Origin of the sequence: Paraburkholderia lebeckiae, from assembly GCF_050436225.1 — a bacterium.
Taxonomy (GTDB): domain Bacteria; phylum Pseudomonadota; class Gammaproteobacteria; order Burkholderiales; family Burkholderiaceae; genus Paraburkholderia; species Paraburkholderia tuberum.
Window position 1 is genome coordinate 3,095,130 of record NZ_JBNDLU010000001.1, and the last position, 57,671, is coordinate 3,152,800.

Here is a 57,671-nt window from a genome sequence, read left to right on the forward strand (position 1 = left end):
ATCGGGCACGACCGGTGACCCGAAGGGCGTCGTCTACCATCACCGTGGCGCATATCTGAACGCGCTGAGCAACATCCTCGAATGGGACATGCCGAAGCACGCGGTCTATCTGTGGACGTTGCCGCTGTTCCACTGCAACGGCTGGTGCTTTCCTTGGACGGTGGCCGCCCGCGCGGGCGTCAACGTCTGTCTGCGCAAGTTCGACGCGAAGATGGTGTTCGAGTTGATTCGCCGCGAACACATCACGCATTACTGCGGCGCGCCGATCGTGCAGAGTTCGCTCGTCAATGCGCCGGCCGAATGGCGTGGGGGCATCACGCATCGCGTGTCGACGATGGTCGCGGGCGCCGCGCCGCCGCCCGCGGTGATCGCGAAGATGAAGCAGATCGGCTTCGATCTGACGCACGTGTACGGGCTTACCGAAACCTACGGGCCGGCGGCCGTCTGCGCGAAGCAGGACGAATGGGACGCGCTCGACGATCAAATCCGCGCCGACCTGACCGCGCGCCAGGGCGTGCGTTATCACCTGCAGGCGGCGGTCGCGGTGCTCGATCCGGACACGCTCGCGCCCGTGCCGGACGACGGCGAAACGATCGGCGAGATCATGTTTCGCGGTAACATCTGCATGAAGGGCTATCTGAAGAACGAGCGCGCGACCGAAGCTGCTTTCAAAGGCGGCTGGTTCCATACCGGCGATCTCGGCGTGCGCACGGCCGACGGCTATATCCGCATCCGCGACCGCAGCAAGGACATTATCATTTCGGGCGGAGAGAACATTTCGAGCATCGAGGTTGAGGACACGCTGTACCGGCATCCTGCGGTGTCGGTGGCGGCGGTGGTCGCGATGGCCGATCCGAAGTGGGGCGAGGTGCCGTGCGCGTTCATCGAGTTGAAGGAAGGCGCGCAGGTGACCGAGGAGGAAATCATCGCGCATTGCCGGCTGTTTCTGGCCGGCTATAAGTTGCCGAAGGCGGTGCGCTTTGGCGAGTTGCCCAAGACGTCGACGGGGAAGATCCAGAAGTTCGAGTTGCGCGCGCAGATCAAGGCGGAGGGGAAAGGGTAACGCGCTGCGATTACCGCTGATTCAGGGCGGCGCGAGTGGCGCGCATCGAGTCACGACGGTGCGCGCCGCTTCGTGTTGCCGTCAAATTCCCATCTTGTGCGCGTTAAAAATCAGCCGCAGGCCCAGCGCGGTCACCGCGCTCGCGGCGATGCGATCGATCCACGCCTTCCAGCGCAGATAGATTTCGCGCGGCCGTTGGCTCGAAAAGCACAGTGCGACGATCGTGTACCAGCCCGCCTCGATCGCGAAGATCGCCGGCGGCAGCGCGAAATAGCACCACACCGGCGGATGCTGCGGCAGCAGCGCAGCGAAGATGCTGCCGTAATAGACAGCCGTTTTCGGATTGCTGAGCTGCGTGCTCAAGCCGATCCAGAACGACTTGCGCGGATTGCCGCCGCTGCCGGTTTGCGTTTCGCTGAATGCGAGCGGCTTGGCGGCGCCGCGCCAGATTTTCGACGCCAGATAGACCAGGTAGACGCCGCCGGCCACTTTCAGCCCGACGTAGAGCCATTCGACCGTCGCGAGCAGCGTATAGAGCCCGAGCAGCGCTATGCCGCTAAAAAACACACCGCCGATGCCCATGCCGAGCGCTGTCGCAAGACCGTCGCCGCGCGACAGACCGATCGCATTGCGTGCGACGATGACGAAGCTGGGCCCCGGACTCATCGCGCCCAATAGCAGCGCGGCGAGGATCGTGAGGATGGCGGTCGAGGCGGGCATGGTCATGTCTCCTGATGTCGGGCCGTTGCCAGAAGTTCTGGCGAATACCGGGTCTCGCATTGTCCGCCAATTGCGCGGAGGAAGCCACGAATACCGAAAACTCGGAAGCCGTGCAATCAGTGCAATTAGAAAAAGTTCTTTGCTGCGGGCAAAATACATCGAATGCTAGAATGACTTTCCATACGCGGAAGCTCCCTCGTCACAACGAGGCGACGCGCGACGCGAAACACCGGCGCAATTCGAGCCACGCCGATCTTTCGAGTAGCCGATTCGCTTGATTCCAGCGCTTCAACTCAGGCGCTTTAATTCAGGATCTGACAGGCATCACTTGCAAATGCGGGTTTTCACGCATTTGCATGGATCGCGTGAATTCGTCGAATTGCTTCCATTCAAATTGAATTACGCACGAGCCTCGTGTTGTCATGCGAGTTGCCCGTTTGTCTAATGCCAGCAAGAGCTGCGACACCAATACGTTATGAAAGAACGAGAAGGACAACATCGACTGTTCGAACGCGACGAGAACCTGCGCGAGCGCATGATCGCGTGGATCCGCCGACGCATGGACGACCACGGCATCACACTCGAAGCGCTGTCCGAATCGCTCGAAGCCGATGCGAACGCCGTGGCCGCGGTGCTGTATCGCGACGCGTTCGGTAACAAGTGGGACGGTCGCGGCGATAAACCGGCGTGGCTCGCGCGCGCGATTCACGCCGGACAAAGCATCGATCATTTCCGCTGCTGAGCGCGCGCAGGCGCACCGCGAAACGGCCGTGCGAAAAAAAGCCCGCGCAAGGCGGGCTCGATCTTTACTGCTCGGAGTCTCGCGACGAATCGCGCATCACAGGTCGAAAAACACGGTTTCCTGCTCGCCCTGCATGTGGATGTCGAAGCGATACACGTTGGCCGTACCGGCAACGCGGCGCGCGATCAGCGTATTACGGCGCTCGGCCGGCACCGACGCGAGCACGGCGTCCTGCTCGTTCGCCTGCGCTTCGTCCTCGAAATAGATGCGGGTGAACGTGTGCAGCAGCATGCCGCGCATCGTCAGGATTACGTCGATGTGCGGCGCTTCGTCGGGATTCGCGCGGCCCGGCTTCACCGTCTCGACGATGAAGCGCTTGTGCGGATCCGTGCCCGTACCGACGCGCGCAAAGCCGTGAAAGCCGGTCTTCAGGATTTCTTCGCGCGATTCCGGATAGTGGCCGTTCGAGTCGACTTGCGACATCTCGATCATCGCGTCGCCGATCACCTTGCCGTCGCCGTCGAACACCTGACCGACGATCGTGATGTGCTCGCCGGCCGCTTCCATGTCGGCCAGAACGTTCGTGAACAGGCTCTTGAAGTCGAAATCGTATTGCTGCGGGCAAAGACCGTAGGCGAAGTACGGACCAACGGTTTGCGAAGGCGTTTGCTTGAGAGTCGTCATGGCTTAGCGCTCCATCGGGGTTTCGTTCGGGCCGCGCAGCACGATGTCGAAATCGTAGCCGAGCGCGTAGGCCTCTTGCGTGGTGTCGAGCGAGAACTTCGAGATCATGCGCTCACGGGCGTGCTCGGGCGTGCCCTGGTAGATCGGGTCGAATGCGAGCAGCGGATCGCCGGGAAAGTACATCTGCGTGACGAGACGCGAGCCGAAGTGGTCGCCGAATAGCGAGAAATGGATGTGCTGCGGACGCCAGGCGTTCGGATGGTTGCCCCACGGATACGCACCCGGCTTGATGGTCATGAAGCGGTAACGTCCTTCGTTGTCGGTGATGCAGCGGCCCGCGCCGAGGAAGTTCGGGTCGAGCGGCGCGTCGTGCTGGTCGGCCTTGTGCACATAGCGGCCGGCGGCATTCGCTTGCCAGACTTCCACCAGCGTGTTGCGCACCGGGCGGCCGCCTTCGTCGAGCACGCGGCCCGTCACGATGATGCGCTCGCCGAGCGGTTCGCCATTGCGCACCGCGTTGCGGGTCAGGTCGCTGTCGAGCGGGTCGAGGTCGTCGGTGCCGTAGACCGGCACGCGCTGGTCGCGCAGCCGTTCCTTCAGCGGAATCAGCGGACGCGACGGACCGCGTTTGACCGACGAACCGTACGGCGGATAGATGTACTCGGGATGGGACGCGAAATCTCGCGGCGAAAGGATTGAATCTTCCATGAGGTGTCTCCGTTGGAGGAATCGGGGGATGCGACGTTATGACTGGCACTTTATACAAAACGTGCGGTTATGAAAAATGACGTTTTTGCCCGTTTCGTATAACCTTCCGTTATGCAACGCAGTCTCGCGGATAGCCGCGTCAAATTCCGTCATCTCCAGTGCTTTCTGGCCGTCGCGCAGTTCGGTAGCGTCCAGCGGGCGGCGGACAGTTTGTCCATCACGCAGCCGGCGGTATCGAAGACGGTCGCCGAGCTGGAGACCATTCTCGGCGTGAAGCTGTTCGAGCGCGGCCGTCACGGCGCGGTGCCGACGCGCGAGGGGCAGCTTTTCATGCCGCACGCGAGCGCCTGCGTGAGCGCGCTTCGCCAGGGCGTCGATCTGCTTGCGCGGGCCGAGGGCGCGGCCGCCGCGACGCTCGAAGTCGGTGTGCTGCCCACTGTCGCCGCGGTGCTGGTACCGCCCGTGCTGAGACAGTTCGCGACGCAGTGGCCGCGCGTAATCGTGCGCCTCGCGACCGGCGCAAATCCGGAATTGCTCGAACGCCTGAAAGCGGGGTCGATCGAATTGGCGATCGGCCGCCTCGCGGACCCGGAGCGGATGGTCGGCCTGAGTTTCGAGCAACTGTTTACCGAGCCGCTGATCGCGGTCGTGCGCGCCGGGCATCCGCTAGCGCAAGGGAAGGCATTGCCCGCCACGTCGCTGGAGGAATTTCCGATCGTGCTGCCGCCGTTCGGCACGCTGATCCGCCAATCGGCCGAGAGCCTGCTCAGCGCGTGGGGCGTGCCGCCGTTGTCGGCGTTCGTCGAGGTGTTGTCGGTATCCACGGGGCGCGCGCTGACGCTCGAAAACGGCGCGGTATGGTTCGTGCCGCAAAGCGCGGTCGAATACGAACTCGCACACGGCATGCTGGTGCGCTTGCCGCTGCCGTTTGCGGGCACCGGCGAGCCGGTGGGGCTGATTCGTCGCTCGGATACACAGCCTTCGGCGGTGGGACGCGCGTTCATCGAGGCGGTGCGCGAGGTCGCGCGGGGCAGAATGGCGGCGGTGTCGGGCAAGGATGCGGGCAAAGGCATCGGTAAAGCCGTCGGCAAAACGGCGCGCAAAGGCAGCCCAGGGGACGCGCCGCTCGACTGATACGCCCGCCTGCCGCACGCATGCCCGCGAGCACCAGCGGCGTTCCGTTCGACATATGAACCAACCAGTACAAAAGGAAGCTTGCGAATGCCCCGCGACCCGGTGTAAAAACACGGTGCGAAAGCCGCCACAGACCGTTGTTCCTGCGGCACGCCGCGTGCGCGCCACGAGCGAGCACGCACCACGCAGCCCCTCGCGAACGACCGGAACACTTCGCGCCGAACCCGGAAAGACCGGCCCCGCATCGAAAGACCGTACAAGGAGATTGCCATGCCCAGCGACTTGCCCACTCCAGAGGCCGCGCAGCGCGCCGTATTGGCGCCGGAGCACAATCCGCTCGGCACGGCGGGCCTCGAGTTCGTCGAGTTCGCCGCGCGCGATCCGCAGGCGCTCGGCGAGACCTTCACGCGGCTCGGCTTCAAGGCGATTGCGCGTCATATCAGCAAGGATGTGACGCTGTATCGACAGGGCGAGATGAATTTTCTGATCAACGCGGAGCCCGATTCGTTCGCGGCACGCTACGCGGAAGAATACGGGGTCGGCATCTGCGCGATCGGGATTCGCGTCGCCGACGCACAGCGCGCGTTCGAACGCGCGGTGGAACTCGGCGCGTGGGCGTTCGAAGGCGAACGCCTCGGTGCCGGCGAACTGTTGATCCCGGCCATTCAAGGCATCGGCGATTCGCACATCTATTTCGTCGATCGTTGGCGCGGGCAAGGCGGTCAGCGCGGCGGCCTCGGCGATATCTCGATCTTCGACATCGACTTCCGGCCCGTCGAAATCGACACGGCCGCAGCCGATCTGAATCACGCGGGCAGCGGCCTCATCGCGGTTGACCATCTGACGCAAACCGTTGGTGAAGGCCGCATGCAGGAGTGGATCGACTTCTATCGCGACCTGCTGAATTTCCGCGAGATCCACGAGTTGCACGCCAACTGGCACGTGGCGGCGGAATCGCGCGTGATGGTGTCGCCGTGCGGCGCGATCCGCGTGCCGCTGTACGAGGAAGGCACGGGCCGGACGAACCTGATGCACGAGTATCTGCCCGATCATCCGGGCGAAGGCGTGCAGCACATTGCGCTCGCCACCGACGACATCCTCGCCTGCGTCGAGCGTCTGCTCGCGAACGGCGTCGAATTCGTTGAGCCGCCGCCGCGCTACTACGAGCAGCTCGATGCACGTTTGCCGGGCCACGGGCTCGATGTCGAACGACTGCGGCGCACGCATGTGCTCGTAGATGGCGAGATCGGCGCGGACGGCGTGCCGCTGCTGTTTTTCCAGACCTTCGTGCGCCGCCGCGCCGGCGAGATTTTCTTCGAGATCGTGCAGCGCCAGGGACATCATGGCTTCGGCGAAGGCAATCTCGCCGCATTGGCCCAGGCGCGCACCGGCAGCTGAATACTGCGCGTAGTCGCATGCGTGATTGGATCACTCACGCATGCGGCTTTCGTCACCTCACGCCCCCTCGGGCCGCTCCACCAACTCCGGATAAATCGCGCCGTATGCGGCGGCCTCGCGCAGCAGCCACTCGCGGAAACTCGCGAGCGGCTTGCCGTGACTCAGCTCGGTCGGATAGACAAGGTAGTACGCGGCCTCGGCGAGCGCGGGCGTATCGAACGGAATCACGAGACCGAACTGCCGCAACTGCGTGTCGACGAAAAAGCGCGGTACCAGCGCAATGCCGAGTCCGGCCGCGGCCGCGCTGATCAGCATCGTGTGCAATTCGTAGCGCACGCCCTGCATCGTGCGGTTGTCGTCGACGCCGAAATTCGCGAACCAGGTCGCCCAGCCATCGGGTCGCGTCGTCGAATGCAGCAGCGGATAGTGAAGTAATTCGGCGAGGTTGCGGACCGGCCGCTTCAGCAGACTCGCCGCGCAGACCGGCACCACTTCCTCGCGAAACAGAAAATCCGCCGACGTACCCGGCCAAGTCGGCTTGCCGTAGTGAATCGCCGCTTCGAAATGCGTCTCGGCGAACGGAAACGTCGCGGTACGCACGCCCATGTTCACGCGCACCTCGGGGTATTGTTCATGGAACGAGGCCATGCGCGGAATCAGCCATTGCGATGCGAACGTCGGCAATACCGCGAGTTCCAGATAGCCGCCGCCGCTGCCGTGCGCGATGATCGATAGCGTGTCGCGATCGAGGTGTTCGAGCGAGCGTCTCACCTGCGCGCTATAGACCTTGCCCGCGCGCGTCAGCACCACGCGTTGCTTGACGCGCACGAACAGCCGCACACCGAGATTGCTTTCGAGCGTGTTGATCTGTCGCGACACCGCGCTTTCGGTGAGGAACAGTTCGCGCGCCGCATGCGTGAAGCTCTGGTGCCGCGCGGCGGCTTCGAACGCGAGCAGCGCGCCCATGTTGGGAATCTTGAACTTTCGCACGTTAATTCCAAAAACGCATCAAGTCGCGAGTTTATCTCGCTTTACGGGGCGCAGAGCGTTTTGAATAATCTCGCCCGTTATGAGGCGCTCGTGCAGCGCTCAACGTATAGCGTGGAGAAGCCGGATGCGAAACTTGAAGAATGCGAACGTCGAACAACTGCTGTTGAAGCTGCTGGGCGCGGAGAAAGCCGCGCGCCTTTTTGCGACGCTGAATCATCCGCATGTGTTGAACGAGTGGGAGAGCGGCAGCGTCACGCGCGCCGAACTCGCACAGGCGATGAACATGGCGCTGTTCGACGATCTGCTCGCGCGCTCGGAAAACGGCCGCCGCTATACGGAGGAAACCATCGTCGCCGGCGGTAGCGTGTACTTCGATCATGGCGCGCTGCGCACCGTGCGCTGGCCGTACAGCGGCGCGCTGCCGCCCGGCGAGGCCGCGTTCGCGCGCATCCTGCGGCCGCTCGGTTTTCGGATCAACGGCCGTTACCCGCTCGATCGTCTCGGCATGACCGGCCGCGCGTGGGCGCAGAAGGACGCCGCCGACGAGATCGCGCAGTTCTTCGTCAGCGAACTGCACCCGGAGCGTTTTTCGGCGGCGTTCCAGCAGGCGGTGACGAACGTGATCGGTGCCTCGCGCGATCCGTTGACGCCGCGCGCTCACGGCCTCTTGTGGGAACTCGAACGCGATGGCGTGCTGCCGCTCGATGCGGCGCACGAGTTGCTACCGGTGATCGTCGCTGCGTTCGCGCGTCAGCACGAGATGCCACACGAAGCCGATTACGAAGTATTGTTGAAGGAATCGGCGGAGATGGCGTGGATCGCTACCGAAGGTAACGCGTTCAATCACGCGACCGATCGCGTCGCGGACGTCTTCAAGCTGTCGGACGAACAGAAGGCGAAGGGTCGGCCGATGAAGCCCGAAGTCGAGCATTCGCGTTCCGGGCGCGTGTTCCAGACCGCGTATCGCGCGGATGTCGTGCAGCGTGAATTTCGCGCGGCCGACGGCAGCGTCGTCACGCGCGACGTGCCGGGCTCGTTCTTCGAACTCATTACGCGCAAGCGCAGTTTCGATCAGGACGCGCGCCGCTGGGAAACGGACCTGCGTTTCGACGCGGGCAACGCACAGGGCATCTTCCGGATGACCGCGAGCCAGGCGGCCTGAGCGCATACGGCGGCGCTAGCGCCGGCATCGCAGACGAGGTGCGCAGTGGGGACGTCATTGTCATTGGATGAAGAGCGGCGGCTTGGCGCGCAGCGGGGCGCTTTGAATGAACCGCGTGTCGCCACGCCTTTCTCGGCCAGCGCGGAGCTATTGCAGGCGCTCGAAAGCGACCTGCGCCAGCACGTGCGCGGCGAGGTGCGATTCGATCAGGGTTCCAGAGCATTGTACGCATCGGATGCGTCGAACTATCGGCAAGTCCCGCTCGGTGTCGTGGTGCCGGCCGATATCGACGATCTGCTCGCAACGCTCGCCGCATGCCGTCGCAACGACGTGCCGTTTCTCGCGCGCGGTGGCGGCACGTCGCAGAACGGCCAATGCGTGAACGTCGCGGTCGTGGCCGACGCGAGCAAGTATCTGAACCGCGTCGTCTCGATCGATCCGCTTGCGGGCGTCGCGGTCGTCGAGCCGGGCGTGGTGTGCGACTCCTTGCGCGATGCCGCCGAACAGCACGGCCTCACGTTCGCACCCGATCCCGCCACGCATAGCCGCTGCACGCTCGGCGGCATGATCGCGAACAACTCGTGCGGCGCGCATTCGGTGATGGCCGGTAAGACCGTCGAGAACATCGAAGCGCTCGAAATCGCGACCTTCGACGGCGCGCGTTTCTGGGTCGGCCCGACTTCCGGGGGAGAACTCGAACGCATCATCGCGGCGGGTGGCCGACAAGGCGAAATCTACGCGGCGCTCAAGCAACTGCGCGACACGTACGCCGAACGGATTCGCGCGAAATTCCCACAGATCAAGCGGCGCGTGTCGGGCTTCAATCTAGATCAACTGCTGCCGGAAAACGGCTTCAACGTCGCGCGTGCGCTCGTCGGCAGCGAAGGCACGTGCGCGCTCACGTTGCAGGCGAAAGTGAGGCTCGTGAAGAGTCCGGCCAGGCGCGTGATCGTCGTGGTCGGCTTTACGGACATCTTTACGGCGGCGGACGCGGTGCCGCATTTCATGCGCTGCGGGCCGATCGCAGTCGAGGGACTCGACCGCGCGATCATTCGCGGCTTGCAGGCGCGCGGCCTGAAGAAGGACGAGATCGCACTGCTGCCCGAAGGCGATGCGTGGGTCGTGCTCGAATTCGGCGCGGACACGCAGGACGAGGTGCTGCAACAAGCACGCGACGCGGCCGCGTATTTCCAATCGGGCGCGGCCGGGCCGCAAATCTCGACGATGCTCGTCGAAGATCGCGCCTTGCAGGCGAAAGTGTGGTCGATTCGCGAGACGGGGGCGTCGGCGGTCGCGTTGTCAGTGGATCGCGACAAGCCCGATCCGGTGGTCGGCTGGGAAGACGCGGCGGTCGATCCGCTGCGGCTCGGCGATTATCTGCGCGCCTTTCAGGCGCTCGTCGATCGCCATGGCTACGAGACGAGCCTGTACGGCCATTTCGGCGACGGCTGCGTGCACGCGCGCATCACGTTCGATCTGCGCAGCGCGGAAGGTATCGCGACGTGGCGCGGGTTCTTGCGCGAAGCGGCTGAACTGGTGGTCCAATTCGGCGGCTCGCTGTCGGGCGAGCACGGCGATGGTCAGGCGAAGGCCGAGTTTCTGCCGATCATGTACGGCCCCGAGCTGATGCAGGCGATGGAGCAGTTCAAGGCGATCTGGGACCCGGCGAATCGTCTGAATCCAGGCAAAGTCGTGCATGCATACCGCGCCGACGAAAACCTGCGCATGGGCCCTGCGTACAAGCCGGTGACGCTGCATACGAGGCTCGCGTTCGCGAGCCAGGAAGGCGACGGCTTTCAGCGTGCGATCGAACGCTGCATCGGGATGGGCAAATGCCGCTCGCTCGAAGGCGGCACGATGTGTCCGAGCTATCGCGGCACGCGCGAGGAAAAGTACTCGACGCGCGGGCGTGCGCATCTGTTCTGGGAAATGCTGCAAGGCGACGTGATCGCCGATGGCTGGAACAGCCGCGAAGTGAAAGAAGCGCTCGATACCTGCCTCGCATGCAAGGGCTGCAAGTCGGATTGCCCGACGCATACGGACATGGCGTCGTACAAGGCGGAGTTCCTTTCTCACTACTATGAGAACAATCGTCGGCCGCGTCAGGCGCTGTTCATGGGGCGGATCGGCGAATGGGCACCGTGGGCCGCGCGTTTTCCGCACGTGACGAACTTTCTGACGACGGCGCCCGGTTTGTCCGCGCTCGGCAAATGGATCGCGGGCGTGGCGCAGACGCGTGCGTTGCCGCGGTTCGCCGCTGCAACGTATAGGCGGAGTGCGCCGTCGCAAGCATCCGCGATTCATGCGCTCGGCGGCGACGCAAACAAGGTGATCCTGTGGGTCGATACATTCAACGACCACTTCACGCCCGACATCGCGCAGGCCGCCGCTGATGTGCTGACGCAACTCGGCTGGCACGTCGTGTTGCCGAAGAAACGTTTGTGTTGCGGGCGTCCGCTGTACGACTTTGGCCTGCTCGAACGCGCGCGCGAGCTGCTCACGCGTATCGTCGACGACCTCGCGGACGACATCGCCGCCGGCGTGCCGCTGGTCGGTCTGGAGCCTGGCTGTCTATCGGTGTTCAAGGACGAGTTGCTGAAGCAACTCCCCGATCATGCGTTGGCGAAGAAGCTGTCCGCGCAAACGTATCTGTTTGCCGATTTCGTCGCGCGTCAGCCGTTCGAGTGGCCGACGCTCGCGGCCGATGTGATCGTGCATGGCCATTGTCATCAGAAAGCGCTATTCGGCATGCAGGGCGACACGGCGTTGCTGAACAAGCTCGGCGTCAGATGGAGGCTGCTCGATACCGGCTGCTGCGGGATGGCGGGATCGTTTGGCTTCAACGTCGAGCATCACGCGTTGTCGGAGAGGATCGGCGAGGACATGTTTGAGGCCGTGCGCGACGCTGTGGCGGCGAATGCGGAAACGATCGTGTTGACCAACGGCTTCAGTTGTCGCGAGCAGATCGAGCACGGCACGGGGCGACACGCACTGCATATCGCGCAACTCGCGCAACGGGCGCTGGCGGCGCGCTGAGTGCGCGCGCCGTGCAGGGCGCGCTATTTCTTCGCTGACTCGTTCGCGGCAGGCGGTGTATGCGGAAGGTCCGCACTGGTCGCCATCCACAGCACTTCGGCGTCTTCCTCGCTGGTCGACACCGCCGCGTGACCCGTGCGGCTGTCGAAGTAGAGGCTGTCGCCCGCGTTCAGATGTGTCGGCGCGTACAGCTCCGAATAGAGGCACACGCTGCCGCTGATCACGTAGAGAAACTCCTCGCCTTCGTGGCGGCCCCAGTCGTCGAATGCATCGAGCGTGTGCGCCGAGATGCGGATGCGAAACGGCAGCATCGCCTTGTGGGCCAGGTCGGTGGCGAGCAACTCCATCTGATAGCCGCGATAAGCGTGGCGCTGGCCTTCGTTCTTGCGTGTCAGTGCGCGCCGGCCGCTCGCGCTGACTTTCGGCGTCGAGCCGAATAGTTCGCCAATTTCGATCTTCAGGCCCAGCACGATTTTTTGCAGCACGTCGAACGTGGGGGACATCAGGCCGTTTTCGACTTTCGACAGCGTCGAGCGCGAGACACCGCACAGGCGGCTCGCGGTTTCGAGCGTCAGATCCTGCGCTTGACGGGCGGCGCGCACGCGCCGGCCGAGATCGGTGGAGGACGTGTCGGCGGATTTGGTGAGGTGGGTGTCCATGAGGCTGCTGCTGGTCGGGTATGCGCTTGATCGGGCGAATAATGTTTCCGATCATAACATTTGGCGTGATCGGGGCCCTTGTGCGCCGATTCACGCGCTCGTGCGCTTTTCTCATCGGAAACGTCACGGTTTTTCCGATGAGTTCGACGCAGCGTGGCGATCTGGAGTTGATGAGGCGTCCTTTGCGCGGCGTTTTTCACGCGCTGCGATTGAAAAGCTCATTGAGCTGCGTACCCGCCGTCGCGCCGGTGAAGTCGAAGCGGCCATCGGCCAGCGCCTGAGCGGCGTGCATGAAGCCACCCCACGCCGCGCGCGCGAGCCCGCCGCCGACGCTGATCCGCCGCACGCCGAGCGCGGCCACGTCCTGCAACGTCAGGGTCGATGTCGAGCCGATCAGCAGATTGACAGGCTTCGGCGCGACGGCCGCGACCACCGCTTCGATCTGCTCGCGCGTCTGGATGCCGGGCGCATACAGGCAGTCGGCGCCCGCCGCCGCATAGGCCTTCAGGCGGGCAATGGCATCGCCGAGATCGGGCTTGCCGGCGAAGAAATTCTCCGCGCGGCCGACGAGCAGCGTGTCGCCGCCGTTCTGATCGATCGCGCGTCGTGCCGCGCTGAGCCGCTGCACGGCGACGTCGACCGGAAACAGCGGCGCGGCGGGGTTGCCGGTCGAGTCCTCGATCGACAGGCCCGCGACGCCCGTTTCCACCGCGAGCGCCACGCTCTCGGCGACTTCTTCCGGGTCGCGGCCGAAGCCGTTTTCGAAGTCGGCGTTGACCGGCAGATCGGTCGCGTCGACGATTGCGCGCAGGTGCGCGAGGATCGTTTCGCGCGGCAACGTGTTGTCCGCATGCCCGGTCGACCACGCAAAACCGGAACTCGTGGTCGCGAGCGCCCTGAAGCCGAGTGTATGCAAATAACGGGCGCTGCCCGCGTCCCACGGATTGGGCAGCACGAAACAGCCAGACGAGTGCAGCGCGCGGAAAGCGGCGCGTTTTTCAGCGGCGGTGCGGGGCATCGCATGTCTCCTTGGTGTGAGGGAGCGGCTCCCTCGTTGAGGGGATAACGCCGGGCCAACTGTTGCGCAGGCGATTCGGCATTCACCAGGGGAAAGTCTATGTCCGTATCGAAACCGTGGTAGATGAAATTGGTGGCGACTTTCACAGACGTTTCCAATAATTGAAAATGACAGCAGGTGAATAAGCCGGCTCAGAGATGCGAAGGGCCGAGTGGGAAGACGGCATTCGCGACGAGGTCATTTCCCCAAAGGAGGCACAACATGAACATCGCGACCCAGATTCGGTCGATCCCTGCCGTGTTGGTGCTCACGCTCGTTGGCTGCGCCGCAGGCGGCGGGAATGGCGGCGCGCAAACGCATCTGAGTGCAACGCAATGCCGCGATCTGACCGATCTCAGGAACAAGGCACCGGCCACGCACCAGCGGAGCATGAGCGAACTGACAGCGCTGCGGCAAGCGGGCTACCACCCTGAACGACGCTTTGATCCTGACTATCCGGCGAGTCTCGAGCGCGCGCAGAGGCAGGTGGACATCTGGTATCAGGCGGAATGCCCGCAGGCACGGGCTGGGTGAATCTGCCGCGGCGTCAGAATTGGCGGTACGTTGTTGGTGCCGCATAAACGTAAAAAGCGGGCGCATGCCTCGAAAACATGCGCCCGCTTCATATCGGTTCGAAACGGCGAAAACCGCAAAGAGGGGAAAGGGCCGTTAACTCGAGAATCTTTCCTCGCTACAGACATTCGCCATACGTTCGCGACTCGTCACTGACCGTCCGGATTGACCCACATCGGATGATGGCCCGCTTGCGATGATCCGCCCATCGACGACCCATAGCCAGACGTGTCGCCTTGGCCCTTCGCGTTCATCGCGGAGACGCGTGCCTCGGCCGCCTGGATGTCCGCGGGATACTGGGCGTCGAGCACGATGGCCGGGTTATAGCCAATCTGTTCGAGTTGCTGCACCTGTGCCTTGACTTCGGCCCGCGTGATCGGCTGTTCCGATTGCGCGAACGACGCGACCGGCGCAGCGATCAGGGCCGTAAGCGCAACTGCCTGGATAAGCGATTTCATGATGTTTCCCTCCGTAGTTGTCTATCCGGCACCGCAGCGATACCGGTGCCATAAGCGCAGTCTAGAGGGGGGTGAACTTGGGGAAAACCACTAGCCGACTAATTCAGTATTGCAAAGAACGGGTAGTCGGCGAGCTGTAATCTCGCCGTCGCGGGTTCTCGTAAAACAGCGCAAAAGCGGCCGTAAATCTGGTCACACACCTTTGCGCACATCAACCCGATAACTCGTGATTTGCCGATAAGTATCTCCGGGTCGCACGATTACTTCGTTCTGTCCGGTCATATTGACCTCGTTCGGGAAACCGCCCGCCTCGAGGCACAAGCCGGCGTGCCGCTGGTAGCGGACACCGCCGCGTCCCGGGTTGCCGTTCAACGCGTTGCCCGTGTAAAACTGCAAGCCCCGCTGATCGGTCGCGACGGTCAGTTCGCGTCCGCTGCCCGGATCGTATGCACAGGCGACTTCGCGCAGGGGCGGCGCGTGGCCGTCGTTGCCCTTCGTCGCGTTTGCCGGCGCCTCGCGCAGCACGTAGCAATGATCGAAGCCGCCGGCGCGCGCGAGTTGCGCGTGCGGCCAGTCGAGCCGGCCGCCGATCGGCGCGCTCTGCCGGAAGTCGAATGCGTTGCCCGCGACGTCGGCGAGCTTGCACGGAATCATCGTCGCGTCGACTTCGAAAAAGCGCTCGGCGTCGATCGACAGCACGTGGCCGCGAATGTCGGTGCCCGCGTGCCCGGTCAGGTTGAAGTACGGATGGCTCGTCAGATTGAGCGGCGTCGGCGCGTCGGTGATCGCTTCGTAGCCGATCGTCAGCGTGCCGTCGTCGTCGAGCGAATAGCGTACTTGCACCGTCACGTTGCCCGGAAAACCGGCATCGCCTTCGGGTGACTCCAGCCGCATCAGCAACGCGCCGTCGTCCTCGGCGACCTCCCACAACGCCCGATGAAAACCGACCGTGCCGCCGTGCAGCAGATTCGGACCTTCGTTGCGATCGAGCGTGTACTCGATGCCGTCGAGCGAAAAGCGCGCGCCCGCAATGCGATTCGCCCAGCGGCCGATCAGTCCGCCCATGTAGGTCGAGGCCGCCACGTATTCGGCGGGCGTGTCGTGACCGAGCAGAATATCGCCGAGACGTCCGGCGCGATCCGGTGCGTGCCACGAAACCAGCGTCGCGCCGAGGTCGCTGATGGCGACTTTCATGCCGTGCGCGTTGCGCAACGTGTAAAGCCGTACGCGATCGCCGCCCTGCAGTGTGCCCCACGGCTCGGAAGAGAGTTGTGCGATGCTGATCATGTGGTCAGTGCGAAGAAAAAATAGAAAGCATGCTCAGCCAGCGGTTTTGGTCTTCGGGCCCACGCGCTCCTGGTATTCGCGCGGCGTGCAGCCGAGTTCGCGGCGAAATACCGCATACATGTATTGCAGCGACGTGAAGCCGCAACGGATCGCGACTTCCGCGCTCGACGCATCGCGTTTCGCGAGCAGCGACTTCGCGACGTCGAGCTTGTGGCGCAGGATCTCCTGATGCACGGTGCACTGACGCTCGCGCCGGAAATACTCTTCGAGCGACGAACGCGAGACGCCCACATAGTCGGCCACCTGCTCGGTGCGAATGCCCTGGCACGCGTACTGGCGAATGAAATGGCGGGCGCGCATCACGTAAGGACTCGCGAGCGGCTGATGCCGCGTCGATTCGAGCACGTTGATGCCGACCGGCGGCACCAGAATGCGGCGCCCCGGAAAGCGCGCGCCGTGCAGCATCTGATGCAGGATGTGCGCGGCGGTACGGCCCATTTCCTCGGTGCCCTGGATCACCGACGACAGCGGAATGCGCGTCAGCGTCCGCGTGAGCGGGTCGTTGTCGATGCCGATGATCGCGACTTCCTCGGGCACCGGAATGCCCGCGATCAGACATGCCTGCAACAAATGGCGCGCACGCGCGTCGGTCACCGCGATGATGCCGACTGGCTTCGGCAGTTGCCGCAGCCACGCGGTCAGCTGTTCGATGGCCTGGTTCCACGACGGTGCGCTCGTCGACAGACCGCGATAGATCTCGCTATCGATCTGCGCCGCGCTGCGTCCGTCCGCGCTGCGCAGATGCGCGAAGGCGAGTTCGCGCTGTTGCGCCCAACGGTTTTCCTGCGCCTGCGGCAGGCTGTACAGCGCGAAGTTTTCGAGGCCCGCGCCGATCAGGTGCGTGTACGCGAGCGACACGAGCTTGCTGTTGTCGGTCGCGATATAGGGTAAATCCGGGGGGTACTGCGTCGGGTCCTCGTACGACGAACCGACCGCGACCACCGGCAGTGGACAGTCGCGCAGGGCTTCATTAACGGCGGGATCGTCGAAGTCCGCGATGATGCCGTCGCCGTCGAAGCGCTGGATACCCGCGAGCCGGCAGCGGAAATCTTCTTCGAGGAAGAGATCCCACGCGACCCGCGTCGACAGCAGGTAGTTGCCGATGCCGGTGATGATCTCGCGATCGTAGACCTTGTTCGCGTTGAACAGCAGCGCGATGCGATGGCTTGTCTGAGGTGCTTGTGGACGGGTCATGGCGGTGAGCGGCGGGTGGATCGATGGACCACGCGCCTTTGTCTCCATTGTGTCGGGTGCCTGGGAGCAACCCCGTTTTTAAGCGTCTGGTTATTCTAGGCGCCGAATCGCGCGACGGCACTAAACAAACGCGCGGGCGGTAAGAAACATCAAGCGAGCTGCGCAATTTCGCAATTGCCGGCACATCGTGCAAGCGGCAGCATGGCGTCACTTTGTCGATCTGCGCGGCTTCTCGCGTGGATTGCAATGCAACATACATTGGAGACGCCGATGTCCTACTTCGAACACATTTCAGAGATTCGTTACGAAGGCCCGCAATCGGACAACCCGCTCGCGTACCGTCACTACGACAAAACGAGGAAGGTACTCGGCAAGACGCTCGAGGAACATCTGCGTATCGCCGTCTGCTACTGGCATACCTTCGTATGGCCCGGCGTCGACATCTTCGGTCAGGGCACGTTCCGGCGGCCGTGGCAGCAACCCGGCGACGCAATGGAGCGGGCGCTGCAGAAGGCCGACGCTGCGTTCGAATTCTTCTCGAAGCTCGGCACGCCGTACTACACGTTCCACGATACCGACGTCGCGCCCGAAGGCGCGAGCGTGAAGGAATACAGCGAGAACTTCCTGCGCGTGTCCGACTACCTCGCGCGCAAGCAGGAGGATACCGGTGTCAAATTGCTGTGGGGCACCGCGAATCTGTTTTCGCATCCGCGTTACGCGGCCGGCGCCGCGACTAATCCGAATCCGGAGGTTTTCGCCTTTGCGGCGACCCAGGTGCGTCATGCGCTCGACGCGACGCTGCGCCTCGGCGGCGAAAACTACGTGTTGTGGGGCGGCCGCGAAGGCTACGACACACTGCTCAACACCGACCTCGTGCGCGAGCGCGAGCAGTTCGCGCGCTTCCTGCACATGGTGGTCGAACACAAGCATCAGATCGGTTTCAAGGGCGCGCTGCTGATCGAGCCGAAGCCGCAGGAGCCAACCAAGCATCAATACGACTACGACGTCGCCACCGTGCACGGCTTCCTGCTGCAGCACGGCCTCGACAAGGAGATTCGCGTCAACATCGAGGCGAATCACGCGACGCTCGCGGGGCACTCGTTCCATCACGAGATTGCGACCGCATTTGCGCTCGGCATCTTCGGTAGCGTCGATGCGAATCGCGGCGATCCGCAAAATGGCTGGGATACCGACCAATTTCCCAACAGCGTCGAGGAACTCACGCTGGCGTTCTACGAGATCCTGCGCCACGGCGGCTTCACGAGCGGCGGCATGAACTTCGATGCGAAGATGCGGCGCCAGAGTGTCGATGCGGAAGACCTGTTTTATGGCCACATCGGCGCGATCGACAACCTCGCGCTCGGCCTCGAACGCGCCGCGGTGCTGCTCGAAAACGAGCGCCTCGAGCAGTTCAAGCGGCAACGCTACGCGGGCTGGGATGGCGAGTTCGGCCGCAAGATCCTGTCCGGCGACTACTCGCTGTCGACGCTTGCGGCGGACACGCTGGCGCGCGATCTGAATCCGCGGCATGTGAGCGGGCAACAGGAACAGATGGAAAACATCGTAAATCAGGCGATTTATAGCGGACGTTGAATAAAGATCGCGCGGCCACGTCGACCGCGCGCACCAGCAAGCTGTGGGTTGTCGCTTGTCCGAGTCTGCGGCTCGCAGCGCAGACCGATACGTCCGGTATTCCGGCTATCACTACACAAAGGAGACATCAATGAAATTCGCAATGCGTCGTAACGTACTTAGCTCGCTGTTGTGCGGCGCGGTACTCGCCAGCCTGTCGCTCGCCGCGCCGCTCGCGCACGCCAGCAAGGATCATCCGGAAATCGGTTTCTGTATCGACGATCTGCGTGTCGAGCGCTGGTCGCGCGATCGCGACTATTTCGTCGCCGCGGCGGAAAAGCTCGGCGCGAAGGTGTCGGTGCAATCGGCCGATGCGAGCGAAGAGCGTCAGATCTCGCAGATCGAAAACCTGATCTCGCGCGGCGTCGACGTGATTGTGATCGTGCCGTTCAACTCGAAGACGCTCGGCAACGTCGTGGCCGAAGCGCGCAAAGCGGGCATCAAGGTCGTGTCGTATGACCGCCTGATTCTCGACGCCGATATCGACGCCTATATCTCGTTCGACAACGAGAAGGTCGGCGAGATGCAGGCGCAGGGCGTCTATGACGTGCGTCCGAAGGGCAACTACTTCATGCTCGGCGGCGCACCGACCGACAACAACGCGAAGATGCTGCGTCAGGGCCAGCTGAAGGTGCTGCAACCGGCGATCGACAAGGGTGACATCAAGGTGGTCGGCCAGCAGTGGGTGCCGGAGTGGAGCGCATCTACCGCGCTGCGCATCATGGAAGACGCGCTGACCGCGAACAACAACAAGATCGACGCAGTCGTCGCGTCGAATGACGGCACCGCTGGCGGCGCGATCCAGGCGCTCGCCGCGCAGGGCCTCGCGGGCAAGGTACCGATCTCGGGTCAGGATGCCGACCTCGCTGCCGTGAAGCGCGTGGCGGCCGGCACGCAGACGATGACGGTCTACAAGCCGCTGAAGCTGATCGCGAGCGAAGCGGCGAAGCTGTCGGTCGCGCTTGCCAAGGGTGACAAGCCGGCGTTCAACGCGCAATACGACAACGGCAAGAAGAAGGTCGATACGGTGCTGCTGCAGCCGACCAAGCTGACGAAGGCGAACCTCGACACCGTCGTGAAGGACGGCTTCTACACGCAAGAGCAACTCGCGAGCAAATAACACGGAGACGGGCCCCCTATATGAACGCCACGCTCCCGGGTCATGGCGCCCGGGAGCGTGGTCGAACATCGGCCCAACTTGCAGCGAGGCATAGCGAATGACGCAACCTCTTCTGACGATGCGCGGCATCGTCAAAGCTTTTTCCGGCGTGAAGGCGCTCGACGGCATCGATCTGACCGTATCGCCGGGCGAATGCGTGGGCCTGTGCGGCGAAAACGGCGCGGGCAAATCGACGCTGATGAAGGTGCTGTCCGGCGTGTATCCGCATGGTACGTGGGATGGCGAAATAACCTGGGAAGGCGAGACGCTGAAGGCCGCGAGCGTACGCGACACCGAACGCGCGGGCATCATCATCATCCACCAGGAACTGATGCTCGTGCCGGAGTTGTCGGTCGCGGAAAACATCTTTCTCGGCAACGAAATCACGCTGCCCGGCGGGCGCATGAATTACGCGGCGATGTATCAGCGTGCCGACGAACTGCTGCGCGAACTCGGCATCAGCGGCATCAACGCCGCGCAGCCTGTGATGAACTATGGCGGCGGCCATCAGCAGTTGATCGAAATCGCGAAGGCGCTGAACAAGCGCGCGAAGCTGCTGATCCTCGACGAACCGTCGTCGTCGCTGACCGCCTCCGAAATCGCGATTCTGCTCGATATCGTGCGCGATCTGAAACGGCGCGGCATTGCCTGCGTGTACATTTCGCACAAGCTCGACGAAGTCGCGGCCGTCTGCGACACGATCAGCGTGATTCGCGACGGCCGCCATGTCGCGACCGAGCCGATGCACGCCCTGACGACCGAGCGGATCATCTCGCTGATGGTCGGCCGAGAGATCAAGAACCTGTTTCCGCGCGAGCCGCATCCGATCGGCGACGTGATCTTCGAAGCGCGCAACGTGACCTGTTTCGACGTGACGAATCCGCGCCGCAAGCGCGTGGACGACGTGTCGTTCTCGTTGCGGCGCGGCGAAATTCTCGGTGTCGCCGGGCTCGTCGGCGCGGGCCGCACCGAGCTGATGCAGGCGATTTTCGGCGCGTATGCAGGCATCAGCGAGGCGCATGTCGTGCTCGACGGCAAGCCGCTGAAAATTCGCGCGCCGATCGACGCGATTCGCGCCGGCATCGCGATGGTGCCCGAGGATCGCAAACGCCACGGCATCGTGCCCGGCATGAGCGTCGGTCATAACATCACGCTTGCGGTGTTGCAGCGTTTCGCGTCGGGCGGACGTATCGATTCCGCGGCCGAACTCGACACGATTCAGACGGAAATGAAGCGGCTTTCCGTGCGCGCCGCGAATCCGATGTTATCGATTGCAAGTCTGTCGGGCGGCAATCAGCAGAAGGCCGTGCTCACGCGCATGCTGCTGACCAACCCGACCGTGCTGATTCTCGACGAACCGACACGCGGCGTCGACGTCGGCGCCAAATACGAGATCTACAAGCTGATCTTCCAACTGGCGCAGCGCGGCATGTCGATCGTGATGGTGTCGTCAGAATTGCCGGAAGTGCTCGGTATCAGCGACCGAGTGCTCGTGATCGGCGAAGGCGAGTTGCGCGGCGACTTCATCAACGACGGTCTCACGCAGGAAGACATTCTCGGCGCCGCGATCCGCCCCGTGCATCTATCTTCGAACCCAACCGCAGCGAGTGCCGCATGACTCCCGAAGTAACTTCCCAACGCACCGACAACGCCGCGCCGCGAAGCGCATTCGGCGGCACGCAACGGATCCAGCAACTGTTCGCGCGCTACAAGATTCTCGCGCTGCTGATCGCCGTCGCCGTGATCTGGATTTTCTTTTCGGCGCTCACGCACGGCGCGTTCGTTACGCCGCGCAACCTGTCGAATCTGCTGCGGCAGATGTCGATTACCGGCATGCTCGCGTGCGGCATGGTGTTCGTGATCATCGCCGGTGAAATCGATCTGTCGGTCGGTTCGCTGCTCGGTTTGCTCGGCGGCGTCGCGGCGATTCTCGACGTGAACCGGCACTGGCCGATCGGCGTGACGATTCCGGTTGTGTTGCTGCTCGGCATCGCGGTCGGCGTGTTCAACGGCTGGTGGTCGACGTATCGGCGCGTGCCGTCGTTTATCGTCGGGCTCGGCGGCATGCTCGCGTATCGCGGCATTCTGCTCGGCATTACCGGAGGGTCGACGATCGCGCCGGTGTCGGACAGCTTCGTGTTCGTCGGCCAGGGCTATCTGCCGCGGCTCGCCGGCGACACGCTCGCCGTCGTGCTGTTCCTGCTGCTGGCATTCCTGACGATCCGCCAGCGCGCGAATCGGCAGCGTTATCAGTTGCGCGTCGTGCCGTTCTGGCAGGACGTCGCGAAGGTGATCGGCGCGGGCGCGATTCTCGCCGGCTTCATCGCGATGCTCGACAATTACGGCGGCATTCCGGTGCCGGTGTTGTTGCTGCTCGCGCTGCTCGGCGTCTTCTCCTGGATCGCGACGCAGACCGTGTTCGGACGCCGCATCTACGCGGTCGGCTCGAACCTCGAAGCGACGCGGCTCTCGGGCGTCAACACCGACCGCGTGAAGCTCGCGATCTTCGCGCTGATGGGGCTGATGTGCGCGTTCGCCGGCATCGTCAACACGGCGCGGCTCGCGGCCGGTTCGCCGTCGGCGGGCTCGATGGGCGAACTCGACGCGATCGCCGCGTGCTTTATCGGCGGCACCTCGATGCGCGGCGGCTCCGGCACCGTGTATGGCGCGCTGATCGGCGCGCTCGTAATGGCGAGCCTCGACAACGGCATGTCCATGCTCGACGTGGATGCGTACTGGCAGATGATCGTAAAGGGCGGCATCCTCGTGCTGGCCGTGTGGATCGACGTGGTGTCGGGTTCGAACCGCCGTTGATCCGGTCGCATGATCCCCTGATTGAATCAAGCGCAAGGTTCGCGGTGTGCCGGCGGTGACTTACGCCGGCACAGCGCCGCCTCTGCGCGGTCGCAGTTAATGAAACACCCCACGACTTTCCCCCGCCGCTTTCAGTCCCCGCCTTCCCACGCCGCACGGCCGCTCGGGGTTCACGCGCGCATTTAAGTCTCACGCTCGCCGATTCGTCTTATTACTATTCGCAGACAAAGACGGGTGCATCGGCGCTGTCGCCGCTTTCCCACCATCGAGCCAGCCGAGCGAGCCATGCCATGTTGACGCGCAGAACCTTTCTGCTTGGCGGCGCCAGTGCGTTGGGCGGGCTGCTGGTCGGCTGGGCCGTGCTGCCGCCGCGCCAGCGCCTGATGACGTCGACGCCGCTGCCTACGCAAGGCAGGCAGGTCGCGCTAAACGGCTGGGTCAAGATCGACGCCGACAACCGCGTGACGATCATGGTGCCGAAGGCCGAAATGGGGCAGGGCATCCATACGGGGCTTGCGATGCTGCTCGCCGAGGAGCTCGACGCCGACTGGCCGCAGGTGAAAGTCGAAGAGGCGCCGATCGACCGGATCTACAACGCGGTGCAGAGCATCGTCGACGATCTGCCTTTTCGCCCAGACGACGACAGCTACATCCGGCGCGGCACCGTGTGGATCACGAGCAAGGCAGTGCGTGAGATCGGCACGATGATGACGGGCGGCTCCTCGAGCATGAACGATCTCTGGACGCCGATGCGCGAGGCCGGCGCGTCGGCGCGCGTGATGCTGATCGAGGCGGCGGCCGAGCGCTGGGACGTGCCGGCCCGCGAATGCCACGCGGAAAAGGGCTACGTGCTGCACCGGTGGGGGCACAAGGCGACGTTCGGCGAGTTGTCGTCGATGGCCGCGCGCCAGCCGCTGCCGCGCAGCGTCGTCCTGAAGCAGCTGGCCGACTTCAGGCTGATCGGCCAGCCCGTGCGGCGCATCGAAGCCGCGTCGAAAATCGACGGTGCGGCGCGCTTCGGCATCGACGTGTTGCCCGACGGTTTGGTCTATGCGAGCGTCGTGATGTGTCCGACGCTCGGCGGTACGGTCGCGCATTTCGATGCGACGCCCGCGCAAAAGATGCGGGGCTTCATCAAGGCGTTCGCCGTGCCGCCGTACGCGGGCGGCACCGGCGGCGTGGCCGTGATTGCGGACAACGCGTTTCGCGCGATGAGCGCGGTCGAGGCGATCAACGTGACCTGGCATGACGGCGCGGCCGCGAAGGTGTCGAGCGCGGCCGTGGACTGCCGCCTCGTCGAGGCGCTCGACCATGCGGACGGCCACGTGTATTACCACGTCGGCAATGTGGACAACGCGATGAGTCGCGCGGCGCGCACGATCGAAGCGGTCTATCACGCGCCGTACCTCGCGCATGGCGCGGTCGAGCCGCTGAACTGCACGGTGCAGGTCGCGGACGGCGCAGCGACCGTCTGGGTGTCGACGCAGATGCCGCGGCTGGCGCGGCATCATGCGGCGAAAGTGCTCGGCCTCGACGTCGATCTCGTCGATGTACAGACACAGTTGTTGGGCGGCGCGTTCGGCCGGCGCCTCGAACTCGATTTCGTCGCGCAGGCCGCGGCGATCGCGCGCGAGGCCGATGGCCGTCCGGTGCAAACCATCTGGTCGCGCGCGCAGGACTTCACGCACGACTTCTACCGGCCCGCATGCGCGGCATGGCTTCAGGCCGGCTTCGACGAGCACGGCAAGCTGGTCGCCTGGCACGCGAAGTCGGCGGGCCAGGCGATCGTGCCGGATGCGCTCGCGCGTTACTACGGCGTGCCGCACATCCCGATCGACAAGACTACCTGCGAAGGCGCGTTCGATCAGCCGTACGAGTGGCCGGCCGCGCGCGTGTCGCACAAGATAGTCGAATTACCGGTGCCGATCGGCTTCTGGCGCTCGGTCGGCCACTCGCATCAGGCCTTCTTCACCGAGAGCTTCACCGACGAAGCCGCCGCCGCGGCCGGCCAGGACCCGATCGCGTTTCGCGCGATGCTGCTCGCGCAGCATCCGCGTCATCTGGCGGTCCTGAAGCGTGTCGAGAAGTTGTCGGACTGGGGGCGTCCGCTAAAACCCGCCGCCGATGGCGCGCGTTGCGCTCGTGGCGTCGCGTTGCACGAGGCGTTCGGCAGCGTGGTCGCGCAGGTCGCGGAGGTATCGATCGGCGCGAACCGGCAGATTCGCGTGCATCGGGTGGTGTGCGTGATCGATTGCGGCTTGCCGGTGAATCCGAACCTGATTCGGCAGCAGATGGAAGGCGGCATCGTGTTCGGGCTGTCGAGCGCGTTGCAGAACGAGATCACGATCGTCAACGGCCAGGTGCAGCAGAAGAACTTCGTGGACTTTCCGGTCGTGCGGATGAACGGGTGCCCTGCGATCGAAGTCGACATCATGCCGAGCCAGTTGCATCCGCAAGGTGTCGGCGAGCCTGGCGTGCCGCCGATTGCGCCGGCGGTGGGCAATGCGGTGTTCGCACTGACGGGGCAGCGTTTGCGGACGCTGCCGTTGCGGCTTGCATGACGGACGTCGGATCAGCAAAAGCTTGCGGTGTAGCGCGGCGAGTCAGGAGGCAAGCATGGCGGTACTGAGTATCAACGGACGCAGGGTGATGGTCGATGCCGACCCGGACATGCCGCTGCTATGGGTACTGCGCGGCGATCTCGGCATGACCGGCACCAAGTTCGGCTGCGGCGTGGGCATCTGCGGCGCGTGCACGATCAATCTCGATGATGCCGCTTGCCTCGCATGTCAGACGCCGATGTCGAGCCTGCATACGCAGAAGATCACGACGATCGAGGGTTTGCAGGGACGCGAGGCGCAGGCGCTGAAGTCTGCGTGGATCGAACTCGATGTGGTGCAGTGCGGTTATTGTCAGAGCGCGCAATTGATGGCGGCTTGCGCGTTACTGAAGCGCAAGCCCGATCCGACCGATGCCGACATCGACGAGGCGATGACGCCGGTGGTGTGCCGTTGCGGCACGTATCCGCGGGTGCGGGCGGCGATACATCAGGCGGCGGCGAAGGTGCGCGAGAGCTGAGCCGCTCTTGCGCGCCGCCGCCCGCCCAACTCAATTCGCCAACATTTCGACCACCGCGACCACTGCGGTGAAGATACCGATGCATCCGCCCAACGTGACTACACCCTGCATGAATGGCGACATACGAGACCCCGTAGCGTGAAGTGGTGTCACGTATTTAACCGAAAGTGAAAGCAAAAAGAAAGATTGTCAAAAATAAATCGTAAGGCGGCCGATCAAGGCGCTTTCGCAGTTGCGGCCGCCGACGCTCCCGACTTCGCGGACGGCTTGGCCGCGACAGGTGTTGCCTTCAGCTGCGGCCGCGTTTCGCCCGGCGTGCTTTGCCCGCCAACTTCCCACCCGCCGCCCAGCGACAGGAACAGATTGACCTGATCGACCGCCACCTGGCCCTCCGCCGCCGCGAGCTGCGACTTCGTGGCCGTCAGCGTGCGCGTCGCGTCGAGATCGGAGATGAACGACTCTCGCCCGGCGCGATATAGCCGATGCGTTTCATCCGCCGATTGCGACGCAGACTTCAGCGCCGCGCGCAGCGATTCGGCGCGCGCGTAATCGGACGCGTACGTAGCGAGGTTGGTCTCGGTTTCGCGCAGCGCGGTCAGCACCACGCCGTCGAACTTCGCGAGCGCGACCTGGCTCGACGCTTCGGCTTCGTGGACCCGTTGGCGCGCGCCATTGGTCGGGAAGGTCCAGCTGATCAGCGGACCGAAGGCCCAACGCGCAGTCGGCGAGGTGGGAATGTCTTCCAGAATGCCCGTGAAGCCCGCCGACGCGCCAATGCTGATGCTGGGATAAAGCGCCCCGGTCGCGACGCCGATGCGCGCCGTCGACGCCGCGAGCTGACGCTCGGCTTCGTGCACGTCCGGGCGTCGCCGCAGCAGCCCGGCGCCGTCGCCGATCGGAATCGGCTGGTGGATTTGCGGCAGCCGGTCGCAGGCGAGCACGGCCGGCGGCAATTGCGACGGTGCCTGGGCGAGCAGCATCGCGAGCCGGTATTGTGCGATCTTGCGGCGCGCGGTGTAGCGCGGAATGTCGGCCGTCAGAGTCTCGACCTGAGTCTGGCCGCTCGTGACCGCGGTCTGGTTTCCGCGTCCCGCGTCGCGCAGACGGCGCGACACGTCCACGCGCTCCTTCTGTAGCGCGAGCGATTGCTGCGCGATGCGCAGCTCCTCGGCCGCCGAGCATTGTTCGACGTACGAGCGCACCACGTCCGCGACGACAGTGATGCGCGCGAGGTCGCCCGCGGCTTCCACGGCCTCGGTATCCGCCGCCGCCGCTTCGACGCCGCGGCGCAGCTTGCCGAACAGGTCGATTTCGTACGAGACGTTGATGCCCATGTCACCCAGGTTGGCGACCGGCAGTTTCTCGAAGAGCAGGTATTGCTCGGCCGATTCCTGCGCGCGCTGGATCGCCACCGACGCGTTCCCCGAAAAACCGCCCTGCGCTTGCGCTATGCCCAGCGCCTCGCGCGAGCGCGCGAGATTCGCGGTCGCGACGCGCAGGTCGGTATTCGATTTCAACGCCTGGTCGACCAGACCGTTCAGCACCGGATCGTCGTACAGCTTCCACCAGACGGTCGGCAGATTGAGGGTTGACGTCAGCTTGGGATCGGCGCCCTCGATCGCTCCGTTCGCGAGCGGGGCATTGACGAGCGCCTGTTTCGGCAGCGTGTAGTTCGGCCCGACGTTGATGCAGCCGTTCAGCGCGACGGTGAGCGGCAACAACGGCAGCAGTGGCAGCAGCGGCAGCAGCGGCAAGCGCGGCGCCAGCGAGGACAAGGTACGCACGAACTTCATTGCGACGCGCCCGACGGTGCGGTGGCCGACCCGGCCGCCTCGGACGCCACCGACGAACCCGGCGCCGCCGGCGCAGCCGAAGCGGCGACTGTGCCAGATGCGCTACCCGTGCCCGACACGGCTCGTCTCCTGAGCGGCGACAGGTCACGCACCGACACCGTAGCGGTACGCCCCGCGATCAGGCGGAAATCGGCGGGCACTTCATCGAGCGCGACCCGCACCGGAATGCGCTGCGCGAGCCGCACCCAGCTGAACGCCGGGTTCACGTTCGGCAGCAGATTGGCGCTTTGCGTGCGGTCGCGGTCTTCGATACCGGCGACGATGCTCTGCACGTGCCCGCGCAGCGGCTTCGGCTCGCCCATCACGATGATGTCGACCGGCTGGCCGATGTCGATGCCGCGCAGCTTGGTTTCCTCGAAGTAGCCGTCGACGCGAAACGAATGCATGTCGACCAGCGCGACCACCGCGCGGCCGGCCGCGACGAATTCGCCGGCGCGCGGCGCGCGGTCGTTCAGATAGCCGTCTACCGGGCTTTTGATCGTCGAGCGCTCGAGGTTCAGCTTCGCGGTGTCGATCGCGACGTTCGCGTCGGCGAGCGCGGCTTCGCCCGCGTCGACGCGCGAGCGGCTTTCTTCGAGTACTTCGGCGGCGACGAGGTTGCCGAGCTGACGATTGCGCGCGTATTCGCGGTGGGCCTGATCGAGCGTCGCGCGGCGCTGCTGCGCCGTTGCCTCGGCCTGTCGCAATGCGAGCGTGTAGCGCGCCTGATCGATCCTGAACAGCACCTGGCCCTGCTTGACCTGCTGGTTGTCCATGACCTCGACCGACGAAATCAGTCCCGACACGTCGGGCGCGACCTGGATCACGTCGGCGCGTACGCGCCCGTCGCGGGTCCACGGCGCGAACAGGTAGTAGTCGACGAGTTTCCACAGCACCAATGCTGCGACCACTACGACGATCAGGGTCAGCAGGATCTGACCGACGGAGAACCAGGTTTTTTTCACGTTATTAGTCTGTGCGAAACGACGACGACAAGGCCCAGCACCAGCACATAGACGCCGAGATCGAAGATGGAGCGATGCCAGACGAAGCGGTAAAAGCCGGTGTAATCGAGCGCGGTGCGAATGCCGAGGTTGATCAGATACGCGATCAACATCAGCACCAGCACGGCCGGTACGAACACGCCGAAGATATCGATTTCACCGATCATCGCGGGAACTGGGAAAAGGGGGGGCGGGGTGGGCAAGCGCGCGCAAGCAGGGGCGCAAGAATGGGTGCGTCACGCGGCGGCCTCCGGTTCGGACGGCGTTGGTTTCGTGAGGGTCGCCGGAAACAGCGAAAGACGCAAGCCGACCAGCGCGTGCAGCGCATCGCGCAACTGACGCGCCGAGGTCTTCGAGGTCTCGGTCGGCGCCGCGGCGTTGGCGAGCCCCTGTGCGGTGACGCGCGCGACGGCCACGTCGATCAACGACATCAGGCTGTCCGGCACCGGCTCGCGGTGGCGTCGATCGATGCAGCTCTCGTAGTATGTACGCACTCCATCGAGAACATGGTCGATCGCGCCGGCCGCTTCGCCGCCGAGCTTGCGTGTGAGGCGGCGCAGGTCCAGCGCGTTGAACCCGATGCGCAGATCGCGGAAGCTCTCGATCGACGGATGGCGTTGGTCGTCGGTGGCCGCGAGGCGCGGGATCAATTGCATCAGCCGGTCGAGCATGCGCGCGGCGAGATTGCGCGGATCTTCGATCGGCCGCGTCGACGCGGTCAGCGCGACGTCGGCCCAGCTCGAGCGCAACAGGCGCGCCGCGGCCAGCTCGGCGCCGAAAGGGCGCGTTACGCGGGTCCACAGGTATGCATAGAGCAGGCCGGAGAGGCCCGCGAGGTTGGCGTTCAGGAACGTCAGGAAGTTCGCGTCGTACGCGTCCTGAATGCTGATGAAGGTGGCCGTGTTCACCGCGACCAGCACCGTCACCATGTTGAACTGCGGGCGCGGAATCAGCGTGCCGACCAGAATGAACGGCGCGGCGAACAGGATTACCAGCATCGGGAAGTCGTGCACCTGCGGCAGCACGACGAACAGATAGAGGCCCGCGGCCACCACGGCGACGCCAGTCGCGAGGAAGAAGCGGAACACGAACGGCGCGGGCTCGTCGAGCGCTGCGAAGAAGCAGCAGGCGACCGCCGCGAGCGTGACCGCGCTCGCACCGTCGTTCCAGCCCGAGCCGATCCACAGCGCGCACGCGAGCACCACAGCCGCGGCCGCCGACACGGTCGCGAACAGCATCATGCCGCGATCGTAGAAGCGCTCGGTGCCGCCGAGCCGCCAGTGACGGAAATGCGGCCGCCACGAACCTTCCTCGCGCGTGATGATGATGCGCAGCGAGCGGCAGTCTTGCCACACGTCGATCACTTGCGCGAGGCGCCACAGTGCATTCGACAGCAGCGCGCCGTCCCAATGCGCGAGCGCGGCGGCGGGCGGGTGCATCGCGGCGACGCGCGCGCGCAGCGCGTTGGCGGTCTCGTCCGCGTGATAGCCCTCGCTCGGCGCGGGCAGCGGTTGATTGAACCACTTGATGACGTCGTCGATCAGCGTCTGAAGTCCTTCGGGCCAGTGTTGCGGGCCGTTGTTGTAGAGCGCGAGCAGCGGATCGGCGAGCGACGACATGATCGGCAGCAGCAGTTGCATGCGGCCACGTAGTTCATGGGCGCGCGCGAGGACGTCGGGCCGCGTGTGATCGTAGGCGAGCTGGCTCAGCAGCAGTTCGAGACCGTTGATCGTGCTCGCGAGTCGTTGCCGGGCACCGGAAATCGCCGAGCTTGCGATGCGGCCCGACAGCGTTTCGGTCGCGTAGAACGCGGCGTCGCGAAACCATGCGTCGGTGCGCTCGATGATCGTCGGCGCGAGCCGGCTCGGAAACACCGCGCTGCCGACGATGCTCGCGCAGACGATGCCGAGAATGATCTCTTCGGTCCGGCTCACGGCGAGATCGAAGACGCCGGTCGGATTCGTCACCGACGGCAGCGCGATGATCGGCATCGTATAGGCGGCCAGCATGAACACGTAGCTGCGCGCGGTGCGGTCCGACACCGCGAGGTAGAGCATCGTGCCGGTCCACGTCGCGACGATCACGCTGAACAGGTATGGCGATTCGACGAACGGCGGCACCAGCAGCACCGCGCCCGACGCGCCGAGCGCAGTGCCCAGCGCACGATAGATCGCCTTCGAGCGGGTCGCGCCGACGAACGGGTTCGACACGATGTAGACGGTCGCCATCGCCCAGTACGGCCGCGGCAGTTCGAACGCGAGGCCGATGTAAAGCGCGAGCATGGCCGCGGCGAATGTTTTGATGGAAAACAGCCAGTCGCGGAGAGTGGGATAGACCATAAACCGTTACTCGGAATCGGCGTTGTGCGGCGCGGTGGCTCGTGCGCCGCGCTTGGTGGACTTGCGCGCCTTGGCGGTGCCGCGTGATTTGCCGGCCGTTTTGGCAGCGCTTTTGCCGCTCGTCGGTTTGACCTTGCTGGCAAGCACCTCGCTTTTGGCGGGCTCGCGCTTCGCCGACGAGGTGTGCTTCGTCGCCTCGTGCCTGACCGATTCCGGGCGCACCGGCTGCGCGCGTTCGTGACGCGTGTCGCGCTCGACGCTTCCCGGTTCGGCGCGTCCGGCGGCATCGGTCGTGAATGCGTCGAGCACGCGCAGGGCGGCTTCGAGATCGTCGCGCGATACGCCCTTGAGCGCCTGCGCGCGCAACGTGACCAGCTCCTCTTCCATCTTCGCGGTGACGGCGCGACCTTCGTCGGTCAGCACGACGGTCTTCGCGCGGCGGTCTTCGGGATCTTCGTCGCGGCGCATCAGGCCGGCCGCGCACAACTGGTCGAGCAGCCGCACGAGGGACGGCCCCTCGATGCCGATGTGATCGGCGAGCGTGACCTGACGCACCGCCGAGCCGAGCCGGCTCGCGGTCAGAAGCGGCGTCGCGCACGCTTCGGATACGTTGAAGGCCGCGAGCACACCATGACTCGTGCGCCGCCACTTTCTGGCGGCGACGACCAGCGTGCTGCTGACGGTGCGGCGCAGGGCATCGAGATTCGACATGGCCGGTATTGTATTTCCAAAATATTCGTTAGCAAACTATTGAATTGAAAATCGTGGCCGAACCGGAGGAATCTGCGGCGCGAATGCGACAGCGGCATTAAATCGGTGGCCAGGAGGTGGGCTTACAGAATTGTTGGGTGTGCGGTGCGCCGCGATTTAATCGGCATCTCGATGCAAGTGGTCTACTTGATTTACTTGAGCTTGATTCAGGCGACCAGCCCGATCCGTATCGTGCGCGCCAGCTCGTCGAGCTGAAACGGCTTGCGCAGGATCGTGCAATGCTTGACCGCGAGATCGGCAATGTCGACGTCCGCATAACCGGTCGCCAGGACCACCGGTAGATCGGCACGAAGCTTGCGCGCCGCGGCGATCACGTCGATGCCGTTCATGCCCGGCATCGCGAAGTCGACCATCAGCAGATCGGGACGATCGTCGACGAGGCGGTCAAGGCCAGCCTGGCCGTCGGCGGCCTCGGTCACCGTATAGCCGAGCATGCGCAACGATTCAACGAGCATCGCGCGCACCTCGCTGTCGTCCTCGACCACCGTACACCTGGCTCAGGCCTAGCCCCGTGCCCTTGCCGATCGGCTTGGTCGTGAAGAACGGATCGAATACGCGCGACACGACGTCGGGCGGAATGCCCTCACCCGTGTCGGCGACTTCGATCACAACGTAGCGACCGTGCTTCAGTGTCTGGTCGGGGGCATCGCGCGCGGTCACGCGAATGTCGAGGCGGCCGCCGCCTGGCATCGCGTCGCGCGCGTTGATCGCGAGATTGAGCACCGCGAGCTCGAGCTGATTTGCGTCGGCCTGGGTCCACATTTCGGTGCGCTCGAAGGCGTTGTCATAGCGGATGCGCGAGCCGAGCGATACCGCGATGATGTCGCGCATGCCCTGCAGCAGTGCGACCGCGTCGATCGCTTTCAGATTCGGATTGCTGTTGCGCGGGAAAGTCAGCAACTGGCCAGTCAGTTTCGCTCCGCGCTCGGTCGCGCCCTTGACGGTGGCCGCCATGCCGCGCAGGCGTTCGTCGCCGCTCACGCGTGCGATCAGTTCCGCGTTGACCATGATCACGTTGAGCAGATTGTTGAAGTCGTGCGCTATGCCGCCGGTCAGCTGACCGAGCGCCTCCATCTTCTGCGATTGCACGAGCACGGCCTGAACCTTCGCGCGTTCGTGGATCTCGGCCGTCAGCCGGTCGTTGGCTGACGCAGGTTCGTGCGTGCGCGCGGCGATGCGGCTTTCCAGCGAATCGTTCAGCTGCTCCAGTGGGTCCTGTGCCTCGATGCGCTCGGCAAGCAGCCTTCGCGATTCATACTGCCGTCCACGGGCCGCAACGACGACGCGACCGCGCGCCGCAACGTTTCCGAATTGAGCGGACGTTCGAGCACCACTACGTTGCCGAGCCGTTCGAGCACTTCGAGCCCGCGCGCGGATCGATGGCCGATGCTGCCGGCGGCGAGCAGGATGCACGGGAAGTCGGACCATGCGGGCTGCCGTTCGAGCCACGCATAGAGGCTCGAGCCGTGGCCGTTCGCGAGCGCTTCCTCGGTGAGCAGCGCAGTGCCCGCGCCGACGTCGAGCTCGGTGGTGAGCGCGTCGGCGTCGTCGCAGGTCACGCAGGCGCGTGCGTCGTTGTGCAGCACGGCGGTGATCACTTCGGCGTCGCGGCCGAACGGTGCGAGGATGAGGACACGCTGCTCCATCGCTCACTGTCTTGACGTATCGATCAGATGGTTCGTCGCGCCGAGCATCGCGGTGCTGCCGCGATACGAGGGCAGGCCCGACAGCACGCCCTCGAAGTCGCGCAGCGCTTCGCCGACCTCGACGCCTTCGGTGCCGAGGCGGAACTGGCGGATCGTGCGTTCGTGATGGTTCGCGCGGCTCTTGACGGCGGTTATTGCCGTCAGCACTTCGCCGTGGTGCTCGAAGTAGCGGAACAGCACGACCGCGTCGCTCAGATAACTGACGTCGACCTCGGTCTGCACTTCGCCGATGATGCCGTGCTGCCCGAGCACGAGCATCGTGATCACGCCCTGCTGATTCAGATAGCCGAGCAACTCGTGCATGTGCAGAAGCAGGTAGCGCTCGCCGGGCATCGCCTGCAGATAGGCGTTGAGGCTATCGACTGCGACATGGCGCACGTGCTCGGCTTCGACCGCGTTGCGCACGTCGCTCGACAGCTCTCCCGGCGAGATTTCCGCCGCATTGATCTGACGCAGCGTCAGCAGACCGCTGTCTACGTGCGGCGCGAGATCCATGCCGAGCGTCGCGCAGCGCTTGACCAGCGTGCTGAGCGTTTCGTCGAACACGTAGTACGCGCAACGCTCGCCGCGTTCGAGAGCGGCAAGCAGGCACGACACGACGGTGGTGGTTTTGCCGACCCCCGACGGGCCGATGATCAGCGAATTGGTGCCGGGGACGAGGCCACCGCCAAGCAGCGCATCGAGGCCGGGTGTGCCGGTGCTCAGCGGGCTCGTGCCGAATTCGCTGTGATGCTCGGCGGCGACCAGGCGCGGATAGACGCGCAGACCACCGGTGTTCAGCGTGAAGTCGTGATAGCCCTCGCGGAACTTGATGCCGCGCATCTTCGCGACGCGTAGACGGCGGCGGTTGCCGCCGTAATCGTGGGCAATGTTGTCGAGGCTGATCACGCCGTGCACGATGCTGTGAAGCTGAATGCCGGAGGCGCTGGCCGACGTGTCGTCGAGCAGCAGAACCGTGCATTCGCGCGTCGAGAAATGGTGCTTGAGCGCGAGAATCTGCCGACGGTAGCGCAATGGGTTCTCCGCCAGCAGACGCAGTTCGGACAGGCTGTCCAGGACGACGCGCGCCGGCTTCAATTCGTCGACGTGCTCGATCACGTTGCGCACGCTTTCGCCGAGTTCGACTTCGGCCGGGTGCAGCACGGTCTGTTCGTATTGCGGTTCGAGCCCTTCTTCGGGCAGTTGCTCCAGTATCGTGAAACGGCTCAGATCCCAGCCGTGGCTCGCGCCGATCGCGAGCAGTTCAGCACGGGTTTCGGACAGCGTGATGTAAAGGCCGGTCTGCCCTTCGCGGAGGCCCTTGAGTAAGAATTGCAACGCCAAGGTGGTCTTACCCGTGCCTGGCGCGCCCTCCACGAGGTACATGCGGTTCGGCGTAAGACCACCGCCGAGGATGTCGTCGATGCCTTCGATACCCGACGATATGCGGGCGGAGGCAGGGGCGGCGGTAGTGGTCGACATGATGGTTGAAATGACGTCGGCAGTGGCTTTTGATCGGGAGGGGCGCGCTGTCGCGGCCGGTATGGCGCGACGCAATTTATGTGCCGCCCATTGCCTGCGTGCTCGGGCCACGCGCGCATGGGCATGAAGCGTGCTGTGAGAGGTGGCTCGCTGCGAGCTTTTTTCAGCAGCACTTTGTGGAAGTTTCACGCACACCATGAAAACCTATCGACTTTCTGCTATCGCGCTTACCGCGGCATCGCTCGTTGCGCTGCTGCCGGTCGGCGCATCCGCCGACGATAGCCCCAGACCTTGCGGTGCGCTCAAACGGATCGTGGCCGCGGCGCCGGACGGCTTCGCCTCGTTGACACCCGACGACGGCAAAGGCGTTGCGCAACCTTATGGCGATGACGCGCAATGTTCGGCCGCGCATCGAAGTTTCCAGTGCACGTGGACGCCGCATCAGGCGGCGGGCTCGAACGCGGATGCATTGGAAGCGGCCGCGGCCGACGTCGCGTCGTGCCTGCCCGATGCAACGCACGATCAGAATTCGCCGGGACGTCAGCACTTTTATCTCGGCGCGAAGGGTCGACGCACCGAAATCACGCTGACGCCCGAGGGGTCCAACCGGTTGCGGCTCGTGGTGTCGGGCAGGTAAGCGGGGGTGCCGTTCAGGCGGTGGCGGCCGGCCACCACGACCAGCCGCGTCGCGAGTGGCGTAATTCGACGACCGACAGCGGCGCGATCTCGATGCGACAGAACACGGTTGGCGATGCGCCGAGGGCGTGCACGATTGCCGCTCGCAGCAGAGTCGCGTGGGTGACTGCGACGATGGTTCGACCTTGCGCAGAGGCAGCGAAGCTTGCTTCGTTGACGGCATTGCATGAACGCACGTCTGCCTGTTGCGCGTCGAGCCACTCTCCAACCCGCCGCACGAGTTGACCGAACGATTCGCCGCCGGGCGGCGCGGCGTCGGGCTCGCGTGTCCAGGCGGCGAGTTCGCGGGGCGTTTCGTCGGCAATGTCCACGAGGCGCTGGCCGCGCCATTTGCCATAGTCGATATCCGCCAATGCGTCGGCAGGCGTGGCGCTCAGACCGAGCGCAGCGGCCGTTTCGCGCGCGCTGGCGGCGGGGCTGGTGAACACGGCGGCGTCGGCGGGAAGCGCGAGACGCGCGCGCGCCGCCTCGGCTTCGGCGCGACCGCGCGCGTCGAGCGAATCGTCGGCAGGGAAGCGGCCCGCGCGCTGCGCGGCCGTTGCCGCGTGGCTCACCAGTAATAGTCGCGTATCCATTCTTTGCGTTGGCGCTCCATTCGAACTTGCCTGCGTGGTTTCATCGGCTCGCGGCGCGCGTTGCGAGGTAGCCCTCGCAGTCACGGAAGCTGCAGTTTAGCGCGTAGAATAGTGGCGCTGCGAAGCACGGAAGCCGGTGAGAGCCCGGCGCGGTCGCGCCACTGTAATCGGCATTGCAATCCACAAGAGCCGAAAGCCAGACCTGAGCTTCGCACCATTCCTCTGCAATCGACTTTCGGGGCGCGTCACCCCAGGAGATGTCCATCATGACCGAAGCTGTTTTCGATCGCGCCGCGCAACCGGCGGCCCAGCCCACTCCCATTCCTTTGCGCGAACTGCTGCCGTGGATCGTGTTCGGCGGCTTGCTGCTGTTGCTCGCGCTTTACTTCGTTGGTGCGGAACAGGGCGCGACGTCGCTCGTGCCCGGCATGTACGTGCATGAGTTCGTGCACGACGGCCGCCATCTGCTCGGCTTTCCCTGCCACTAACGGAGTTCGACATGGTAGGTAAATTGTTGGTGCGCGGGATGCTCGCGGGCATCGTCGCGGGTTTGCTCACGTTCGCGTTCGCGCGAATCGTCGGCGAACCACAGGTCGATCAGGCCATTTCATTCGAAGAAAAAGCGGCCGCCGCGCGCGGCGAGGCGCCCGAGCCCGAAATCGTGAGCCGTCAGACGCAGGCTGGCCTCGGCCTGCTGACTGGCGTGGTCACGTATGGCGCGGCATTTGGCGGCCTGTTCTCGTTGGTGTTTGCCTATGCGTATGGACGCGCGGGTACGTTGAGCGTGCGCGCGCTGTCCGCGTGGCTCGCGCTTGGCGCGTTCATCACGCTCGTGATCGTGCCGAATATCAAGTATCCGGCCAATCCGCCGTCGGTCGGTGATCCGGAGACGATCGGCACGCGCACGGGCCTGTTCTTTCTGACGATCGCGATTTCGCTCGCGACGATGGTGTTTTCGCTGAAGGTGCGGCGTCGCGCGGCGGCGAAGCTGGGTGCGTGGAACGGTTCGATCGTCGCAGGGCTCTTGTTCGTCGTGATCATCGCGGCCGTGCAACTGTCGATGCCGCTCATCAATGAAGTGCCGGCTGCGTTCCCGGCTGTGCTGCTGTGGAAGTTCCGCGTCGCGGCGATCGGCATGCAGGTGGTCATGTGGACGACGATCGGGCTGCTGTTCGGCGCGATGGTCGAGCGCAGCGCTTTTATGCGTACGAATGCGCGGGTGACGATGAAGTCCGCCTGATTGTGACGGTGACACGCGGCCGCGCAAGCGGCCATTCTTGCGCGCAACGCGCGGGAATGGTTTTGGATCAAGTACTTGGCGCGGTTGGGGAGCGGTTATCCACAGCCTTGCGAACATTTTCTGTGGAAAAGCTGCTTAACGGCTTTTCGCAACTCCACTCATCTCTCCCTTTCGCAGCGGGCGCTCCGGAGAATTCAATTGGAAGCCTAACTAATTCAGGTTGCACGCGGCGCTGCTCAATTTTTAAGCTCTTCAACTTTGCAAAATAAATTGTGAGAAGGGTATTGACGCGTTGTCGAGCGCTCTCCATAATTCCGTTTCTCTGCTGCAGACGCAGCGACGCAAACGAAGCAGTGCCGGGCAGGAGTGGTTCAGGCGCGGCGGGTTTGGCGGACCGATCTTTAAAAACTAACAGCCGATAAGTGTGGGCGCTTGATGCGGAATGCGGCGGCGGATTCTCCGGAGTCTGCTGCCAGGCAGAAGTATCAGCAGCCTCACACAGTATTAGAGGAAGGTTTGTCTGTCGGAAGACGGACTGATCATCGTCAGTACGTTGAGTGAGCGACCGGGTTCGAGAGAGCCCGAAAACAGTAACAGGTTTGAACTGAAGAGTTTGATCCTGGCTCAGATTGAACGCTGGCGGCATGCCTTACACATGCAAGTCGAACGGCAGCACGGACTCCGGTCTGGTGGCGAGTGGCGAACGGGTGAGTAATACATCGGAACGTGTCCTGGAGTGGGGGATAGCCCGGCGAAAGCCGGATTAATACCGCATACGCTCGGGAGAGGAAAGCGGGGGATCTTTCGGGACCTCGCGCTCAAGGGGCGGCCGATGGCAGATTAGGTAGTTGGTGGGGTAAAGGCCTACCAAGCCGACGATCTGTAGCTGGTCTGAGAGGACGACCAGCCACACTGGGACTGAGACACGGCCCAGACTCCTACGGGAGGCAGCAGTGGGGAATTTTGGACAATGGGCGCAAGCCTGATCCAGCAATGCCGCGTGTGTGAAGAAGGCCTTCGGGTTGTAAAGCACTTTTGTCCGGAAAGAAAACCTCGTGGCTAATATCCGTGAGGGATGACGGTACCGGAAGAATAAGCACCGGCTAACTACGTGCCAGCAGCCGCGGTAATACGTAGGGTGCGAGCGTTAATCGGAATTACTGGGCGTAAAGCGTGCGCAGGCGGTGCTGTAAGACCGATGTGAAATCCCCGGGCTTAACCTGGGAACTGCATTGGTGACTGCAGCGCTGGAGTATGGCAGAGGGGGGTGGAATTCCACGTGTAGCAGTGAAATGCGTAGAGATGTGGAGGAACACCGATGGCGAAGGCAGCCCCCTGGGCCAATACTGACGCTCATGCACGAAAGCGTGGGGAGCAAACAGGATTAGATACCCTGGTAGTCCACGCCCTAAACGATGTCAACTGGTTGTCGGGCCTTCATTGGCTTGGTAACGTAGCTAACGCGTGAAGTTGACCGCCTGGGGAGTACGGTCGCAAGATTAAAACTCAAAGGAATTGACGGGGACCCGCACAAGCGGTGGATGATGTGGATTAATTCGATGCAACGCGAAAAACCTTACCTACCCTTGACATGTATGGAATCCTGCCGAGAGGCGGGAGTGCCCGAAAGGGAGCCATAACACAGGTGCTGCATGGCTGTCGTCAGCTCGTGTCGTGAGATGTTGGGTTAAGTCCCGCAACGAGCGCAACCCTTGTCCCTAGTTGCTACGCAAGAGCACTCCAGGGAGACTGCCGGTGACAAACCGGAGGAAGGTGGGGATGACGTCAAGTCCTCATGGCCCTTATGGGTAGGGCTTCACACGTCATACAATGGTCGGAACAGAGGGTTGCCAAGCCGCGAGGTGGAGCCAATCCCAGAAAACCGATCGTAGTCCGGATCGCACTCTGCAACTCGGGTGCGTGAAGCTGGAATCGCTAGTAATCGCGGATCAGCATGCCGCGGTGAATACGTTCCCGGGTCTTGTACACACCGCCCGTCACACCATGGGAGTGGGTTTTACCAGAAGTGGCTAGTCTAACCGCAAGGAGGACGGTCACCACGGTAGGATTCATGACTGGGGTGAAGTCGTAACAAGGTAGCCGTATCGGAAGGTGCGGCTGGATCACCTCCTTTCCAGAGCTATGCATTCATTGCACTCAAGTGCTCACGCTTATCGGCTGTGGTTAATGGCAGCAACGCAGACAGACAGCAGGGGTCTGTAGCTCAGCCGGTTAGAGCACCGTCTTGATAAGGCGGGGGTCGATGGTTCGAATCCATCCAGACCCACCAGTGTCGTGTCGGGTGAGCTGAAGGGCTGGGGCCGCTGGAATGGCTGTGGGACTGGGGGATTAGCTCAGCTGGGAGAGCACCTGCTTTGCAAGCAGGGGGTCGTCGGTTCGATCCCGTCATCCTCCACCAATCCTCAATGCGCAGTGTTCTGCCTGCAGGCAGAGCGTTGCGCATTGGCGATTGAGCCAGTCAGGGCGGTATGAGGCAGAGGCTTCATACCGGCTGTCGTTCTTTAACAATCAGGAAGAAGTAGTAAAGAGATTCACGAAAGCATGCCTGGAGATGGGTGTGTGAGTAGGTGAATCAGGGTTGTGATTGTATCGATGTATTTTAAAGGTGATCGAGAGATCGCTTTGGAATACGGCGCAACACGAATACTCAACCTGTAGCGAGTGCGTCTGTCCCCTCCGGGGATGGGACCCACGTAAGCGCTAAAGCGCTCACGTGGGTCGACCCAGAGACACACCCGTTATAGGGTCAAGCGAACAAGTGCATGTGGTGGATGCCTTGGCGATCACAGGCGATGAAGGACGCGGTAGCCTGCGAAAAGCTCCGGGGAGCTGGCAAACGAGCATTGATCCGGAGATGTCCGAATGGGGAAACCCACTCCTAATGGAGTATCCGCAGCTGAATCCATAGGCTGCGTGAGGCGAACGCGGTGAACTGAAACATCTAAGTAACCGCAGGAAAAGAAATCAACCGAGATTCCCAGAGTAGTGGCGAGCGAAATGGGATCAGCCGGTACACGTTATCTGTATTGTTAGTCGAACGCTCTGGAAAGTGCGGCCATAGCAGGTGATAGCCCTGTAGACGAAAACAGCATGGAAGAACTGGGTGTACGAGAAGTAGGGCGGGACACGTGAAATCCTGTCTGAAGATGGGGGGACCATCCTCCAAGGCTAAATACTCGTGATCGACCGATAGTGAACCAGTACCGTGAGGGAAAGGCGAAAAGAACCCCGGGAGGGGAGTGAAACAGATCCTGAAACCGCATGCATACAAACAGTCGGAGCCTCTGCGAAGGGGTGACGGCGTACCTTTTGTATAATGGGTCAGCGACTTACATTCAGTGGCGAGCTTAACCGATTAGGGCAGGCGTAGCGAAAGCGAGTCCGAACAGGGCGTCCAGTCGCTGGGTGTAGACCCGAAACCAGGTGATCTATCCATGGCCAGGTTGAAGGCACGGTAACACGTGCTGGAGGACCGAACCCACTAACGTTGAAAAGTTAGGGGATGAGCTGTGGATAGGGGTGAAAGGCTAAACAAACCTGGAAATAGCTGGTTCTCTCCGAAAACTATTTAGGTAGTGCCTCGTGTATCACCTTCGGGGGTAGAGCACTGTCATGGTTGTGGGGTCCATTGCGGATTACTACGCCATAGCAAACTCCGAATACCGAAGAGTGCAATCACGGGAGACAGACATCGGGTGCTAACGTCCGGTGTCAAGAGGGAAACAAACCCAGACCGCCAGCTAAGGTCCCCAAATATGGCTAAGTGGGAAACGAAGTGGGAAGGCTAAAACAGTCAGGAGGTTGGCTTAGAAGCAGCCATCCTTTAAAGAAAGCGTAATAGCTCACTGATCGAGTCGTCCTGCGCGGAAGATGTAACGGGGCTAAGCCATATACCGAAGCTGCGGATGCACAGTAATGTGCATGGTAGGAGAGCGTTCCGTAAGCCTGCGAAGGTGCACTGGAAAGTGTGCTGGAGGTATCGGAAGTGCGAATGCTGACATGAGTAGCGATAAAGGGGGTGAAAGGCCCCCTCGCCGTAAGCCCAAGGTTTCCTACGCAACGTTCATCGGCGTAGGGTGAGTCGGCCCCTAAGGCGAGGCAGAAATGCGTAGCTGATGGGAAGCAGATTAATATTTCTGCACCATTGTGAAATGCGATGGGGGGACGGATCGCGGAAGGTTGTCCGGGTGTTGGAAGTCCCGGTCCTTGCATTGGAGAAGGCGCTTTGGCAAATCCGGGCGCGTAATTCAAGGGTGCGAGGCGAGCCACTTCGGTGGCGAAGCAACTGGAAGGGGTTCCAGGAAAAGCCTCTAAGCTTCAGTTTCACAGTGACCGTACCGCAAACCGACACAGGTGGGCGAGATGAGTATTCTAAGGCGCTTGAGAGAACTCGGGAGAAGGAACTCGGCAAATTGGTACCGTAACTTCGGGATAAGGTACGCCCTGGTAGCCTGACTGGCCTGCGCCAGAAGGGTGAAGGGGTTGCAATAAACTGGTGGCTGCGACTGTTTAATAAAAACACAGCACTCTGCAAACACGAAAGTGGACGTATAGGGTGTGACGCCTGCCCGGTGCCGGAAGATTAAATGATGGGGTGCAAGCTCCTGATTGAAGTCCCGGTAAACGGCGGCCGTAACTATAACGGTCCTAAGGTAGCGAAATTCCTTGTCGGGTAAGTTCCGACCTGCACGAATGGCGTAACGATGGCCACACTGTCTCCTCCCGAGACTCAGCGAAGTTGAAGTGTTTGTGATGATGCAATCTCCCCGCGGCTAGACGGAAAGACCCCATGAACCTTTACTGTAGCTTTGCATTGGACTTTGAACCGGTCTGTGTAGGATAGGTGGGAGGCTATGAAGCGTGGACGCCAGTCTGCGTGGAGCCGTCCTTGAAATACCACCCTGATCTGTTTGAGGTTCTAACCTTGGCCCGTGATCCGGGTCGGGGACCGTGCATGGTAGGCAGTTTGACTGGGGCGGTCTCCTCCCAAAGTGTAACGGAGGAGTACGAAGGTACGCTAGGTACGGTCGGAAATCGTGCTGATAGTGCAATGGCATAAGCGTGCTTGACTGTGAGACTGACAAGTCGAACAGGTGCGAAAGCAGGTCATAGTGATCCGGTGGTTCTGTATGGAAGGGCCATCGCTCAACGGATAAAAGGTACTCTGGGGATAACAGGCTGATACCGCCCAAGAGTTCATATCGACGGCGGTGTTTGGCACCTCGATGTCGGCTCATCTCATCCTGGGGCTGTAGCCGGTCCCAAGGGTATGGCTGTTCGCCATTTAAAGAGGTACGTGAGCTGGGTTTAAAACGTCGTGAGACAGTTTGGTCCCTATCTGCCGTGGGCGCTGGATATTTGAAGGGGGCTGCTCCTAGTACGAGAGGACCGGAGTGGACGAACCTCTGGTGTACCGGTTGTCACGCCAGTGGCATCGCCGGGTAGCTATGTTCGGAAGAGATAACCGCTGAAAGCATCTAAGCGGGAAACTCGCCTTAAGATGAGATATCCCCGGGGCTTCGAGCCCCTTGAAGGGTCGTTCAAGACCAGGACGTTGATAGGTCAGGTGTGCACGTACAGTAATGTACTGAGCTAACTGATACTAATTGCCCGTAAGGCTTGATCCTATAACAGGTGTGTCTCGACCCGCGTTAGTGCTTCAGCACTTGCGCGGGTCCGATCCCCGAAGGGGATTGGTGTGAACTCCCGCGGGAGCTAACAGAAACGCACGGTTGGGATTCAGTGTTGTGCCAGAAACAACACAACCCCCACACGAATCCTTTACGCTTCTTCCCGATTGGCTGTGGCGCAACCGGTTGACTCCAACCCCTGCGACGCAGCAACCCGTCATGCCTGATGACCATAGCGAGTCGGTCCCACCCCTTCCCATCCCGAACAGGACCGTGAAACGACTCCACGCCGATGATAGTGCGGATTGCCCGTGTGAAAGTAGGTAATCGTCAGGCTCCCCCCCAGGTCAGAAACCCCACCCGCCGCGGTGGGGTTTTTGCGTTTACGCGGCCGACTTCGGCAGAGATGACGTTTCGGAGACAATCGAGCTGCCACAATTCGACAATACGACGCCGGAAAGTGCGTGCGTCAACTCTCTTTCAATTGTTCGCGCTATGCTCATGTATTCCTTTCGGAAGCGCTGGCATCGAACGACCAATGAAATCAGATCTGGCAATGCAAACCTACGGCGCGGATTCGTCGGGTATGGTCTGCGGTTTCCGGTTTTCGCCGACGCTCGCCGGACGGCCGATCGACGCGGACGAAGTCATCGACTGGTTCCGCGAGCGCGAGGACGATTCCGGCACAAGCGCAATGGACGCTGGCGAGTTTCTATGGCTTCACTTCAATCTCGCGCATAGCGCGAGCGAGCGCTGGATGCGGTCACAACTCGATCTGCCCGAAACTTTTTTCGACGCCTTGCGCGAAGGCTCGCATTCGACGCGGATCGAGCATGCGGACGGCGCACTGCGCGCGGTCGTCAACGACGTCATGTTCAACCTCGAATTCATCCCGTCAGAAATCGCGACGCTGTGGATCTACGCACATAAGCGGCTCATCGTGACGGCGCGGCTGAAGCCGCTACGCTCGGTCGACCGTTTGCGCGCGTCGGTGCGCGAAGGTGAAATATTCAGGTCGCCGGCCGAGCTGCTAGTTCATCTGATGCGCGACCAGGCCGACCTGCTCGTGCAGATCGTCCGCCGAACCAGTGCGGACGTCGATCGAATCGAGGATCGTTTTCTGTCGCAACGGCCAACGCAAAACCGCCTGGACCTCGGCGCGATGCGTCGCACGCTGACACGCCTGCAACGCATGCTGGCACCCGAACCGGGCGCGATTTTCCGCTTGCTGGCGAGGCCGCCTCGCTGGCTTCATGCGGAAGACGTGCAAGATCTGCGTGAATCGACGGAGGAGTTCTCGGTCGTGCTTTCGGACGTAGCGGGATTGATCGAGCGGGTCAGATTGCTGCAGGAAGAAATCATCTCGCGCCTCGAAGAGCAGAACAACCGGACGCTATTTACGCTGACGCTCGTCACGGTGCTGGCGATGCCGATCAATATCGTCGCCGGTTTCTTCGGCATGAACGTCGGTGGCATTCCGCTCGCCGAGAACAAGCATGGCTTCTGGCTGATGGTGGTGCTGGTCGCCGGCTTTACCGGGCTGACAGGCTGGTGGGCGTTTCGCCGCAGAAGGGAGCGCTAGAAGGCGCGGCAGACCTGGTCCGCTTTTTACGAGGCCAAACCCGCCGGCGTGATCGAAGCCCGAACATGCCCGTCTTCGAATACGCTTCGCAGCGATTCAAAGAGGGCAGGTACTCGTCGATTACTCGAGTGCGTTATTCGGGCGCGGCAGCCGGCCCAAAGAACTCATAACGGCTCTGCGATTCCGGCACGTCGATCGCCTTCAGGCCTTTCTTGATCGCCTTCATGAACGCGACGGGCCCGAGGAAATACACGTCGACATCGTGCGTTTCCGGCAACCACTTCTTCAGATTCGCTTCGTCGACGTAGCGCGTGCGCTTCGGCATCGCCATCACGGCGCTCCTCGTAGCAATAGAAGCGCTTCAGTTGAGGATGGCGTGCGGCCAATGCATCGATTGTGCCGCGGAATGCATGCACGCCACCATGACGGGCCGCGTGAATGAAATGCACCGTACGATTGGTCTTCAGCGCGGCTTGCAGTATCGCCATCGTCGGCGTAATGCCAACGCCGCTGCTGATCAGCACCAACGGCTTGTCGCCAGGCTGCAGCGTAAATTCGCCGGACGGCGCGGGCGCTCACCGAGTTCGAACGCAATCTCGTTTTCGAAGCGCTGATCCGCAACAGGCAGAACTGGGCCGCGGTCGCGCGCGAGCTGGGGCTGGACCGGGCGAATCTAAGTTGGCTGGCTAAACGGCTCGGGCTCAAATAAGCAAACAGGCGCAGGGGTGCCGTCGCGGCCCGGCACTAAGGTCAAGCCACATCGAATCGCCGATCGGGTTTAACGTCTTAACGAAAAACAAAGGCCCGCTTCGGAAAATCGAACTTCGCGGAACGCAGCGCGTCGGTCATAGTGGGCCCTAACGAGGACCAACACACTGAATCTGGAGACTCCGTCATGTCCGCTGCCCCAGAGAAACTCGACGATTGGCTCAACAAGCAGGCGGTGGCCGAAGACGACATCACCGCGTTTCCATTGAAGGCGCTTGCCGCCACGCTCGATCGCGAGGAAAGCGGTAACACCGTGCCGCCGTTGTGGCACTGGCTGTACTTTCTGCCGGTCACGCCGCTATCCGAAGTCGGTCCCGACGGACATCCGAAGCGTGGCGGTTTTCTGCCGCCCGTGCCACTGCCGCGCCGCATGTGGGCTGGCGGCCGGCTCACGTTTCATGCGCCGCTGAAGATCGGCGAGCATGCGCGGCGCACGTCGACGATCGCCAATATCGAGGACAAGACCGGCCGCTCGGGCCGCCTCGTGTTCGTCACCGTGCAACATACGATCGAAGTCGATGGCGAGTTGAAGCTCGAAGAGGAGCACGACATCGTCTATCGCGACGCGCCGCAGGAGGGCGCGCGGCCGCAACAGCCGGCGCCCGCGCCCGAAGACGAAACATGGCGCCGCACGATCGACGCCGATGCCGTGATGCTGTTCCGCTACTCGGCGCTGACTTTCAACGGCCATCGCATTCACTACGACCATCCTTATGTCACGCAGGTCGAAGGCTATCCGGGCCTCGTCGTGCATGGCCCGCTGATCGCGACGCTGTTGGTCGATCTCGTGCGCCGAGAACTGCCGCAAGCGACGCTGCAAAGCTTCGCGTTTCGCGCGCTTCGCCCCACGTTCGCGGACCTGCCGTTCACGGTATGCGGCAAGCCCGCCGCCGACGGCAAGACCATCGACCTGTGGGCGAAAGACCACGAAGGTTATCTGACCATGCGCGCGACCGCCGCGCTCGCCTGAATTCCGCGAGACTCGACTATGCAAACCACGCAACACGATTCGTTCGAGGACATTCGCGAAGCCGTGCGCGATCTGTGTCAGCAGTTTTCCGGCGAGTACTTTCGCAAGATCGACGAGGCGCGCGGCTATCCGGAAGAGTTCGTAGACGCGCTGACGAAGGCCGGTTGGCTCGCCGCGCTGATTCCGCAGGACTTCGGCGGCTCGGGGCTCGGGCTCACGGAAGCGTCGGTGATCATGGAGGAGATCAATCGCGCGGGCGGCAACTCGGGCGCGTGCCACGGGCAGATGTACAACATGGGCACGCTGCTGCGGCACGGTTCGGAAGAACAGAAGCGCAAGTATCTGCCGAAGATCGCGAACGGCGACCTGCGTTTGCAATCGATGGGCGTGACCGAGCCGACCGCCGGCACCGATACGACGAAGATCAAGACGACCGCAGAGCGGCGCGGTGACCGTTACGTGATCAACGGTCAGAAGGTGTGGATCTCGCGCGTGCAACACTCGGACCTGATGATTCTGCTCGCACGCACCACTTCGCTCGCGGACGTGAAGAGGAAATCAGAGGGCATGTCGATCTTCATCGTCGATCTGCGCGAGGCGATCGGTCATGGCCTGACCGTGCAGCCGATTCTGAACATGGTCAATCACGAGACCAACGAGCTCTTTTTCGACAACCTCGAAATTCCGGCCGAGAATCTGATCGGCGAGGAAGGGCAAGGCTTCAAATACATTCTCGATGGCCTGAACGCGGAGCGCACGCTGATCGCCGCGGAATGCATCGGCGACGGTTACTGGTTTGTCGATAAAGTCACCGAATACGCGAAGGAACGCGTCGTGTTCGGCCGGCCGATCGGACAGAACCAGGGCGTGCAGTTTCCGATCGCGCGCTCGTTCATCAACGTCGAGGCAGCGAGCCTGATGCGCTTCGAAGCGGCACGTCGTTTCGACGCACATCAACCGTGCGGTGCGCAGGCGAATATGGCGAAGCTGCTCGCGGCGGATGCGTCGTGGGAAGCGGCCAATGCGTGCCTGCAATTTCACGGCGGCTTCGGCTTCGCGTGCGAGTACGACGTCGAGCGCAAGTTTCGTGAAACGCGTCTGTATCAAGTCGCGCCGATATCGACCAATCTGATTCTCTCGTACGTGGCCGAGCATATCCTCGGGCTGCCGCGTTCGTTCTGACCCGCTGACGGACATCATGAGACCACTCGACGGTATCAAGGTCATCACGCTCGAACACGCGATTGCCGCGCCGTTCTGCACGCGTCAACTGGCCGATCTCGGGGCGCGCGTGATCAAGATCGAACGGCCCGGTGTCGGCGATTTCGCGCGCGGCTATGACGAACGCGTGCATGGGCTGTCGTCGCACTTCGTGTGGACCAATCGCTCGAAGGAGAGTCTTTCGCTCGACCTGAAGCAGCCCGCGGCGGCCGAGATTCTCGATGCGTTGGTTGCCGATGCCGACGTGCTCGTGCAGAACCTCGCGCCAGGCGCGGCCGAACGGCTTGGCCTCGGCTACGACACATTGAGCCACAAGTATCCGAAGTTGATCGTCTGCGATATTTCCGGCTACGGCGCGGACGGTCCGTATCGCGACAAGAAGGCGTACGACCTGCTGATTCAAAGCGAGTCCGGCTTCCTGTCGATCACGGGTTCGCCCGGCGCGCCAGCGAAAGCGGGCTGTTCGATCGCCGATATCGCGGCGGGCATGTACGCGTATTCGAACATCCTGAGCGCGCTGTTGCAGCGTGGACGCACAGGACGCGGTTGCCGCATCGATGTATCGATGCTCGAGAGCATGGTCGAGTGGATGGGTTATCCGCTCTACTACGCGATCGACGGTCAGTCGCAGCCCGCGCTTGCGGGCGCCGCGCATGCAACGATCTATCCTTATGGCCCGTTTCCCGCTGGCGACGGCAAGACGGTCATGCTTGGCCTGCAGAACGAACGCGAATGGAAGCTGTTCTGCGAGCGCGTGCTCGAACAGCCTGAACTGGCAACCGACGAACGCTTCGCATCGAACTCGAAACGCACTGCGGCGCGCGACGCCTTGCGCGAGGTGATCGTCGCGGCGTTCGCGAAGCAGAGCGCGGCGCACGTGATCGATCGACTCGATGAAGCAGGCATCGCGAACGCGCAGATGAATACGCTCGCCGACGTGTGGGCGCATCCGCAACTGAAGGCGCGCGAGCGCTGGCAGGAAGTCGGCACGGCAACGGGCGCGATACCGGCATTGCGGCCGCCCGGTCTGCCTTCCGACCTCGAGCCGCGAATGGACCCTGTGCCCACGCTTGGTCAACATACGGAAGCAATTCTGCGTGAGCTTGGCTACGACAATGGGCGTATCGACGCGCTGCGTGCGGCGGGCACGATCTGATTCGGTAACGACCTCATGAACGACCATCCCAGTCTCACGCTTGCCACTTTCGCCGCGCAACTCGACTTCGACCGCATCCCGCACGAAGTCGCCGAGCGTACCGTCAACCTGTACGTCGATTGGCTTGGCTCGGCGCTGGCCGGCAAAGGCGCGCGCCCGGTCGAGACGATCGCACGGTTCGCACGCGCGGCAGCGGGGGCGACGAACGGGGGCCTCTGCGAGGTGCTGATCGACCGCGGTCGCACCACGCCGTATTTCGCCGCGATGATCAACGGCGCAGCATCGCATTTCGCCGAACAGGACGATGTGCACAATGGCTCGGTGTTTCATCCGGCGACCGTGGTGTTTCCGGTTGCGCTCGCGTTGGCACAGGCAAAGCGAGCGTCGGGGCGCGACTTCATCGCGGCGGCGGTGGCGGGATACGAGGTCGGCATTCGCATCGGCGAATTTCTCGGGCGCTCGCACTACAAGGTGTTTCACACCACGGGCACGGTCGGCACGGTCGCGGCCGCGGCAACGGCGGGACGCTTGCTGGGTTTGTTGCCATCCCAAATGCTCGATGCGTTCGGCTCGGCGGGCACGCAGGCGAGCGGCCTATGGGAATTTCTGCGCGACGCCGCCGACTCGAAGCAACTGCACACCGCGATGGCCGCCGCGAACGGCCTGATGGCCGCGCAACTCGCCGCCGACGGCTTCAAGGGCGCGACGCACATTCTCGAAGGCGCCCAGGGCATGGCCGCGGGCATGTCGAGCGACGCCGATCCGGCGCGCCTCGTCGATCGGCTTGGCAGCCGCTGGGCGACCGCGGAGACGTCGTTCAAGTATCACGCGGCGTGCCGCCATACGCATCCGGCCGCCGATGCGCTGCTCGCCGTCATGCAGACGCATCGTTTCGCGCCGCGCGACATCGCGAAGGTCGTCGCGCACGTGCATCAAGGCGCGATCGATGTCCTCGGTCCCGTGGTCGCGCCGCGCAGCGTACATCAGGCGAAGTTCAACATGGGCACAGTGCTCGGGCTGGTCGCGCATCACGGCTATGCCGGCGTGACCGAATTCGAGCGGGGTTTCGACGCGAGCGAGATCGCCGCGTTTCGCGACAAGGTCACAATGGCGCTCGACGCTGAAGTCGACGCCGCGTATCCCGCACGCTGGATCGGCAAGGTCACGGTGACGACGACCGACGGCCGCGTGTTCGATGGGCGTGTCGATGAGCCGAAGGGCGATCCAGGCAATACCTTGTCGCGCGACGAGATTGCGACGAAGCTGCATCGGCTGGCGGCGTTTTCGGGTGCGGCTAGCGAAGAGGAGGCGGCGCAACTGCTTCGCCGCGCATGGCATATTGCCGACGAGAAGCAGATTGGCTCGGTATTCGATGCAACTTCGCGCACGATGGTGGCGGCATGAGCGCGTTGCCCCGGTCGTATCTGTTCGTGCCTGGGAATCGGCCTGAGCGGTTTGACAAGGCCTATGCGGCCGGCGCGGATGCCGTGATTCTCGATCTGGAAGACGCGGTGCAGCCGGATCAGAAGGTGCCGGCGCGTGCGGCCGTTGTGGCCGCGGTGTCGGCTAACGCATCGCGGACCGCCTGGGTGCGTATCAATGGCTCGGATACGCCATGGTTTCCAGATGACGTTGCGGCGCTCGTTGGGCAGACCGGCGTCGCCGGAATCGTGCTGCCGAAGGCTGAGACGCGCGAACAGATCGGCGCGGTGCTGGCGAACGCGCATCCGGCGTTGAGCGTGCTGCCGATTGTCGAGACTGCGCGCGGGTTCGCGAATCTTGCGGAGTTATGCGGCGCGCCGCGCGTGCTACGGATCGTGTTCGGTACGCTGGATTTTCAGATCGATCTCGGCATCGATGGGGATGGCGAGGAGTTGCATCTGTTTCGCTCGCAGATCGTGCTTGCGTCGAGGCTGGCTGGCATTGATGCGCCGGTGGATGGCGTGTCGACGACCATTACCGATGCCGATGCGGTGCGAGCTGATGCGCGGCGCGGCCGGCGGTTCGGTTTCGGCGGCAAGCTTTGCATTCATCCGAAGCAGATCGAGTCGGTGCATCGCGCGTATGCATGGAGTGACGCCGAGGTGGAGTGGGCGCAACGGGTGCTTGCGGCTGTCGAGGCGAGCCATGGCGCCACGGTTGCCGTGGATGGGAGGATGGTCGATATGCCGGTGATTCTGCGGGCGCGGAGTGTTGTGGGCGATTCCTAATGCTTCTGACAATGCCGTTTTCCGTCGCGCCTTCATAGCAGGATTCCTATATATCGAGGGAGCGGGCGTGCTCAGGGCATCCGGTTGAGCGGAAAGTTTCGGTGTCGCAACGTCGTCGGTAAAGAAGATCTGTTCCTCTCAGCACGTCAAAAAAATACCCTCCCGATGAGTACTATTCAAAATCCAGTTCTGCGCGGCTTCAACCCGGATCCTTGCGTATGCCGTGGCAAGAATGCCTGGTATATCGCGGTTTCAACGTTTGAATGGTATCCGGGCGTTCTCATTTACGAATCAAAAGATTTCGTCAACTGGGAACTCAAGGCCACGCCTCTCGACAGGCTATCGCAATTGAACCTGATCGGAGAGCAGCCGTCTGGAGGCATATGGGCGCCAGCCCTCTCCTATCACGACGGTCTTTATTGGCTCGTCTATACCGACACCAAGGCATGGAAAGGCGAGCAGAAGATCTCCCCGCTTCGTGACATGCACAACTACCTCGTAACCGCCCCGGACATCACCGGACCCTGGTCGGAGCCCGTGCATCTCGTGTCCGGTGGATACGATCCATCCCTGTTCCACGACGAATCTGGCAAAAAGTGGCTCGCCTATATCCGGCGCGATTTCAGAGGTATCTACGAAGACCTGTTCGTCGGAATCGTTCTGCGGGAATACTCGGTGCAGGAGGAAAAGCTGATCGGCGAAGAGCACGTCGTTTATAAAGGCGCCAACCTGAAGACCGATTACTTCATGAAATGTCAGATCTACGAGGCTCCGCATTTGCTGAAGAAGGGAGACTGGTATTACCTGATCACAGCGGAGGGGGGCACAGGCTATACACATGCAACGTGTGTATCCAGGTCCCGCGACATTTTCGGTCCATACGAACTTCATCCTGATACGCCGATGCTCACGTCGCGCGACGCGAATGGACGGATTCAGCGGACCGGCCACGGCAACCTGGTCGAGGGTCCCAACGGCCAGTGGTACATGACGTACCTCGGATCGAGACCGATCGATGCGCACACGAAGCGCTCGCCGCTAGGCCGTGAAACCTGTGTCGCACCTATCGAATGGCATGCCGACTGGCCCCGCCTCGCCAGTGGCGGAGTGGTTCCCGCCGAATCTTTTGCGATCGGCTCGGATATCGAGCAAAGGCTCGACAGCAGTTGGACGATCGATTTCGGACAACGTGCCGCGCTGCCCCTGGAACTGCAGAGTCTGCGCATCCCCATCGGCGACGACTGGTGCAATCTTCACGGACGTCCGGGCTATCTGCGGATTAGGGGGCAAGAGTCGCCGACTTCGCGGTTCCATCAAAGCTTGTTGGCCTGTCGCATCCGCGACTGGCAGTTCGAAGTCGAAACCGCGCTGGAATTTTCACCCAAGTCATATCTGCACATGGCTGGGCTCATGGCGCGTTACGACGAGAACACCTTCTACTATCTGTTCGTCACGCGCGACGACGACGGCACAAAAATCCTGTCCTACATGGAAATGGATGCCGGCAGCTTCGCCTACAGCAATCGACTGGCGACGCTGTCCGAGGCCACCGGGATCGACCTGCGGATTCGCGTCGTGGACGCGAAACTGCGCTTCTTCTATCGCTTGACGCACGGTGACTGGAAGGATCTTGAACTGGAAAAGGATTTCACGAAACTCAGCGATGAATATGCAACCCCCATCGGCTTCACGGGGGCATTCGCAGGTATCACCGTCAACGACATGCTTGGCTTTCGCGAGCCTGCCGATTTCAAGTCGTTCTCGTACCGCCAATTGAAAGGCTAAGGAAACACTGATTTATCAGGCTCGGCCGTCATCGCTGAGGTGTCCGAGTGCGTTGTAGAAGGAAGCTCACGGAACGGACCCATAGTGATGAAGCGGCAGATCAGCTTTGCAGAAGCGGAAAGTGCGGGCAAGAAGCGGGTGACCAGGCGTCAGCGCTTCCTGACAGAGATGGAGAGGGTCGTCCCATGGCCGCGGTTGCTGTCGGCGATCGAGCCGTACTACCCGAAGGGTGAGCGTGGCCGTCCGCCGATTGGTCTGGAGCGGATGCTTCGAATCTACTTTCTGCAGCAGTGGTACGGCCTGTCGGACGAAGGTCTGGAAGACGCGATGTACGACAGCATCGCGATGCGAGCCTTCGCCGGCATCGATCTGGCGGTCGAGGACGTTCCGGACGCGACCACGCTGTTGAAGTTCCGGCGCCTGCTGGTCGAATATGACCTGACGCGGAAGCTGTTCGACGAGATCGGCATTTCGCTGTGCGAACGCGGATTGATGATGAAGGAAGGCACGCTGGTCGACGCGACGATCATCGAAGCGCCGTCGTCGACCAAGAACGCCGGGAAGAGTCGCGATCCGGAAATGCATCAAACGAAGAAAGGTAACGAGTGGCACTTCGGCATGAAGGCGCACATCGGCGTCGATGCCGATTCGGGACTGGTTCACAGCGTGGTCGGCACGTCCGCCAACGTGTCGGATGTCTCGCAAGCCTATGCGCTGCTGCACGGGCATGAAGAGGAAGCGTTCGGCGACGCGGGCTACATCGGCGTAGACAAACGCGACGAAATGAAGGGCAAGTCGGTGAAGTGGCGCGTGGCGGCCAAGCGCGGAAAGATCAAGGCGATGCAGGACGGTCCGCTGAAGGACCTGGTGGTTGCGGTCGAGCGAACCAAGGCGCAGATTCGCGCACGGGTCGAGCATCCGTTTCATATCGTCAAGAACCTGTTCCGTCATCGCAAGGTGCGCTACAAGGGACTGGCCAAGAACACGGCGCAACTGTTCAGTCTGTTCGCCCTGGCGAACCTGGTGATCGCGCGAAACCGGTTGCGGTCGGTTCATGGGAGCAGTCCGTCATGCGTGTGAAAAATGCGAGAAATGAGGCGCATCCTCAGGTCAAAACTCACCAGAATTGCCAACGCTTCATTTCGGCATCCGGAAATTCCGAACCAGCGCCGCCGACAACCTCGCGGGATGGCCTATTAATCAGCGATTCCCTAAAGCTCGGATTTCGTGTCATCGCTGTCATTTAATAATAAGGAAGATCTCATGCGCTTTCGTTGGAGACATCGCTACCTCGTACTGCTTATTTTGTTCGCAATCTATCTGCTGTGTTACATGGACAGAATGATCATGGCAGCGGCTATTCCATTCATTGCGTCCGAGTTTCATCTGTCCGCGATGGAAATGGGTGGAATCCTGAGCGCGTTCTTCTTTAGCTACGCGCTATGTCAGATCCCGGCTGGCCTGCTTGCAGACAGATTCGGTCCGCGGCTGATGACGACGATCGGCATCACCTGGTGGACGATTTTCACCGCGCTTACCGGACTGTGCAATTCGCTCGGCCTGATGCTGGTGGTGCGGGTCGCGTTCGGCATCGGCGAAGCGCTCTTTCCTCCCGCCGCGTTCAAGACACTGTCGGCGTGGTTCCCAAAGCGCGAACTGGGACGGGCAACCGGGCTGATGATGACCACTAATGCGCTGGGACCCGCACTGGCGCCGCTGTTCGTAGCGGCCGTGATGGCCGCGTGGGGATGGCGCGCGATATTCACGAGTCTGTTCATACCCGGTGTCGCGATGGCCGTATTCGGCTGGATTTATATCAGAAACAGCCCGAAAGACAGCAAGCACGTTTCGAAGATCGAATTGGAGGAAATCGGTACCAGCGAAAGATCTTTGTCTGCCTCTGCCGGCAAAGCGGATTTTGCTGGTTTGGTGAAAACGCCGCTGGTCTGGTGGTGCTTCGTCACCTTGTTCGTTTTCAGCATCGCCTCGTGGGGCATCATGAGCTGGTTCCCGACGTATCTGCTGAAAGCGCGCGGCCTTTCGACGGCCAGAATGGGCATTATGGCGTCGGTGCCATTTCTCGTCGGCACGATTGCCTATTGCATCACTGGCTTTCTTTCCGACAAGTTCTTCCGCAATCGTCGCGAATTGCTTGTCGTCCTCGGCTGCGTCGTGGCCGCCATCTTTGCCTATCTGACGGCCCATGCGGAGACCTCGGAAACGGCGGTGTTCTATCAGACGATCGGCTACTTCTTCTCAACCATGGCCGGCTGTTCGCTGTACACCATCCCGAACGTCGCGCTGCCGAACAAGGTCGTCGGGTCGGCAATCGGCTTTGTCAATGCGGCGGGTCAGCTGGCAGGATTTCTTTCCCCGTTGATCGTCGGTTACATCCTGACCAGGACGAATGACGACTTCAATGTCGTATTCCACCTCTTCGTCGGCTGCTTCTTGTTGGCTTCGGTTTCCGCCTGGTTCATCAATACGAGGACCGACCTCAGCGACTCTGTCACGCGGAGCGCCGGCGCAGAAGTGCCCGTGCAGAACCGGACAGCGGGATAAATGGCGCGACCGGGCTTGAGCCGGCGATAATTCCGGCTCAGTCACCGGCTTTGGGCAACGACTCGATCAGTTCATGGATGCGCATCCTGAACTCGAAATCGAGTTCATCGCGCCGCAAGCTGCTCGACACGGCCGTGGTGACGGTCGCCGCGCCGTCGTACATCGCGCGACGGGGGCGGCCGGCAAAGCCGGAAGATCTCGAAGGCCCGAGCCACCGATGCCTGGAATCCGTAATTCGGAGACAGGAAAGAGGAGCGGTTGATCAATCTCTTTCCCGACTGGCCTGACGAGCGCTATCTCCTCTACGCGTGCTATCGGTCACGGCATCACTGGCCAGCGAAGACGCGTGCCTTTCTGGACTTCGTTGTCGAGTTGGCGAACGCTCACTAGCGAGCGGCTGTTACCCAAACGGCTTACATTAATCGACCTCGACGCGCTGCCGCCTTTCGGGTATGCAAATCGCTTTTTTGCCATTCCCTTAATCAAACCGGAACACTCACCTCCAAAAAGCCCAATTCCCACCCCGCGTCACCTGTCGCACTCTTGAAGCCAACGGCCCTGCACGATCCGACAACGGCCGTTCAGCGCTCTGCCCCGAGCCGCCGCATAGAACGAAGGCGGTCTCGCAGAACTGTTCCGCGCTCGCGCCTCTCGCCCGCGCGCAGCCTAAAAAGACAGGAGACACAATTTGCCAGCCCCCATCAACTCCGGCGCCCGCCTCGACCGCCTGCCGATCACCCGCTTCCACTGGAACATCCTCGGCCTGATCGGCGCGGGTGCTTTCCTCGACGCCTTCGACATCTATCTCGCCAACGGCGTGCTCGCGGCGATGGTCAAAACCGGCTTCACCGATCTCCGCCTCGGCTCGTTCTTCATCTCCGCGACCTTCATGGGCATGATGATCGGCGCGGGGCTGGCAGGCTATCTCGGCGACCGCTTCGGTCGACGCTATTCGTATCAGGCCAATCTCGCGATCTTCGGCATCGCATCGCTCGCCGCCTGCTTCGCGCCGAACATCTACTGGCTGATCCTGCTGCGCTTCGTCATGGGCATTGGCCTTGGCGCCGAACTCGTGGTCGCGGCCGGCACGCTGTGTGAGTTCGTGCCACCCGCCACACGCGGCCGCTGGACCGCGCTGCTCGCGCTGATCATCAACTCCGGTCTGCTCGGCGCGACCGCAGTCGGCTATTGGGTAATTCCACATCTCGGCTGGCGCTACATGTTCGCGATCGCGGGGATTGGCGCGATGGTCGTGTGGTTCCTGCGGCATCGGATGCCAGAGTCGCCGCGCTGGCTCGAAACGGTCGGCCGGCTCGAAGAGGCGGAGGCCACCGTCTCGGCAATCGAGCGACAGGTCGAGGCGCGCGTCGGCAAGCTGCCGCCGGTTTCGCGCGTGGTCAGTCACGAGGTGCCGGCCGCGCCGTTCTCGGCGCTGTTCGCGCGCGGCATGATCGGCCGCACGCTGGTCGCCGCGCTGACCTGCATGGCGATCAACATGTCGCTGTACGGTTTCGTCGCGTGGCTGCCGACGTTCTTCGTCAAGGAAGGCCTGACCATCGTGCAGTCGCTCGGCTTCGTGCTGCTGATGTCGTTCGGTGCGCCCGCCGGCGCTGTCGTCGGTTATCTCGTGACGGACCGCCTGGGGCGACGCAACGGCATCGTGCTGTTCTCGCTTGCAACGATCGTGCTCGGCTTCGTCTACGTGCAGATGCGCGCGCCAGTGCCGATCGCGGTCGTCGGTTTCGCGCTCGTCACGACGATCTATACGGTCTGCACGCTCGGCCTGTTCGGCTATATCCCCGAGCTGTTTCCGACCGCGCATCGCTTGCGCGGCACCGGCGTGGCCGGCACGTGCGGCCGCGCGGCGTCGATGTCGACACCCTACGTCGCGCTGCTGCTCTACACGGAGTTCGGCGTGACGGGTGTGCTGACGATGGTCGGTGGCGTGCTGTTGTTGCTGAGTATCGCGATTCTCGCGCTGCGCATCGAAACGAGTCAGCAGACGCTCGAAGAGATTTCGCCCGATGCCGAGCTGATACCGCAAGCGGAGATGATGCGAGAGTCGGCTTAAGCCGTGCGCGCATCAAGGTGATCTGTCGATTCGGATCTTTCCCCGGCTAAATTTTCACCGCACCCGGTTAAGATGAAAGTTTGCTTTGCGCATGCTTCGCTAGCAGCTTTCATCATGCACTTCGATTTCGTAGATTTACGCCTGCTCCTGCATATCGCCGACACGCGCAACCTCGCGCGTGCGGCGGAGCGTTCGCACCTATCGGCGCCGGCCGCCAGCAACCGGGTCAAGAATCTCGAGGAGCAGCTCGGCATCAAGCTGCTCTATCGAACCAGCCAGGGCGTGACGCCGACACCCGCGGGCGAAGCCTTCGTGCATCACGCGCGGCTCGTGCTCGAACGCGTCGAGCATCTGGCCGGCGACATGCAGGAGTATGGCGAGGGCATCAAGGGCCACGTGCGCATCTGGGCCAACACGACCGCGATCAGCGAGTTTCTGCCGGCCGTGCTGAGCCGTTTCCTGC

General features: G+C 62.7%; 42 protein-coding genes, 2 tRNA genes, 3 rRNA genes, 4 pseudogenes and 1 riboswitch (2 of these 52 cut by a window edge). Of the genes and pseudogenes, 33 read left to right on the forward strand and 18 right to left on the reverse strand.

Annotation, left to right across the window (positions count from 1 at the left end; translation table 11 throughout):
• Window positions 1–1,063: the 3' portion of an acyl-CoA synthetase gene (locus tag OKW45_RS14470; protein ID WP_429469086.1), read on the forward strand. It extends 572 nt beyond the left edge of the window; 1,063 of the gene's 1,635 nt are visible here — the last part of the coding sequence; its start codon lies beyond the left edge, outside the window; it ends in the stop codon at window positions 1,061–1,063.
• An 81-nt stretch (window positions 1,064–1,144) separates the two neighbouring features.
• Here OKW45_RS14470 and OKW45_RS14475 read toward each other — a convergent pair whose 3' ends face one another.
• Entirely contained in the window at window positions 1,145–1,783 is a 639-nt protein-coding gene (locus OKW45_RS14475; protein ID WP_018424204.1) for a LysE family translocator, read from the reverse strand.
• A gap of 475 nt (window positions 1,784–2,258) precedes the next feature.
• Here OKW45_RS14475 and OKW45_RS14480 point away from each other — a divergent pair, with 475 nt between their 5' ends.
• Window positions 2,259–2,525 carry an H-NS family nucleoid-associated regulatory protein gene (locus tag OKW45_RS14480; protein ID WP_018424205.1) on the forward strand — a complete coding sequence of 89 codons (267 nt, stop codon included), beginning with the start codon at window positions 2,259–2,261 and terminating at the stop codon, window positions 2,523–2,525.
• Window positions 2,526–2,621: 96 nt separating this feature from the next.
• Here OKW45_RS14480 and pcaG read toward each other — a convergent pair whose 3' ends face one another.
• Together pcaG and pcaH are read right to left on the reverse strand one after the other, a co-directional pair.
• Window positions 2,622–3,209: a protocatechuate 3,4-dioxygenase subunit alpha gene (gene pcaG / locus OKW45_RS14485; RefSeq protein WP_429469089.1), complete on the reverse strand. Its 588-nt coding sequence runs from the start codon at window positions 3,207–3,209 to the stop codon at window positions 2,622–2,624.
• 3 nt (window positions 3,210–3,212) lie between these two features.
• A complete protein-coding gene (gene pcaH / locus OKW45_RS14490) occupies window positions 3,213–3,917 on the reverse strand; it encodes a protocatechuate 3,4-dioxygenase subunit beta (RefSeq protein ID WP_429292037.1) in 705 nt (234 codons plus the stop codon).
• 111 nt (window positions 3,918–4,028) lie between these two features.
• Here pcaH and pcaQ point away from each other — a divergent pair, with 111 nt between their 5' ends.
• Window positions 4,029–5,051 (forward strand): pca operon transcription factor PcaQ, encoded by a 1,023-nt coding sequence (gene pcaQ / locus OKW45_RS14495; RefSeq protein WP_429469093.1) that lies wholly within the window; start codon window positions 4,029–4,031, stop codon window positions 5,049–5,051.
• Between the two features lie 270 nt (window positions 5,052–5,321).
• Window positions 5,322–6,449 carry a 4-hydroxyphenylpyruvate dioxygenase family protein gene (locus OKW45_RS14500; RefSeq protein ID WP_429469096.1) on the forward strand — a complete coding sequence of 376 codons (1,128 nt, stop codon included), beginning with the start codon at window positions 5,322–5,324 and terminating at the stop codon, window positions 6,447–6,449.
• 57 nt (window positions 6,450–6,506) lie between these two features.
• On the opposite strand, the gene OKW45_RS14505 is transcribed toward OKW45_RS14500, so the two are convergent.
• Window positions 6,507–7,439: a LysR substrate-binding domain-containing protein gene (locus OKW45_RS14505; protein WP_429469099.1), complete on the reverse strand. Its 933-nt coding sequence runs from the start codon at window positions 7,437–7,439 to the stop codon at window positions 6,507–6,509.
• A gap of 124 nt (window positions 7,440–7,563) precedes the next feature.
• Here OKW45_RS14505 and OKW45_RS14510 point away from each other — a divergent pair, with 124 nt between their 5' ends.
• Window positions 7,564–8,601, forward strand: coding sequence for a DUF1338 domain-containing protein (locus OKW45_RS14510; protein ID WP_429469102.1), 1,038 nt, complete (start codon window positions 7,564–7,566; stop codon window positions 8,599–8,601).
• A gap of 63 nt (window positions 8,602–8,664) precedes the next feature.
• Entirely contained in the window at window positions 8,665–11,637 is a 2,973-nt protein-coding gene (locus OKW45_RS14515) for an FAD-binding and (Fe-S)-binding domain-containing protein (protein WP_429469405.1), read from the forward strand.
• Window positions 11,638–11,660: 23 nt separating this feature from the next.
• On the opposite strand, the gene OKW45_RS14520 is transcribed toward OKW45_RS14515, so the two are convergent.
• Both OKW45_RS14520 and OKW45_RS14525 read right to left on the reverse strand, forming a co-directional pair.
• Window positions 11,661–12,296, reverse strand: coding sequence for a helix-turn-helix domain-containing protein (locus OKW45_RS14520; protein WP_429469105.1), 636 nt, complete (start codon window positions 12,294–12,296; stop codon window positions 11,661–11,663).
• Between the two features lie 196 nt (window positions 12,297–12,492).
• A complete protein-coding gene (locus OKW45_RS14525; protein WP_429469108.1) occupies window positions 12,493–13,314 on the reverse strand; it encodes an isocitrate lyase/PEP mutase family protein in 822 nt (273 codons plus the stop codon).
• 261 nt (window positions 13,315–13,575) lie between these two features.
• On the opposite strand from OKW45_RS14525, the gene OKW45_RS14530 reads away from it, so the two are divergent.
• On the forward strand, window positions 13,576–13,887 hold the full coding sequence (locus OKW45_RS14530; protein ID WP_018424215.1) for a hypothetical protein: 312 nt from the start codon (window positions 13,576–13,578) through the stop codon (window positions 13,885–13,887).
• A gap of 188 nt (window positions 13,888–14,075) precedes the next feature.
• Here the strand turns inward: OKW45_RS14530 and OKW45_RS14535 are convergent, their stop codons facing one another.
• From OKW45_RS14535 to OKW45_RS14545, 3 genes are all read right to left on the reverse strand, one after another.
• Window positions 14,076–14,384: a DUF4148 domain-containing protein gene (locus OKW45_RS14535; RefSeq protein ID WP_018424216.1), complete on the reverse strand. Its 309-nt coding sequence runs from the start codon at window positions 14,382–14,384 to the stop codon at window positions 14,076–14,078.
• Window positions 14,385–14,576: 192 nt separating this feature from the next.
• On the reverse strand, window positions 14,577–15,671 hold the full coding sequence (locus tag OKW45_RS14540) for an aldose epimerase family protein (protein ID WP_429469111.1): 1,095 nt from the start codon (window positions 15,669–15,671) through the stop codon (window positions 14,577–14,579).
• A gap of 33 nt (window positions 15,672–15,704) precedes the next feature.
• Window positions 15,705–16,925 carry a XylR family transcriptional regulator gene (locus tag OKW45_RS14545; RefSeq protein ID WP_026226481.1) on the reverse strand — a complete coding sequence of 407 codons (1,221 nt, stop codon included), beginning with the start codon at window positions 16,923–16,925 and terminating at the stop codon, window positions 15,705–15,707.
• Between the two features lie 270 nt (window positions 16,926–17,195).
• Here OKW45_RS14545 and xylA point away from each other — a divergent pair, with 270 nt between their 5' ends.
• The 6 genes from xylA to OKW45_RS14575 all read left to right on the forward strand — a co-directional run bounded on the left by xylA (window position 17,196) and on the right by OKW45_RS14575 (window position 25,608).
• Window positions 17,196–18,518: a xylose isomerase gene (xylA, locus tag OKW45_RS14550; RefSeq protein WP_429469114.1), complete on the forward strand. Its 1,323-nt coding sequence runs from the start codon at window positions 17,196–17,198 to the stop codon at window positions 18,516–18,518.
• A gap of 130 nt (window positions 18,519–18,648) precedes the next feature.
• A complete protein-coding gene (gene xylF / locus OKW45_RS14555) occupies window positions 18,649–19,677 on the forward strand; it encodes a D-xylose ABC transporter substrate-binding protein (protein WP_018424220.1) in 1,029 nt (342 codons plus the stop codon).
• A gap of 97 nt (window positions 19,678–19,774) precedes the next feature.
• Window positions 19,775–21,334 (forward strand): D-xylose ABC transporter ATP-binding protein, encoded by a 1,560-nt coding sequence (xylG, locus tag OKW45_RS14560; protein ID WP_429469117.1) that lies wholly within the window; start codon window positions 19,775–19,777, stop codon window positions 21,332–21,334.
• A complete protein-coding gene (locus OKW45_RS14565) occupies window positions 21,331–22,530 on the forward strand; it encodes a sugar ABC transporter permease (RefSeq protein WP_429469120.1) in 1,200 nt (399 codons plus the stop codon). The genes xylG and OKW45_RS14565 overlap by 4 nt, the downstream gene beginning before the upstream one ends.
• A 290-nt stretch (window positions 22,531–22,820) precedes the next feature.
• Window positions 22,821–25,091 carry a xanthine dehydrogenase family protein molybdopterin-binding subunit gene (locus tag OKW45_RS14570; RefSeq protein ID WP_429469123.1) on the forward strand — a complete coding sequence of 757 codons (2,271 nt, stop codon included), beginning with the start codon at window positions 22,821–22,823 and terminating at the stop codon, window positions 25,089–25,091.
• 55 nt (window positions 25,092–25,146) lie between these two features.
• Complete coding sequence (locus tag OKW45_RS14575) at window positions 25,147–25,608, forward strand: (2Fe-2S)-binding protein (protein ID WP_429469125.1); 462 nt, start codon at window positions 25,147–25,149, stop codon at window positions 25,606–25,608.
• 215 nt (window positions 25,609–25,823) lie between these two features.
• Here the strand turns inward: OKW45_RS14575 and OKW45_RS14580 are convergent, their stop codons facing one another.
• The 7 genes and pseudogenes from OKW45_RS14580 to OKW45_RS14610 all read right to left on the reverse strand — a co-directional run bounded on the left by OKW45_RS14580 (window position 25,824) and on the right by OKW45_RS14610 (window position 34,721).
• Window positions 25,824–27,401: an efflux transporter outer membrane subunit gene (locus OKW45_RS14580; RefSeq protein ID WP_018424225.1), complete on the reverse strand. Its 1,578-nt coding sequence runs from the start codon at window positions 27,399–27,401 to the stop codon at window positions 25,824–25,826.
• Window positions 27,398–28,405 carry an efflux RND transporter periplasmic adaptor subunit gene (locus OKW45_RS14585; RefSeq protein WP_429469128.1) on the reverse strand — a complete coding sequence of 336 codons (1,008 nt, stop codon included), beginning with the start codon at window positions 28,403–28,405 and terminating at the stop codon, window positions 27,398–27,400. Before OKW45_RS14585 ends, OKW45_RS14580 begins: the two co-directional genes overlap by 4 nt.
• On the reverse strand, window positions 28,402–28,611 hold the full coding sequence (locus tag OKW45_RS14590; RefSeq protein ID WP_018424227.1) for a DUF1656 domain-containing protein: 210 nt from the start codon (window positions 28,609–28,611) through the stop codon (window positions 28,402–28,404). Before OKW45_RS14590 ends, OKW45_RS14585 begins: the two co-directional genes overlap by 4 nt.
• A 69-nt stretch (window positions 28,612–28,680) precedes the next feature.
• Window positions 28,681–30,783, reverse strand: a complete 2,103-nt coding sequence (locus OKW45_RS14595; RefSeq protein ID WP_429469131.1) for an FUSC family protein — start codon at window positions 30,781–30,783, stop codon at window positions 28,681–28,683.
• Window positions 30,784–31,067: 284 nt separating this feature from the next.
• Window positions 31,068–31,494: pseudogene (locus tag OKW45_RS14600) on the reverse strand (MarR family winged helix-turn-helix transcriptional regulator); the annotation flags it as partial.
• Window positions 31,495–31,700: 206 nt separating this feature from the next.
• A pseudogene (locus OKW45_RS14605) lies at window positions 31,701–33,200 on the reverse strand (response regulator).
• A gap of 3 nt (window positions 33,201–33,203) precedes the next feature.
• On the reverse strand, window positions 33,204–34,721 hold the full coding sequence (locus tag OKW45_RS14610) for an ATPase domain-containing protein (RefSeq protein ID WP_429469134.1): 1,518 nt from the start codon (window positions 34,719–34,721) through the stop codon (window positions 33,204–33,206).
• Window positions 34,722–34,917: 196 nt separating this feature from the next.
• On the opposite strand from OKW45_RS14610, the gene OKW45_RS14615 reads away from it, so the two are divergent.
• Window positions 34,918–35,358 carry a hypothetical protein gene (locus OKW45_RS14615; protein WP_429469137.1) on the forward strand — a complete coding sequence of 147 codons (441 nt, stop codon included), beginning with the start codon at window positions 34,918–34,920 and terminating at the stop codon, window positions 35,356–35,358.
• A gap of 13 nt (window positions 35,359–35,371) precedes the next feature.
• Here the strand turns inward: OKW45_RS14615 and OKW45_RS14620 are convergent, their stop codons facing one another.
• The gene (locus OKW45_RS14620; protein WP_429469140.1) at window positions 35,372–35,992 is read right to left on the reverse strand and encodes a histidine phosphatase family protein; all 621 of its coding nucleotides are present in this window, start codon (window positions 35,990–35,992) and stop codon (window positions 35,372–35,374) included.
• 80 nt (window positions 35,993–36,072) lie between these two features.
• Window positions 36,073–36,207, forward strand: a riboswitch (cobalamin riboswitch).
• A gap of 51 nt (window positions 36,208–36,258) precedes the next feature.
• On the opposite strand from OKW45_RS14620, the gene OKW45_RS14625 reads away from it, so the two are divergent.
• From OKW45_RS14625 to OKW45_RS14660, 8 genes are all read left to right on the forward strand, one after another.
• Window positions 36,259–36,480: a CbtB domain-containing protein gene (locus OKW45_RS14625; protein WP_429469142.1), complete on the forward strand. Its 222-nt coding sequence runs from the start codon at window positions 36,259–36,261 to the stop codon at window positions 36,478–36,480.
• 11 nt (window positions 36,481–36,491) lie between these two features.
• Window positions 36,492–37,232: a CbtA family protein gene (locus tag OKW45_RS14630; protein WP_184011523.1), complete on the forward strand. Its 741-nt coding sequence runs from the start codon at window positions 36,492–36,494 to the stop codon at window positions 37,230–37,232.
• 601 nt (window positions 37,233–37,833) lie between these two features.
• Window positions 37,834–39,366, forward strand: a 16S ribosomal RNA gene (locus tag OKW45_RS14635).
• 79 nt (window positions 39,367–39,445) lie between these two features.
• Window positions 39,446–39,522 (forward strand) — tRNA-Ile (locus OKW45_RS14640).
• A gap of 53 nt (window positions 39,523–39,575) precedes the next feature.
• Window positions 39,576–39,651 (forward strand) — tRNA-Ala (locus OKW45_RS14645).
• A 346-nt stretch (window positions 39,652–39,997) separates the two neighbouring features.
• Window positions 39,998–42,880 (forward strand): 23S ribosomal RNA (locus OKW45_RS14650).
• 225 nt (window positions 42,881–43,105) lie between these two features.
• A 5S ribosomal RNA gene (rrf, locus tag OKW45_RS14655) occupies window positions 43,106–43,219 on the forward strand.
• The 16S, 23S and 5S rRNA genes sit together here with 2 tRNA genes alongside, the layout of an rRNA operon.
• A gap of 202 nt (window positions 43,220–43,421) precedes the next feature.
• Complete coding sequence (locus OKW45_RS14660) at window positions 43,422–44,465, forward strand: transporter (protein ID WP_429469145.1); 1,044 nt, start codon at window positions 43,422–43,424, stop codon at window positions 44,463–44,465.
• Window positions 44,466–44,598: 133 nt separating this feature from the next.
• Here OKW45_RS14660 and OKW45_RS14665 read toward each other — a convergent pair.
• Window positions 44,599–45,034: pseudogene (locus OKW45_RS14665) on the reverse strand (NO-inducible flavohemoprotein); the annotation flags it as partial.
• Window positions 45,035–45,360: 326 nt separating this feature from the next.
• Between OKW45_RS14665 and OKW45_RS14670 the strand changes: the two are divergent.
• The 11 genes and pseudogenes from OKW45_RS14670 to OKW45_RS14720 form a co-directional block, all read left to right on the forward strand.
• Window positions 45,361–46,203, forward strand: coding sequence for an HTD2 family dehydratase (locus tag OKW45_RS14670; protein WP_429469147.1), 843 nt, complete (start codon window positions 45,361–45,363; stop codon window positions 46,201–46,203).
• Between the two features lie 18 nt (window positions 46,204–46,221).
• Window positions 46,222–47,385: an acyl-CoA dehydrogenase family protein gene (locus OKW45_RS14675; RefSeq protein WP_018420735.1), complete on the forward strand. Its 1,164-nt coding sequence runs from the start codon at window positions 46,222–46,224 to the stop codon at window positions 47,383–47,385.
• A 16-nt stretch (window positions 47,386–47,401) separates the two neighbouring features.
• The gene (locus OKW45_RS14680; RefSeq protein WP_429469150.1) at window positions 47,402–48,580 is read left to right on the forward strand and encodes a CaiB/BaiF CoA transferase family protein; all 1,179 of its coding nucleotides are present in this window, start codon (window positions 47,402–47,404) and stop codon (window positions 48,578–48,580) included.
• A gap of 15 nt (window positions 48,581–48,595) precedes the next feature.
• Window positions 48,596–49,984: an MmgE/PrpD family protein gene (locus tag OKW45_RS14685; protein WP_429469153.1), complete on the forward strand. Its 1,389-nt coding sequence runs from the start codon at window positions 48,596–48,598 to the stop codon at window positions 49,982–49,984.
• Window positions 49,981–50,790, forward strand: a complete 810-nt coding sequence (locus OKW45_RS14690) for an HpcH/HpaI aldolase/citrate lyase family protein (protein ID WP_018420738.1) — start codon at window positions 49,981–49,983, stop codon at window positions 50,788–50,790. Before OKW45_RS14685 ends, OKW45_RS14690 begins: the two co-directional genes overlap by 4 nt.
• Window positions 50,791–50,955: 165 nt before the next feature.
• Window positions 50,956–52,575 (forward strand): glycoside hydrolase family 43 protein, encoded by a 1,620-nt coding sequence (locus OKW45_RS14695; protein WP_429469156.1) that lies wholly within the window; start codon window positions 50,956–50,958, stop codon window positions 52,573–52,575.
• 87 nt (window positions 52,576–52,662) lie between these two features.
• Window positions 52,663–53,655 carry an IS5 family transposase gene (locus tag OKW45_RS14700; protein WP_018422560.1) on the forward strand — a complete coding sequence of 331 codons (993 nt, stop codon included), beginning with the start codon at window positions 52,663–52,665 and terminating at the stop codon, window positions 53,653–53,655.
• Window positions 53,656–53,838: 183 nt separating this feature from the next.
• Window positions 53,839–55,137, forward strand: coding sequence for an MFS transporter (locus OKW45_RS14705; RefSeq protein ID WP_429469158.1), 1,299 nt, complete (start codon window positions 53,839–53,841; stop codon window positions 55,135–55,137).
• 43 nt (window positions 55,138–55,180) lie between these two features.
• Window positions 55,181–55,527 (forward strand): annotated as a pseudogene (locus tag OKW45_RS14710) (type 2 periplasmic-binding domain-containing protein); the annotation flags it as partial.
• 298 nt (window positions 55,528–55,825) lie between these two features.
• Entirely contained in the window at window positions 55,826–57,208 is a 1,383-nt protein-coding gene (locus OKW45_RS14715) for an MFS transporter (RefSeq protein ID WP_018420743.1), read from the forward strand.
• Between the two features lie 114 nt (window positions 57,209–57,322).
• On the forward strand, window positions 57,323–57,671 hold the start of the coding sequence (locus OKW45_RS14720; RefSeq protein ID WP_184012409.1) for a LysR family transcriptional regulator. It continues 563 nt past the right edge of the window; 349 of the gene's 912 nt are visible here — the first part of the coding sequence; it begins with the start codon at window positions 57,323–57,325; its stop codon lies off the right edge, out of view.

What these genes read in the sequence shown, in the direction of transcription:
- OKW45_RS14475 (WP_018424204.1), bottom strand. Translation starts at nt 1,783, where the DNA reads ATGCCCGCCTCGACCGCCATCCTCACGATCCTCGCCGCGCTGCTATTG.
- OKW45_RS14480 (WP_018424205.1), top strand. Translation starts at nt 2,259, where the DNA reads ATGAAAGAACGAGAAGGACAACATCGACTGTTCGAACGCGACGAGAAC.
- pcaG (WP_429469089.1), bottom strand. Translation starts at nt 3,209, where the DNA reads ATGACGACTCTCAAGCAAACGCCTTCGCAAACCGTTGGTCCGTACTTC.
- pcaH (WP_429292037.1), bottom strand. Translation starts at nt 3,917, where the DNA reads ATGGAAGATTCAATCCTTTCGCCGCGAGATTTCGCGTCCCATCCCGAG.
- pcaQ (WP_429469093.1), top strand. Translation starts at nt 4,029, where the DNA reads ATGCAACGCAGTCTCGCGGATAGCCGCGTCAAATTCCGTCATCTCCAG.
- OKW45_RS14500 (WP_429469096.1), top strand. Translation starts at nt 5,322, where the DNA reads ATGCCCAGCGACTTGCCCACTCCAGAGGCCGCGCAGCGCGCCGTATTG.
- OKW45_RS14510 (WP_429469102.1), top strand. Translation starts at nt 7,564, where the DNA reads ATGCGAAACTTGAAGAATGCGAACGTCGAACAACTGCTGTTGAAGCTG.
- OKW45_RS14520 (WP_429469105.1), bottom strand. Translation starts at nt 12,296, where the DNA reads ATGGACACCCACCTCACCAAATCCGCCGACACGTCCTCCACCGATCTC.
- OKW45_RS14525 (WP_429469108.1), bottom strand. Translation starts at nt 13,314, where the DNA reads ATGCCCCGCACCGCCGCTGAAAAACGCGCCGCTTTCCGCGCGCTGCAC.
- OKW45_RS14530 (WP_018424215.1), top strand. Translation starts at nt 13,576, where the DNA reads ATGAACATCGCGACCCAGATTCGGTCGATCCCTGCCGTGTTGGTGCTC.
- OKW45_RS14535 (WP_018424216.1), bottom strand. Translation starts at nt 14,384, where the DNA reads ATGAAATCGCTTATCCAGGCAGTTGCGCTTACGGCCCTGATCGCTGCG.
- OKW45_RS14540 (WP_429469111.1), bottom strand. Translation starts at nt 15,671, where the DNA reads ATGATCAGCATCGCACAACTCTCTTCCGAGCCGTGGGGCACACTGCAG.
- OKW45_RS14545 (WP_026226481.1), bottom strand. Translation starts at nt 16,925, where the DNA reads ATGACCCGTCCACAAGCACCTCAGACAAGCCATCGCATCGCGCTGCTG.
- xylA (WP_429469114.1), top strand. Translation starts at nt 17,196, where the DNA reads ATGTCCTACTTCGAACACATTTCAGAGATTCGTTACGAAGGCCCGCAA.
- xylF (WP_018424220.1), top strand. Translation starts at nt 18,649, where the DNA reads ATGAAATTCGCAATGCGTCGTAACGTACTTAGCTCGCTGTTGTGCGGC.
- xylG (WP_429469117.1), top strand. Translation starts at nt 19,775, where the DNA reads ATGACGCAACCTCTTCTGACGATGCGCGGCATCGTCAAAGCTTTTTCC.
- OKW45_RS14565 (WP_429469120.1), top strand. Translation starts at nt 21,331, where the DNA reads ATGACTCCCGAAGTAACTTCCCAACGCACCGACAACGCCGCGCCGCGA.
- OKW45_RS14570 (WP_429469123.1), top strand. Translation starts at nt 22,821, where the DNA reads ATGTTGACGCGCAGAACCTTTCTGCTTGGCGGCGCCAGTGCGTTGGGC.
- OKW45_RS14575 (WP_429469125.1), top strand. Translation starts at nt 25,147, where the DNA reads ATGGCGGTACTGAGTATCAACGGACGCAGGGTGATGGTCGATGCCGAC.
- OKW45_RS14580 (WP_018424225.1), bottom strand. Translation starts at nt 27,401, where the DNA reads ATGAAGTTCGTGCGTACCTTGTCCTCGCTGGCGCCGCGCTTGCCGCTG.
- OKW45_RS14590 (WP_018424227.1), bottom strand. Translation starts at nt 28,611, where the DNA reads ATGATCGGTGAAATCGATATCTTCGGCGTGTTCGTACCGGCCGTGCTG.
- OKW45_RS14595 (WP_429469131.1), bottom strand. Translation starts at nt 30,783, where the DNA reads ATGGTCTATCCCACTCTCCGCGACTGGCTGTTTTCCATCAAAACATTC.
- OKW45_RS14610 (WP_429469134.1), bottom strand. Translation starts at nt 34,721, where the DNA reads ATGTCGACCACTACCGCCGCCCCTGCCTCCGCCCGCATATCGTCGGGT.
- OKW45_RS14615 (WP_429469137.1), top strand. Translation starts at nt 34,918, where the DNA reads ATGAAAACCTATCGACTTTCTGCTATCGCGCTTACCGCGGCATCGCTC.
- OKW45_RS14620 (WP_429469140.1), bottom strand. Translation starts at nt 35,992, where the DNA reads ATGGATACGCGACTATTACTGGTGAGCCACGCGGCAACGGCCGCGCAG.
- OKW45_RS14625 (WP_429469142.1), top strand. Translation starts at nt 36,259, where the DNA reads ATGACCGAAGCTGTTTTCGATCGCGCCGCGCAACCGGCGGCCCAGCCC.
- OKW45_RS14630 (WP_184011523.1), top strand. Translation starts at nt 36,492, where the DNA reads ATGGTAGGTAAATTGTTGGTGCGCGGGATGCTCGCGGGCATCGTCGCG.
- OKW45_RS14660 (WP_429469145.1), top strand. Translation starts at nt 43,422, where the DNA reads ATGAAATCAGATCTGGCAATGCAAACCTACGGCGCGGATTCGTCGGGT.
- OKW45_RS14670 (WP_429469147.1), top strand. Translation starts at nt 45,361, where the DNA reads ATGTCCGCTGCCCCAGAGAAACTCGACGATTGGCTCAACAAGCAGGCG.
- OKW45_RS14675 (WP_018420735.1), top strand. Translation starts at nt 46,222, where the DNA reads ATGCAAACCACGCAACACGATTCGTTCGAGGACATTCGCGAAGCCGTG.
- OKW45_RS14680 (WP_429469150.1), top strand. Translation starts at nt 47,402, where the DNA reads ATGAGACCACTCGACGGTATCAAGGTCATCACGCTCGAACACGCGATT.
- OKW45_RS14685 (WP_429469153.1), top strand. Translation starts at nt 48,596, where the DNA reads ATGAACGACCATCCCAGTCTCACGCTTGCCACTTTCGCCGCGCAACTC.
- OKW45_RS14690 (WP_018420738.1), top strand. Translation starts at nt 49,981, where the DNA reads ATGAGCGCGTTGCCCCGGTCGTATCTGTTCGTGCCTGGGAATCGGCCT.
- OKW45_RS14695 (WP_429469156.1), top strand. Translation starts at nt 50,956, where the DNA reads ATGAGTACTATTCAAAATCCAGTTCTGCGCGGCTTCAACCCGGATCCT.
- OKW45_RS14700 (WP_018422560.1), top strand. Translation starts at nt 52,663, where the DNA reads ATGAAGCGGCAGATCAGCTTTGCAGAAGCGGAAAGTGCGGGCAAGAAG.
- OKW45_RS14705 (WP_429469158.1), top strand. Translation starts at nt 53,839, where the DNA reads ATGCGCTTTCGTTGGAGACATCGCTACCTCGTACTGCTTATTTTGTTC.